The sequence below is a fragment of the Roseospira visakhapatnamensis genome, assembly GCF_014197915.1.
GTDB classification, from domain to species: Bacteria; Pseudomonadota; Alphaproteobacteria; order Rhodospirillales; family Rhodospirillaceae; genus Rhodospira; species Rhodospira visakhapatnamensis.
In genome coordinates this window covers 1-52,463 of sequence record NZ_JACIGK010000030.1, presented here as the reverse complement: position 1 = coordinate 52,463, position 52,463 = coordinate 1, and the positions used below count along the sequence as shown (strand labels likewise).

The 52,463-nt window shown below is 66.7% G+C and carries 57 protein-coding genes and 2 pseudogenes; 34 read left to right on the top strand and 25 right to left on the bottom strand.

Going from position 1 to position 52,463, the window contains the following annotated elements:
* The 3 genes and pseudogenes from GGD89_RS16260 to GGD89_RS16250 all read right to left on the bottom strand — a co-directional run.
* A pseudogene (locus GGD89_RS16260) lies at positions 1-233 on the bottom strand (hypothetical protein); the annotation flags it as partial.
* Positions 230-415 carry a hypothetical protein gene (locus GGD89_RS16255; protein WP_184047353.1) on the bottom strand — a complete coding sequence of 62 codons (186 nt, stop codon included), beginning with the start codon at positions 413-415 and terminating at the stop codon, positions 230-232. The pseudogene GGD89_RS16260 and the gene GGD89_RS16255, both read right to left, overlap by 4 nt.
* Before the next feature lie 10 nt (positions 416-425).
* Complete coding sequence (locus GGD89_RS16250; RefSeq protein WP_184047350.1) at positions 426-1,547, bottom strand: hypothetical protein; 1,122 nt, start codon at positions 1,545-1,547, stop codon at positions 426-428.
* On the opposite strand from GGD89_RS16250, the gene GGD89_RS16245 reads away from it, so the two are divergent.
* A complete protein-coding gene (locus GGD89_RS16245) occupies positions 1,537-1,959 on the top strand; it encodes a hypothetical protein (protein ID WP_184047347.1) in 423 nt (140 codons plus the stop codon). The two genes, GGD89_RS16250 and GGD89_RS16245, sit on opposite strands and share 11 nt — an antisense overlap.
* Positions 1,960-1,970: 11 nt before the next feature.
* Here the strand turns inward: GGD89_RS16245 and GGD89_RS16240 are convergent, their stop codons facing one another.
* From GGD89_RS16240 to GGD89_RS16205, 8 genes are all read right to left on the bottom strand, one after another.
* A complete protein-coding gene (locus GGD89_RS16240; RefSeq protein WP_184047344.1) occupies positions 1,971-2,810 on the bottom strand; it encodes a hypothetical protein in 840 nt (279 codons plus the stop codon).
* The gene (locus GGD89_RS16235; RefSeq protein ID WP_184047340.1) at positions 2,807-5,197 is read right to left on the bottom strand and encodes a VirB4 family type IV secretion system protein; all 2,391 of its coding nucleotides are present in this window, start codon (positions 5,195-5,197) and stop codon (positions 2,807-2,809) included. Before GGD89_RS16235 ends, GGD89_RS16240 begins: the two co-directional genes overlap by 4 nt.
* A complete protein-coding gene (locus GGD89_RS16230) occupies positions 5,197-5,496 on the bottom strand; it encodes a hypothetical protein (RefSeq protein WP_184047337.1) in 300 nt (99 codons plus the stop codon). The genes GGD89_RS16235 and GGD89_RS16230 overlap by 1 nt, the downstream gene beginning before the upstream one ends.
* 5 nt (positions 5,497-5,501) lie before the next feature.
* Positions 5,502-5,873 (bottom strand): TrbC/VirB2 family protein, encoded by a 372-nt coding sequence (locus GGD89_RS16225; RefSeq protein WP_184047334.1) that lies wholly within the window; start codon positions 5,871-5,873, stop codon positions 5,502-5,504.
* Between the two features lie 26 nt (positions 5,874-5,899).
* Entirely contained in the window at positions 5,900-6,385 is a 486-nt protein-coding gene (locus GGD89_RS16220) for a P-loop NTPase family protein (RefSeq protein WP_184047331.1), read from the bottom strand.
* On the bottom strand, positions 6,382-7,122 hold the full coding sequence (locus GGD89_RS16215; protein ID WP_184047328.1) for a P-loop NTPase family protein: 741 nt from the start codon (positions 7,120-7,122) through the stop codon (positions 6,382-6,384). The genes GGD89_RS16220 and GGD89_RS16215 overlap by 4 nt, the downstream gene beginning before the upstream one ends.
* Before the next feature lie 114 nt (positions 7,123-7,236).
* A complete protein-coding gene (locus GGD89_RS16210; protein ID WP_184047325.1) occupies positions 7,237-7,575 on the bottom strand; it encodes a hypothetical protein in 339 nt (112 codons plus the stop codon).
* Between the two features lie 33 nt (positions 7,576-7,608).
* Positions 7,609-8,043, bottom strand: a complete 435-nt coding sequence (locus GGD89_RS16205; RefSeq protein WP_184047322.1) for a TraK family protein — start codon at positions 8,041-8,043, stop codon at positions 7,609-7,611.
* Positions 8,044-8,377: 334 nt separating this feature from the next.
* Here GGD89_RS16205 and GGD89_RS16200 point away from each other — a divergent pair, with 334 nt between their 5' ends.
* The 20 genes and pseudogenes from GGD89_RS16200 to GGD89_RS16110 all read left to right on the top strand — a co-directional run bounded on the left by GGD89_RS16200 (position 8,378) and on the right by GGD89_RS16110 (position 23,262).
* Positions 8,378-8,704, top strand: coding sequence for a helix-turn-helix domain-containing protein (locus tag GGD89_RS16200; protein WP_184047319.1), 327 nt, complete (start codon positions 8,378-8,380; stop codon positions 8,702-8,704).
* A gap of 16 nt (positions 8,705-8,720) precedes the next feature.
* Positions 8,721-9,440 carry an ImmA/IrrE family metallo-endopeptidase gene (locus GGD89_RS16195; RefSeq protein ID WP_184047316.1) on the top strand — a complete coding sequence of 240 codons (720 nt, stop codon included), beginning with the start codon at positions 8,721-8,723 and terminating at the stop codon, positions 9,438-9,440.
* Between the two features lie 111 nt (positions 9,441-9,551).
* Positions 9,552-10,739 carry a hypothetical protein gene (locus tag GGD89_RS16190; RefSeq protein ID WP_184047313.1) on the top strand — a complete coding sequence of 396 codons (1,188 nt, stop codon included), beginning with the start codon at positions 9,552-9,554 and terminating at the stop codon, positions 10,737-10,739.
* Positions 10,714-11,658, top strand: coding sequence for a hypothetical protein (locus GGD89_RS16185; RefSeq protein WP_184047311.1), 945 nt, complete (start codon positions 10,714-10,716; stop codon positions 11,656-11,658). The genes GGD89_RS16190 and GGD89_RS16185 overlap by 26 nt, the downstream gene beginning before the upstream one ends.
* Positions 11,659-11,826: 168 nt before the next feature.
* The gene (locus GGD89_RS16180) at positions 11,827-12,036 is read left to right on the top strand and encodes a helix-turn-helix transcriptional regulator (protein WP_184047308.1); all 210 of its coding nucleotides are present in this window, start codon (positions 11,827-11,829) and stop codon (positions 12,034-12,036) included.
* Positions 12,037-12,046: 10 nt separating this feature from the next.
* Positions 12,047-12,529 carry a hypothetical protein gene (locus GGD89_RS16175; RefSeq protein WP_184047305.1) on the top strand — a complete coding sequence of 161 codons (483 nt, stop codon included), beginning with the start codon at positions 12,047-12,049 and terminating at the stop codon, positions 12,527-12,529.
* A gap of 2 nt (positions 12,530-12,531) precedes the next feature.
* Complete coding sequence (locus GGD89_RS16170; protein WP_184047302.1) at positions 12,532-12,831, top strand: hypothetical protein; 300 nt, start codon at positions 12,532-12,534, stop codon at positions 12,829-12,831.
* On the top strand, positions 12,831-13,706 hold the full coding sequence (locus GGD89_RS16165; protein WP_184047299.1) for an ATP-binding protein: 876 nt from the start codon (positions 12,831-12,833) through the stop codon (positions 13,704-13,706). Before GGD89_RS16170 ends, GGD89_RS16165 begins: the two co-directional genes overlap by 1 nt.
* Positions 13,707-13,722: 16 nt before the next feature.
* On the top strand, positions 13,723-14,346 hold the full coding sequence (locus GGD89_RS16160; protein ID WP_184047296.1) for a hypothetical protein: 624 nt from the start codon (positions 13,723-13,725) through the stop codon (positions 14,344-14,346).
* 14 nt (positions 14,347-14,360) lie between these two features.
* A complete protein-coding gene (locus tag GGD89_RS16155) occupies positions 14,361-16,043 on the top strand; it encodes a DEAD/DEAH box helicase (protein WP_184047293.1) in 1,683 nt (560 codons plus the stop codon).
* A 3-nt stretch (positions 16,044-16,046) separates the two neighbouring features.
* Complete coding sequence (locus tag GGD89_RS19790) at positions 16,047-16,460, top strand: DUF6511 domain-containing protein (RefSeq protein WP_221238518.1); 414 nt, start codon at positions 16,047-16,049, stop codon at positions 16,458-16,460.
* Positions 16,460-17,227, top strand: a complete 768-nt coding sequence (locus GGD89_RS16145) for a PD-(D/E)XK nuclease family protein (RefSeq protein ID WP_184047289.1) — start codon at positions 16,460-16,462, stop codon at positions 17,225-17,227. The genes GGD89_RS19790 and GGD89_RS16145 overlap by 1 nt, the downstream gene beginning before the upstream one ends.
* Complete coding sequence (locus GGD89_RS16140) at positions 17,224-19,515, top strand: AAA family ATPase (RefSeq protein ID WP_246423171.1); 2,292 nt, start codon at positions 17,224-17,226, stop codon at positions 19,513-19,515. Before GGD89_RS16145 ends, GGD89_RS16140 begins: the two co-directional genes overlap by 4 nt.
* A gap of 413 nt (positions 19,516-19,928) precedes the next feature.
* Positions 19,929-20,468 carry a hypothetical protein gene (locus tag GGD89_RS16135; RefSeq protein WP_425503049.1) on the top strand — a complete coding sequence of 180 codons (540 nt, stop codon included), beginning with the start codon at positions 19,929-19,931 and terminating at the stop codon, positions 20,466-20,468.
* Complete coding sequence (locus tag GGD89_RS16130; RefSeq protein ID WP_184047283.1) at positions 20,465-20,785, top strand: TSCPD domain-containing protein; 321 nt, start codon at positions 20,465-20,467, stop codon at positions 20,783-20,785. The genes GGD89_RS16135 and GGD89_RS16130 overlap by 4 nt, the downstream gene beginning before the upstream one ends.
* Positions 20,782-21,225, top strand: coding sequence for a DUF6362 family protein (locus GGD89_RS16125; protein ID WP_184047280.1), 444 nt, complete (start codon positions 20,782-20,784; stop codon positions 21,223-21,225). The genes GGD89_RS16130 and GGD89_RS16125 overlap by 4 nt, the downstream gene beginning before the upstream one ends.
* Positions 21,226-21,297: 72 nt before the next feature.
* Positions 21,298-21,630: an HNH endonuclease signature motif containing protein gene (locus tag GGD89_RS16120; protein WP_184047277.1), complete on the top strand. Its 333-nt coding sequence runs from the start codon at positions 21,298-21,300 to the stop codon at positions 21,628-21,630.
* A gap of 93 nt (positions 21,631-21,723) precedes the next feature.
* Positions 21,724-21,912 (top strand): annotated as a pseudogene (locus tag GGD89_RS20680) (ParB N-terminal domain-containing protein); the annotation flags it as partial.
* Between the two features lie 250 nt (positions 21,913-22,162).
* Positions 22,163-23,047, top strand: a complete 885-nt coding sequence (locus GGD89_RS16115) for a DNA-methyltransferase (RefSeq protein ID WP_221238517.1) — start codon at positions 22,163-22,165, stop codon at positions 23,045-23,047.
* The gene (locus GGD89_RS16110; protein WP_184047274.1) at positions 23,044-23,262 is read left to right on the top strand and encodes a DUF7220 family protein; all 219 of its coding nucleotides are present in this window, start codon (positions 23,044-23,046) and stop codon (positions 23,260-23,262) included. The genes GGD89_RS16115 and GGD89_RS16110 overlap by 4 nt, the downstream gene beginning before the upstream one ends.
* Here the strand turns inward: GGD89_RS16110 and GGD89_RS16105 are convergent.
* From GGD89_RS16105 to GGD89_RS16090, 4 genes are all read right to left on the bottom strand, one after another.
* Positions 23,259-24,104 carry a DUF429 domain-containing protein gene (locus tag GGD89_RS16105; protein WP_184047272.1) on the bottom strand — a complete coding sequence of 282 codons (846 nt, stop codon included), beginning with the start codon at positions 24,102-24,104 and terminating at the stop codon, positions 23,259-23,261. The two genes, GGD89_RS16110 and GGD89_RS16105, sit on opposite strands and share 4 nt — an antisense overlap.
* 50 nt (positions 24,105-24,154) lie before the next feature.
* Complete coding sequence (locus GGD89_RS16100) at positions 24,155-24,721, bottom strand: DUF3489 domain-containing protein (protein ID WP_184047269.1); 567 nt, start codon at positions 24,719-24,721, stop codon at positions 24,155-24,157.
* Between the two features lie 101 nt (positions 24,722-24,822).
* Positions 24,823-25,032 carry a hypothetical protein gene (locus tag GGD89_RS16095; RefSeq protein ID WP_184047266.1) on the bottom strand — a complete coding sequence of 70 codons (210 nt, stop codon included), beginning with the start codon at positions 25,030-25,032 and terminating at the stop codon, positions 24,823-24,825.
* A 12-nt stretch (positions 25,033-25,044) separates the two neighbouring features.
* Positions 25,045-25,287, bottom strand: a complete 243-nt coding sequence (locus GGD89_RS16090; RefSeq protein WP_184047263.1) for a hypothetical protein — start codon at positions 25,285-25,287, stop codon at positions 25,045-25,047.
* A 189-nt stretch (positions 25,288-25,476) separates the two neighbouring features.
* On the opposite strand from GGD89_RS16090, the gene GGD89_RS16085 reads away from it, so the two are divergent.
* The 13 genes from GGD89_RS16085 to GGD89_RS16025 all read left to right on the top strand — a co-directional run bounded on the left by GGD89_RS16085 (position 25,477) and on the right by GGD89_RS16025 (position 34,549).
* Positions 25,477-25,947 (top strand): phage terminase small subunit P27 family, encoded by a 471-nt coding sequence (locus GGD89_RS16085; protein WP_184047259.1) that lies wholly within the window; start codon positions 25,477-25,479, stop codon positions 25,945-25,947.
* A complete protein-coding gene (locus GGD89_RS16080; protein ID WP_184047256.1) occupies positions 25,931-27,691 on the top strand; it encodes a terminase TerL endonuclease subunit in 1,761 nt (586 codons plus the stop codon). Before GGD89_RS16085 ends, GGD89_RS16080 begins: the two co-directional genes overlap by 17 nt.
* Positions 27,688-28,305, top strand: a complete 618-nt coding sequence (locus tag GGD89_RS16075) for a hypothetical protein (RefSeq protein ID WP_184047253.1) — start codon at positions 27,688-27,690, stop codon at positions 28,303-28,305. Before GGD89_RS16080 ends, GGD89_RS16075 begins: the two co-directional genes overlap by 4 nt.
* A 33-nt stretch (positions 28,306-28,338) precedes the next feature.
* Positions 28,339-29,187, top strand: a complete 849-nt coding sequence (locus GGD89_RS16070; protein WP_184047250.1) for a head-tail joining protein — start codon at positions 28,339-28,341, stop codon at positions 29,185-29,187.
* A gap of 34 nt (positions 29,188-29,221) precedes the next feature.
* Entirely contained in the window at positions 29,222-30,490 is a 1,269-nt protein-coding gene (locus GGD89_RS16065; protein WP_221238516.1) for a phage portal protein, read from the top strand.
* Entirely contained in the window at positions 30,477-31,061 is a 585-nt protein-coding gene (locus GGD89_RS16060; RefSeq protein ID WP_184047247.1) for an HK97 family phage prohead protease, read from the top strand. Before GGD89_RS16065 ends, GGD89_RS16060 begins: the two co-directional genes overlap by 14 nt.
* Before the next feature lie 108 nt (positions 31,062-31,169).
* A complete protein-coding gene (locus tag GGD89_RS16055) occupies positions 31,170-32,411 on the top strand; it encodes a phage major capsid protein (RefSeq protein WP_184047244.1) in 1,242 nt (413 codons plus the stop codon).
* Positions 32,412-32,423: 12 nt separating this feature from the next.
* Positions 32,424-32,864 (top strand): hypothetical protein, encoded by a 441-nt coding sequence (locus GGD89_RS16050; RefSeq protein ID WP_184047241.1) that lies wholly within the window; start codon positions 32,424-32,426, stop codon positions 32,862-32,864.
* An 11-nt stretch (positions 32,865-32,875) separates the two neighbouring features.
* Entirely contained in the window at positions 32,876-33,106 is a 231-nt protein-coding gene (locus GGD89_RS16045) for a hypothetical protein (protein ID WP_184047238.1), read from the top strand.
* Positions 33,107-33,126: 20 nt separating this feature from the next.
* The gene (locus tag GGD89_RS16040) at positions 33,127-33,354 is read left to right on the top strand and encodes a hypothetical protein (protein ID WP_184047235.1); all 228 of its coding nucleotides are present in this window, start codon (positions 33,127-33,129) and stop codon (positions 33,352-33,354) included.
* A gap of 4 nt (positions 33,355-33,358) precedes the next feature.
* The gene (locus GGD89_RS16035; RefSeq protein ID WP_184047232.1) at positions 33,359-33,643 is read left to right on the top strand and encodes a hypothetical protein; all 285 of its coding nucleotides are present in this window, start codon (positions 33,359-33,361) and stop codon (positions 33,641-33,643) included.
* The gene (locus GGD89_RS16030; protein ID WP_184047229.1) at positions 33,633-34,310 is read left to right on the top strand and encodes a structural protein P5; all 678 of its coding nucleotides are present in this window, start codon (positions 33,633-33,635) and stop codon (positions 34,308-34,310) included. Before GGD89_RS16035 ends, GGD89_RS16030 begins: the two co-directional genes overlap by 11 nt.
* An 8-nt stretch (positions 34,311-34,318) precedes the next feature.
* Complete coding sequence (locus GGD89_RS16025) at positions 34,319-34,549, top strand: hypothetical protein (protein ID WP_184047366.1); 231 nt, start codon at positions 34,319-34,321, stop codon at positions 34,547-34,549.
* Between the two features lie 195 nt (positions 34,550-34,744).
* On the opposite strand, the gene GGD89_RS19780 is transcribed toward GGD89_RS16025, so the two are convergent.
* The 10 genes from GGD89_RS19780 to GGD89_RS15975 all read right to left on the bottom strand — a co-directional run.
* Positions 34,745-35,185 (bottom strand): hypothetical protein, encoded by a 441-nt coding sequence (locus tag GGD89_RS19780; protein WP_221238515.1) that lies wholly within the window; start codon positions 35,183-35,185, stop codon positions 34,745-34,747.
* A 244-nt stretch (positions 35,186-35,429) separates the two neighbouring features.
* Entirely contained in the window at positions 35,430-37,454 is a 2,025-nt protein-coding gene (gene pglZ, locus GGD89_RS16015; protein WP_184047222.1) for a BREX-3 system phosphatase PglZ, read from the bottom strand.
* Positions 37,451-40,264, bottom strand: a complete 2,814-nt coding sequence (locus GGD89_RS16010) for a helicase-related protein (RefSeq protein WP_184047219.1) — start codon at positions 40,262-40,264, stop codon at positions 37,451-37,453. The genes pglZ and GGD89_RS16010 overlap by 4 nt, the downstream gene beginning before the upstream one ends.
* Complete coding sequence (locus GGD89_RS16005; protein WP_184047216.1) at positions 40,261-43,026, bottom strand: DNA methyltransferase; 2,766 nt, start codon at positions 43,024-43,026, stop codon at positions 40,261-40,263. The genes GGD89_RS16010 and GGD89_RS16005 overlap by 4 nt, the downstream gene beginning before the upstream one ends.
* A gap of 10 nt (positions 43,027-43,036) precedes the next feature.
* Positions 43,037-44,374 (bottom strand): hypothetical protein, encoded by a 1,338-nt coding sequence (locus tag GGD89_RS16000; RefSeq protein ID WP_184047213.1) that lies wholly within the window; start codon positions 44,372-44,374, stop codon positions 43,037-43,039.
* Positions 44,375-44,376: 2 nt separating this feature from the next.
* Positions 44,377-48,150 (bottom strand): DUF6079 family protein, encoded by a 3,774-nt coding sequence (locus tag GGD89_RS15995; RefSeq protein ID WP_221238514.1) that lies wholly within the window; start codon positions 48,148-48,150, stop codon positions 44,377-44,379.
* On the bottom strand, positions 48,122-48,580 hold the full coding sequence (brxF, locus tag GGD89_RS15990) for a BREX-3 system P-loop-containing protein BrxF (RefSeq protein WP_184047209.1): 459 nt from the start codon (positions 48,578-48,580) through the stop codon (positions 48,122-48,124). The genes GGD89_RS15995 and brxF overlap by 29 nt, the downstream gene beginning before the upstream one ends.
* Before the next feature lie 3 nt (positions 48,581-48,583).
* Positions 48,584-49,474 (bottom strand): BrxR family helix-turn-helix transcriptional regulator, encoded by an 891-nt coding sequence (locus GGD89_RS15985; protein ID WP_184047206.1) that lies wholly within the window; start codon positions 49,472-49,474, stop codon positions 48,584-48,586.
* Between the two features lie 118 nt (positions 49,475-49,592).
* Positions 49,593-50,747 carry a tyrosine-type recombinase/integrase gene (locus GGD89_RS15980; protein ID WP_184047203.1) on the bottom strand — a complete coding sequence of 385 codons (1,155 nt, stop codon included), beginning with the start codon at positions 50,745-50,747 and terminating at the stop codon, positions 49,593-49,595.
* Between the two features lie 387 nt (positions 50,748-51,134).
* On the bottom strand, positions 51,135-52,463 hold a 1,329-nt coding region (locus GGD89_RS15975), incomplete at its 5' end, for a recombinase family protein (RefSeq protein WP_184047200.1).

Here is a 52,463-nt window from a genome sequence, read left to right as displayed (position 1 = left end):
AGCAGGCCGGCGTTGGTCATGGTGGACAGCCGCAGCAGCCAGGCCAGGCGCCGGTGGGCGACGGCGAACGAATAGGGATCGGCGGCCACCACCGACGGATGGCCGGCCGGCGCGGCCGGCGCCGGGATGGCCGCGCCGAAGCCCGGGTCCCGCCGGGCGCCGGGCGGGCGTCCGGGCCGGGTCCCACCCAGGCGCCGGGCGACCTCGCCCAGGCGGGCCAGCGATGCCGTCACCCCCGCCACAGGTAGCCCCCGGCGTTGAAGTCGAGCGGCAGGCAGGCGCAGGGGCTCTTCTTCATGGCGTCGCTGCCGCTGCCCTCCTGGGGCATCTCGCGGGCGCCGCCAGTGGCGCAGCCCCCCAGGGCGAGGGCCAGCAGGACGATGGCGGAGACGGTTCGGGCGTGTGTCAGGGTCATGATGCAACCTCTATCGGTCGAAGGTGGGGGTGGAGAGGCGCGTCCGGACGGCCTGGGCCGCCGCGCGGATCGCCTGATGGGAGGCCGAGGCGGCGACCGCCGTGGCCTTGCCGCCGGCGCCCAGGGCCTGTCCGAGGGACGGCGCGCGGTCGCGCGCCGCCTTGAGCGCCCCGAGGCCGGTGGCCGAGACGCCGGCGGTGATGATGCCGGCCGCCGTGTTGGTGAGGTGCGAGCCGGCCACGCTGTTGGCGATCGCCGTGGCCTCGGCCATGAAGGCCGTGCCCATCCAGCCCAGGATCATGGCGACCCAGAGCGTCGGGTTGTCGAGCGACAGCAGCGAGCGGATGTTCTCGTCGGCGGCCGCGTCGGCGACCCCCAGGGCCTGCACGCCGTACAGGCAGACCGCCAGGGCCACGGTGACGCCGTAGAGCACCATGAAGGCGGCGAACAGGGTGCGCAGGGCCGTCCAGACCATCGCGCGCCCGAAGTTGAAGCCGAACATCAGCATGAGGATGGGCGACAACGCCGCCAGCATCATGATGCGGAAGATCGACACCACCACCTGAGCCGCATAGACGATCATCAGCAGCAGGTAGGGGATGAACAGCAGCAGGGCGTAGACGAACGCGCCGATGCCCTTGGCCGACATCACACCGCCCTCGGCGGCGATGAGGGCGGCCATTTTAAAGACCTCGTAGATCCCGTTCTCGGCCGTCCAGACGAGCGCGGTCATGCCCTCCAGGTTGGCGATGGAGGATGCGGTGGTCTCGGGCGCGTGCTCCAGGGAGACGGTGTGCCGGCCCACCGCGCCGGTGGTCAGCACCGAGGCGGCGCCGCCGCTCATGGTGGTCAGGCTGGCCGTGTAAACGGCATTGACGAGCGAGGGACCTTGTCCGGCCATCAACCCCGCCGCTATAACCATGTAGATCAGCTCTTGCCCGAACTGGCGCAGGTCCAGGGTGGCGAGAATGATCCTGATCCCCTGCACCACCACCCACAGCGCCGCGAGAGCCCCGAACATGGCCCACATCGGTCCCACCAGATCCCGCGACAGGTCCTCCGTGAACCGTCCCGCCAAATCGACGTACTGGTTCACGATCGCGCAACTGAAACACTCTGGATTGCTATCCATTCTGTTGGCCTCCTTTGTGCTCGCGCCGGAGGCGGGGGCCGGTGGTTTCGACAAGTGGCGCATCACCCCCGAGAGCTTCTTCGACTACACTCGGGCGGAACGCTATTGGGCCGAGCTTCGCACGCGCGATCAACTGGACGCCGCCTGGGAACCGTGTGATGCAGGAGCGTACAAGGCGTTGCAGGATGAGTTCCGGTGGCGCGACAAGGAAGAAGTCGAACCGGAGTTTGCCGATAGTCCGGATGCCGAGGAAATCCGGGCCTGCTACGACCTTCAGCAGACGTATTGGGTTTTTGATAATGCTTGGCGCAAATGCTACGGTGATCCATCGCATTGGACGGAGCGAGATCACCTTTCGAACATCTTCACCAAGTCCTGTGATGACGTTCCGGATTGGCGGCAGAAGAAGTAAGGCGCGCGGGCTCATGGCATCCCTCCGTCGTCCTGAGGCGGAGGGGCGTCCGGGTCCGGCAAGTCCGGGTGGTCGCTGAGCGGCAGGGTGTCCATCATCAGCTGGACCGCCTGGACCTTGAGCATCTGCGCCAGCAGCTGGTTCTGGTGCACCAGCTGGCGGTTGGTCAGCACCGAGCCCTGGGCGATGGCCGCCAGCCGCTCGTTCATGCTCTTGGCCGCCTTGACGGTGGCCTCCAGGTCCTCGGTGGCCCGCTGGTTGATCTCGGCCACCTCGGTCGCCGCCAGGTCGGCCTGGGCCAGGGCGGCGGTCGCCGTCTCCTTGGCCAGCGCCTCGCGCCGCGCCTGCACCGCCTCGCTTTCCCGCTTGCGGGCCTCCCAGGTCACCGGGCCGCCGTGGCCGCCGATGGCCTCGGGGTCCACCCACAGCGCCCGCTGGTAGGCTGTGCGGCCGGCGCAGATGCTGCCGAAGTCCAGGTCGCCGAAGTCCAGGCTGGGCATCAGCGCTTCCAGGTCCACGGCGAGGCACTGGATGTCCTGGCTGATCTGTCCGGTCAGCTTCTCCAGGTTGAGGGACGGCAGCGTGATCTGGCCGACCGCGCCGATGGCGTCGATCTGGTCCTGGATCAGGTCCGAGGCCGCCTGCAGCTGCTCGCTGAGCCGGGTCAGCCATTCGATCTGCTCGAAGGCCGCCTCGATCTGCTGCTTCATGGAGTTCAGCTGTTCGCTCAGCTTGGCCAGCGCGCTGGCGTCGATCACCGCCATGGCCGGGAGGGCCGGCGTGGGCACGCCGGCCACCAGCACGGCCGCGATCGCCACCCGCGCCACCCCGCGCGCGAGGCGGGCTTTCACAGATGCGCGCGCCATTGGTCCCCCCAGGTCTGCTTGAGTGTCTCCAGGTGCCGGTTGGCGTCGGTGCCGGCGCGGTAGAAGCGCAAGGCATCGCCCAGGTAGCCGAGGTCGATGTCGAGGATGGCGCTTTCGTCGAAGCCCGAGGCCGCGTCCCGCTTGATGACCAGGGCCTGACGGCGGCCGCGCGTGACGGTCTGGCCCATGACGAAGGCCAGGTGCTCGTCGTTCAGGCCGAAGTCCGTGAAGCTGTCGGCCTTGGCCTGGGCATTGGGCAGGAAGATGAAGGTCGAGGCGTTCTCCAGGAACGCCGCGCTCTCCGGGCAGCGCAGCAGCGCCGCCGGGTCCTGGAAGGCCAGGCCGACCGCCCCGTTCAGCTTGCGGTACTCGCGGAACATCTCGGCCGCCAGGGCCATGAAGCCGGCGTTCTGCAGCAGCTTGGCGGCCTCGTCGATGAAGATCGTGAAGCCCCGGGTGGAGCGGGACGCCGACCGGCCGATGGCCTCGGCGATGTGCCCGACCACGGGCGGACCCAGGTCCGGGTCGCCCAGGGCCTCGCTCATGTTGATGCCCACCATGTAGTGGTCGAGGATCCCGCCCAGGCTGTCATGGGGCGCGTTGAACACGTGGGCGTGCTGGCCCCGGTTCCCCTTGTCGTCCACGACCCACTGCGCCATGTGGCGCCGCAGGTCCGAGCGGCGGGGGAAGGCGTGGCTGAAGATCTCGGTCAGGGTGCGGTGCGGCGGCTCCAGCTGGAACGCCAGGTCGACGGCATGGCCGAGCGCCTCCTTGTCCTCGGGCGACAGCACCAGGTCGCCGCAGAGTGCCCGCAGGATCATGGCCACGCGGTTGCGGGCGCCGGGGGTGTCCGGCCCCACGTCCAGGGGGTTCAGGTGCAGCGTATCGTAGCCCTGGTACACACCGCCCAGGGCCTCGACCATGAAGCGCGCCCCCTCCTTGCTGTCGAAGATATAGCTGCGCACGCCCTCGAACTTGGCCAGCCCGCCCAGCAGGTGCAGCATCAGCGTCGACTTGCCGCCGCCGGTGGGCGCGAACACGAGGTAGTTGCCCCGGCTCTGCGGCTTGTCCTGGATGTGGAACTGGAAGCTGTAGGCTTGTCCCGACAGCGTCCGGAACAGGCGCACCGGCTTGGCGCCGAAGGGGCTGGTGGGCAGGCCGGTGGCCGCGTGGTGCCATGGCCACAGGGCGGCGATGTTCTCCTCGCGCAGGATCAGCGGCCGGAACAGCCGGGTCCCCGGCTGCAGGGCCTTGCGCGACGGCGCCGCCGGCAGCCGGTTGAACCAGCAGATGGGCGCGCCCACCGTCTCCACGGTGTAGGCGATGCGCCGGTCGCCCAGGATCTCGCGGATGGCCGTGACCAGGGTTTCCAGGGCCGCCTCGCTGGCCGCCCGGGCGATCACCTGGACCTGGGTGGCGAACAGGGTGAGCGTGCCCTCGGACAGCAGGTCCAGCACCGTGTCGGTCTCGCCGATGAGCGCCAGGTTGGGGAAGAAGATGTTGCTCTTCTGCGCGCGCTGCTGGCGCTTGTAGAGCATCAGCGCCTTGTCGCGGCCGAAGGGCTCGCAGACCTGGGTGATCTCCAGGTCCCCGGGCAGCGCCAGCAACTCGCCGATCAGCCGGCCGGAGACCGTGGCCGGCCATTCGCGGATGCCGATCACCCGGTGCCAGGTGGCGCCGTCCGCGCCGTCGGTGCGCAGCAGGCCGGTCCGGTCGACCTGCAGGTCGGCGCCGGCCAGCGACCCCGACAGGGTCGCCGAGACGGCCGGCAGGTCGTCGCGATACTCGCCGCAGACCAGGCCGTTGAGCAGCCCGGTGAGCGGGCACGGCGCCGCCGGGTCCTCGGGCCGGGTCACCGCCTCGGGCCGGTACGGCGCCAGGCGGGCGTGGATGTGCTGGTCGGCGTCCAGCAGCGCCTGCATGGTGTGTCCCGAGGCGATCAGGATCCAGGCCACCTCGTGGCTGGAGGTGTAGCGGCCTTCCTCGCCCCGGCCGATCTCCGCCAGGGTCTCGCTGGGCCACGACGCGGCGACCTGCAGCGGCCGGCGGCGCTTGACCGCCAGCAGCCGCAGGGCCAGGCCCAGCTTGTCGCCCAGGGTGCCGATCAGGTCCGTGCGGCCCAGCAGCAGGGTGTGCTGCTCCTGCTCCACCTTGGCGTCGTAGCTGACGCCCCGCAGCCGCCAGGCCCGGGTCAGGCCGCCGGCCTGGTCGCGGATCGTGCGGCCGTCCGGCTCCACGCGGTCCAGGCTCAGCTCGTTCTGCAGCCAGTCGTGGCGCACGGTCCCGAAGGTCGCCCGGCGCAGCGCCGGCACCACGGCGGCGCCGGCCAGGCCGGCGACCACCCCGGTGGCCAGGATGCTGTCCCAGGGCATCAGCGCGCCCTCCGGCCGCTGACCAGCGTCCGGGTGTCCGCGCCGCGCCAGAAGCGCGGCGTGAACATCAGCGCGCGGTCATAGTGGTGGTCCCGCCGGCAGCGCCGCCAGAACAGGACCCAGAGCGCCAGGATGAGGGTCATCCCCAGCGGGATGCTCAGCGCCAGCACGTCCAGGAGGACGCACAGGGCCACGGCGACGGCGCCGGCGCCGACGGCCAGGATGAACAGCATCGGCGGCAGCCCCAGCACCATCATCGGCCGCTGGGTCTGGATGAGGACGGCGGAAGCGGCTTTCATGGGGCTCACCCGCCGGACGCGCTGAACAGCATCTCCACCATCTTCGGGCCGACCATGACCAGCAGCCCGCCCACCAGCGCGAAGCCGAAGCGATGCCAGTCCATGCGCCCGGTCCAGGCGGCCCACAGGCCGATGGCGATGATGCCGATGCCCAGGATGGCCGCGCCCAGCTTGGCCGCGCCCGAGGTCAGGTTCTCCAGGAACTCCAGGATCGGCGCCGTCCAGTCGCTGCCGGTGGCCGCGTGGGCCAGGCCGGGGTCCAGGATCAGCGCCCCGGCGAGCACGCAACCCAGGGCGCCGGGCACGACGGAGGGGGGGACGACAGAGGACGAAGAGACCGGAGCGGCGGGAACGGCGGGGGTGTTGGGATCGGTCATCGAGAAGACTCCAGAGAGGGAGAGGGTCAAACCAGGGTCGCGGTCAGCACCGCCAGCGACACCAGGGCCGCGATGACGGTGAGCGCGGACAGGAACGCCAGCCAGCGCTGGGTGCGGCGCAGGGCGAGCACCGCGCGGTCGGCCTGCACGGCCGCCTCCTGCATGGCGAGCAGCCGTTGCCGGGTGCTGTCCGACAGCAGGGCGTCGAGGGCGGCGCGCAGGCTGACGGCGTATTCCGTCGAGGCGTCGCGCACGGCGGCGGACAGGTCGCCCCGGGCCGTGGCCAGGGTCTCCGCCACTTCCTCCAGGGCCACCCGGTGCAGCGTGTAGGCAAGCAGGATCGGGTCATCCGCCCCCACCCCGACGCCATGCGCCTGCAGCAGTTGCGCGCGCAGCTCGTCGAAGCTCCGGGGTGGCGGCAGGCGGCCGGGGTCCGGCCCAAGGGCGGAGGTCGGATTGGGCATGGTGTCGGGCATGGTGTCTGGGGCGATGTCGGGCGTGGTGGGGGTCATAGCCGCGCCGCGTCCATGGCCTGGTGCAGCGTCGCCCAGGTCATGCGCAGCCGCTGGCGGGCCATGATCGGGAAGGTCTCGCCGGCGACGGCCTCCTCGAAGGTCAGCCGCGCCTCCATCATGGCCGCGATGTCCTTGCCGAAGGTCTCCTTGCGGACCTCGGGCAGGCGAATCATGGCGACGATGCGCGGCGCCAGGTCGCGGTAGATGCGGCTGTCCTCGAAGGACTGCACTCCCTTCGCCGTCTGCCGGGCGACAGCGCCGAAGTACTCGTTCAGCCAGACGACCAGGGGAAGGTCGGGGATCATCGCCGCCAGCTTGGCGAGGCCGACCGTGGTGTCCTCCAGGGCCTGGCCGCCGGTGAGCACCGAGTGCAGGCGCACCTGGTGACCGCCGTCGTGCAGCATCGCCAGCGCCTGCGCCTCGACCATGTAGCCGATCAGCGGCATGAAGGTGCTGGCGCCATTGTCGATGATGATCACGGCGTCCTCGGGCGCCGCCATGATGCGTTCGATCAGCGCATCGAAGTACCGGGGATTGATCTCGTCCGGGCGTTCGCCCAGGCGGATGATCTCCGGCGAAAACGCCTTGTAGCCGGCGAAGGTCTGGTTCACCGGATCGGTGTCCAGACAGATCGGCGCCTGGCCGCGCGCGAGGAAGTGTTGCGCGAGCAGGCTGGCGATGAAGCTCTTGCCGACACCGCCCTTGCCCTGCAACGTCATGTGAATGGCCGCCATCAGTGAACGTCCTTCTTTCTTTGTGATTCGGGATTACTCGGGGGTGTCCGACGCCGTGGGGGTGGACCGGGAGCGCATTCCAGAGCTGTCTGGCGCATGGATCGCGGGCATCGCTCAGCCCTCCGCGTCCAGGAGTTCGACATGCGCGGGGATGCACGGGCCGTCGCAGCGCGGGCATCGGCCGTCGTCCTCGGTCCAGTGGACTTCGGACCACTCATGGCCGCAGCCGCACTGGTAATACACGCGAAGCAAAAATTCGTCGGGGCTGTTCGCGACCGGTGCGTCTCCCTGGGTCCCCTCGTCCAGTGCCGCCTGGGCGATGGCGATGGCCCGGCGCGCCGTTGCATCGGCCTTGATCAGGTCGCGCTCGTTGCCGGCACTGCCGGGACGTAGCGCGGCCTCCAGGTCGGCGATACGCTGCAGGGCATCCATGAGCAGGGGGGTGGCCACCATCAGTGAAAGTCCTTCTTTCTTCGTGACTCGGGATCAGTCAGGGGCGTCCGACGCCATGGCGGTGGACTCGTCGCCGGTGTCCGCGCCGCCGTTGTCGTTGTCGTTCCCCCACAGAGTGTCGATCGCCGGAGTCTCCGCCCAGGTCGCGGTCAGGGACGGCGGGTCCGCCGGGCCGGCCGCGACCGGCACGGCGGACCCGCCCGTCACAGACGGTGCGGCGGGAGCCGGAACGGAAGGCGTCACGGGACGCAGGGAAGTGGATGGGGAAGACGGGGCCGGGATGGCCGGCATGGCCGGGTCGCCGTGGCGCCGGCAGTACTCGTAGAACGATCGGGCGGACATGGTGGTCCGCCCGGCCTCTACAAGCTCCCGGTAGACGAGCATCACCGCCGCGCCCGTCTCCAGACGCCGCCGGACATCCGGCCACAGCGTCAAAAACTCGACCCGCGCAAATCCCCATCGTGTCATTGTCACGCCCTCTACGGTGGCGACTTGACACGAGCTTCGAGGCTATGATTTTTTCTTGTTGTTGCGCGGCTGTAGGGCGACTGCGTAACGCGTTACATAACCGCCGGGCAGGTCCCCGCAACCAAATTCGCTAAATATGTCAATGACTTAAACGCCGCCCTTGTGGGGCGGCGTTTTTGATTCCAAACCCGTGGAAGCACTGTGGAAGCAAGAGGGAACAAAATCTTGCGTAGTCCCATGCCGGAAACACGTCTTGACCGTCTGGTGGTCAGATTGTACGCCAATCCGCGAACCTGCGTTTCTCCGGACAAGGATGTCAGTCGATGAGAACGCCATGACTGCGCCCAATCAGACCTTCGGGAAGGCAATCGCCAGCGCCCGGAAACAAAAGGCGATGAGCCAGAAGGAGCTTGCCAGCCGGATCCTCAAGGAGGATGGGGCCGGGGCCATCTCGCCGCAATACCTGAATGACATCGAGCACGACCGCCGCAACCCCTCATCCGATCATCTCATCCATCAGTTTTCGACCGTGCTGGACATCGACGAGAATCTCCTGTTTGTTCTCGCGGGAAAGATACCCGACGATCTAAGGCGCACCATTCGGGATCCTGCCAAGGCAGCAGAAGCTTTCATGGCCTTCCGGCGCTCGGTGTCGGATTGATCTGAACGAGGGCGTGATGGTGAAGATGGTTCCGGACAAAACCGCCCGGTTCGCGGAGCGGCCGCATTACGAGCCCAAGGAACTGGATCGGGAATGCGAACGGATCGTCTCCGGCTTCCTGAGGGGGCGCCGGGCCGGGCCGCTATACCCGATCACCACCGACGAACTGACCATCCTGATCGAACAGGATGGGGCCGACCTCGATCAGTACGCCGATCTATCCCAGTTCGGGGCCGATGTTGAAGGGGCGACGATCTTCCATCCTTCCGGCGTATCCGAGGTTTGGATCTCCGACCAACTGGCCAACGATGATCGCCGGGAGAACCGGCTGCGAACAACGCTGGCCCACGAGTTCGGCCACCTGCGTTTCCATCGGTACCTTTGGGTAGACAAGCTGGCCTCGCGCAGTTTCTTTGACCGGAGCAGCCGCGAGAACAAGGCGATCTGCAAGCGGGACACCATCATCGGAGCGACATCGATCGACTGGATGGAATGGCAGGCCGGCTACATCAGTGGCGCCATCCTGATGCCGGCTGGCGCGACCCGACGTCTGGTCGCGGATCTCTGCGCCCCGCTTGGGGAACACGCGGCCGTGACGGTGGCAAGCGAGACGGGGCGTCAGGTCATAGAGACGGTGATGGAGCAGTTCCAGGTGTCGAAGGAGGCGGCGCGGGTGCGCCTTCTGAAGCTGGGTCTTCTGGCCACCTCGGACCGTCAACCGTCCTTGTTCTCCTGAGCGCACGCATATTCGCGGAAGTGCGTAGATTTGCTGTTGACCGCGAGCGAGTCTCGAAATACGCTGATTAGCAGATAAGCCGAGCCATGGCCCCTCTGCAAGGAGATCAGCGTGACCGCTTTGTCCGCCTTCATTCGCAAGACGCCCGGTGAGGCTCTGCGCCAGTATTTCGACCGCCCGGAGATCGGCCTCCCCACCGAATTCGACTGGACCGTTCCGGATGAGGATCTGTCCAGGCCCCTGCTGGGGGCCATCGAGGATCTGTCCAGAGCCCAGCGCGACCGAATCCTGAACGACGCCGAACGTGTCCATGCCCTCTCTGACGAGCCCGGACAGGCTGCCATCTACAGCGTGGCCGATGATCCCGCGTTCCTTGATGGGCTTGCGAACCCGCACGCGCGGACGCTCTGGATGTTCCTGAACGCGCCCGACCGCTTCCGCCATGCTGAAGAAGTCCGTTTCACGGATGATCGTCGACGCGGGCGGATGTGGGCGGGCTACATGACCGACGCCGATTGCGTCGTGCAGCGCGATGCGACCGCCTGCGACGCCTTCGTTGCGGTCATCAAGGTCTTCTCCGGCGCTGCCCATGCGCATGTCGATATCTTCGATCGGGTCAGGACGACGCTCGAAGGAGACGATTGCGACCTCGTGCAGGTGACCATCTACCGCGAGGGACGTCCCGACGATCTGCTGCGCTTCGACGATAAAGGGGCGCTCGTCCGGCAGTCATACAGACCGGTTTTTGAGGCCGCCGTCACCTATGAGCCCGCGACCGGCGGCATTGAAGTCATCGCCCACGACAAGGCCACGCGCCAGGAAATCGTCAGGGCGGCGGTCACCCATCTGCTGGGCATCAAGTTCAAGGAGAACCAGCTTCCACTTCGGCGCTACGATCTCTTGATGCTGCTGAAACCCTATGACTTTCCGGTCGACCCAGAGGATGGGATCGAGGGCGTTGAGGTGCGCGAACTGCGGCTGATGCCGATCAACGACGGTGATTTCAGGGTGACGCTGGAGAAGCCTGCGCGCGCCGACGAGACGATCTGGACGAAGGCCCAGCAGAGGTTCGGGGATCGCACGCCCCTGAGCGAGGGGTACGTGGTTACACGGGCCAAGATCGCCGTGAAGCTCGCCCGGCGTCCGGGAGGCGACAGGCGACGCACCCTGACTCTGACGATCACCTGGCCGCACGGATGTGACCTGAAGGATCGCACAGCCACCGAACAGATGATCGGTGAGAAATACCTCCGCCGGTGGGGGATTCTGACTGATGACTCGCAGCGCCTGCAGAATTGATCAGGCGGCGCGCCGGCTGTTGACTGCCATCGCCGCAACCAGGGAGGCACAGGTCTTGGCGATGGCGCTTGAGCATTACGGCGGTACCGGGGCGCGTCTGATCCAAGCCGGACTGCTGCGGCGACATGGCAGCACCATCGTCGGCATCGCCGACGATGGTCTGGATGACAGCTTGGTCACCATCGGGTCCCATCCGATCACCGGGCGCCCGGGCCATCTCGGTAACACCGCCTGGCAGGATGACGAGGAGGCGTCCCTGCGTCAGATCTATGCACTGGACATGCAGCTTCTGGGCCGAAGGGTTGTGGCTGGACTCGACTGCTCGCTTGCCGGCGATCCGGTACCCTACCTTGATGGCACGGTGTTGGATTTCGGGATGGCGAGGCTGCCAAGGCGCAGAAGCCAAGTCGGGATCTGGCTGGCACGGGGATTGAGCGATACCCGTCGCGATGGGGCGTTCAGGGACCTTGCCGGTCGACGCCCATCGCCAGGCCTGCGGCTGGTCATTGCGCTGGATCCCAATGACCATAGCGCTCCAGCTTTCCTGCGCGGCCACGACTTTGTTGCGCTGGGCGACGTGGTGGATCATGAGGACGGGCTTGCCGTGGACCCTGAGATTCTCTCGGCGCGGCTGCTGAAGGGGCCAGACCACAAGGGTCCGGTCTGGGTGTCTGGCGATGGCGGCGTGCTGATCGTTCATGGCCGCCAGCATGAATTCACCGGGACCAAGCAGAAGATCGCTGTCACCATGCTGGCCGAGGCTTGGCTCAATGGTGACCCTGTCCTGCCCGTCGCTCGGATCATTGAGGAAGCCGAGTGCGGGCGTTCCGTGAAGCGATTGAAGGACCTCTTCGGCGGTCATGCCACCTGGCACGACGTGATCCACGAGAGCGGCTCCAACTGCTGGCTCGAAATCTGATCGCTTGTCATCCCGCCTGATAAATGCCGCCCTTCGGGGCGGCTTTTTTCATTTCTGGCCCAAGAATCGTGATTCCTCCCGTCTCCCCTCCCTGGCTACTCCCGAACTCCTCCAAGGGGGGCTGCCATCCTCTCCGCAGGTATTCGACACGAACCGAAGGAGAGCCAAATGGCAATCAGGCACTTGAACCAGATCGAGCTGGCGGCTCGCTGGAACATCAGCCACCGCACGCTTGAGCGGTGGCGCTGGACGGGCGAAGGCCCCCAGTTCATCAAAATCGGCGGCCGGGTGGTCTACCGGCTCGAAGATATCGAGGCGTTCGAAGCGAACCAGCTTCGCGCCAGCACCGCCGAAACCCCCACCAAGCCTGCGGCGTGAGGGGGCGGTCATGACCATTCCCAACCACATCACACTTGATGCCTTCATGCGGATGCAGATCGGCGAGATCGCCGCGCTGCCCGCCGAACAGTTGGCGCTGCTCCAGGCCGACATTGATGATGCACTGCGCGTGGCCAAGACGTCCCGCGACTGGCTCGATGGCGCCCTGGCGATCAAGTACGGCGATACCGCCGCTGCCGCGCGCCAGGCGGCCGGCAAGGACACCGGCACCGTCCGATTCGCTGACGGCACGGTCAACGTGATTGCCGATCTGCCGAAGCGGGTGGACTGGGATCAGGCCCAACTGGCCGCCCTGGTGGATCGGATCCGTGCTGAGGGCGAGGACCCCGGCGACTACGTCGACATCACCTTCAAGGTGCCGGAGCGCAAGTACGGCGCCTGGCCCTCGTCCACCCGCTCGGCCTTCGAAGCCGCCCGCACCGTCCGGGCCGGCAAGCCGACCTTCAATCTCTCCCCCAACGACGAGGTCTGATCATGACCACCAAGAACACGATCACCGCCCTGCGCGACCGCTCCTACTCCCTGGTCGGGCTTCCCGACACGGTCCTGGTTCCGGGGCTGCCGGGACGCCGCGACGAGGCGGTCAAGCCGGTCGAAACGGTCACCCTGGACGACATCGCCTTCGCGCTGCTGGCACTGCAGGAGAAATCGTCGGCCATCTACCGCGAGGCCGAGGCCCTGCGCATGGTCTACGACCTGGCCCGCAAGAACGGTGCCCTGGGAGCGGACATCGCGCTGGATGCCATCCCGGTCGAGACGGAGGGAAAGTGGTGATGTCGCTCCCCATCATCTCGGCCGATCAGCGGCTGGCGGAGACGCGGGGCATCAAGGCCTGCATCTTCGGCAAGGCCGGCATCGGCAAGACCAGCCAGCTCTGGACGCTGGATCCGGCGACCACCCTGTTCCTGGATCTGGAGGCCGGCGATCTCGCTGTCCAGGGGTGGCCGGGCGATACCATCCGGCCCCGCACCTGGACCGAATGCCGGGACCTGGCCGTCTTCATCGGCGGTGCCAACCCCGCCCTGCGCGACGACCAGCCATACAGTCAGGCCCATTTCGATGAGGTCCGGGAGCGGTACGGCGACCCCGCCGTCCTCGATCGCACCGAGACCCTCTTTGTCGACAGCATCACCGTCGCCGGCCGGTTGTGCTTCCTGTGGGCCAAGGGTCAGCCCGAGGCCTTCAGTGACCGCACCGGCAAGCCCGACGTGCGCGGCGCCTACGGCCTGCACGGCCGCGAGATGATCGGCTGGTTGACCCACCTGCAACACACCCGCGCCAAGAACGTGATCTTCGTCGGGCTGCTCGACGAGAAGCAGGATGACTTCAACCGCACGGTCTTCGTCCCGCAGATGGAGGGCGCCAAGACCGGCCTCGAACTGCCCGGCATCGTCGATCAGGTCATCACCCTGACCGACCTGAAGGACGAGTCCGGGGCGCTGTTCCGCGCCTTCGTCTGCCACACCCTGAACCCCTGGGGCTATCCGGCAAAGGACCGTTCAGGCCGCCTCGACATGGTCGAGGAACCGCACCTGGGCCGCCTGTTTGCCAAGATCCGCAGTCCCGTCACGCTGGCACCCGAGAGGATGGAGTTTGGCCGCCCCGCCTCTCCGGATGCCGACGCCTCCACCCAATCCACGCAAGACTGAGAAGGAGACCCCGACGATGACGGGTTCCTGGACTGATTTCAACGACGCACAGTCGAACGCCAACCTCATCCCCAAGGGCACCGTTGCCAAGGTGCGGCTCTCGATCCGCCCCGGCGGGTTCGACGATCCGGCCCAGGGCTGGACCGGCGGCTATGCCACGCGCGGCACCACGGGATCGGTGTACCTCAACTGCGAATACACCGTGCTCGAAGGCCCCTACGCCAAACGCAAGGTGTTCAGCAAGATCGGCCTCTACAGCCCGAACGGGCCGACCTGGGCCAACATGGGGCGCACCCTCGTGCGCAGCATCCTCAACTCCGCGCGCGGCATCTCCAACAAGGACCAATCCCCACAGGCCCAGGCCGCTCGGCGCATCGGCGGACTGGGGGACCTTGATGGGGTCGAGTTCGTCGCCCGGATCGATATCGGGACCGACACCAACGGCGACGACACCAACGAGATCCGCGCCGCCGTCACGCCGGATCACCGGGACTACGCCGCCGCCATGGGGGCGACGCCGGTGCCCGCCACCGGTCCCGTCCACACCGCCCCGGCGGCTGCGGCACCCCAGCCCCAGCCGGCAGCACCGGTCCCCAGTTCCCCTGCGTCGGCGCCGCAGCGTCCGACCTGGGCACAGTAGAGGGGGCAACGGCCATGATGCTCCGCCCCCGCCAGAAGCAGTTCGTCGAGCGCAGCGTCCGCGCGCTCGGCGAACACGGGAACAGCCTGGGTGTGGCGCCGACAGGTAGCGGTAAAACCGTAATGCTCTCCGCCGTCGCCGGCCAGATGGTCGGCGGCAGCGAGGCCAAGGCCTGCGTGCTGGCCCACCGGGACGAGTTGACCACCCAGAACCGCGACAAGTTCGGGCGCGTCAACCCGGACCTGTCCACCTCGGTGGTCGATGCGCGGGCCAAGTCCTGGGACGGCCAGGTTACCTTCGCCATGGTGCCCACCCTGGCGCGCCCAGCCAACCTCGACCAGCTGCCCGGCCTGGATCTGCTGGTGATCGACGAGGCCCACCACGCCGCCGCCGACAGCTACCGGCGGATCATCGACCGGGCGTTGCAACGCAACCCGTCCTGCCGCATCTTCGGCGTGACCGCTACCCCGAACCGGGGCGACAAGCGCGGGTTGCGGCCGGTGTTTTCCAATGTCGCCGATCAGATCCGGATCGGCGAACTGGTCCGCAGCGGTCATCTGGTTCCGCCGCGCACCTTCGTCATCGACGTCGGCGTCCAGGAGGCACTGGGCAAGGTGCGCCGGACCGTCGACGACTTCGACATGACGGCGGTGGACGCCATCATGAACCGCGCCCCGGTCACCGAGGCCGTCATCAAGCACTGGCGGGAGAAGGCCGGCCAGCGGCAAACCGTGGTCTTCTGCTCCACGGTCGCCCACGCCCAGGCGGTGACCGCAGCCTTCAACGCCGACGGTGTGGATGCGGTTCTGGTCACCGGCGATATGCCCGAGACCGAACGCAAGGCTGCCCTGGCGGCCTATGCGGCTGGCGAGGCGCGGGTGGTGGTCAACGTCGCCGTGATGACCGAGGGCTGGGACCATCCACCCACCTCCTGCGTCGTCCTGCTGCGGCCCAGTTCCTACAAGTCCACCATGATCCAGATGGTCGGGCGCGGCCTGAGCACGGTCGATCCGGCCGAGTTCCCCGGCGTGGTCAAGACGGACTGCGTCGTCCTCGACTTCGGGACCTCGACCCTGCTGCACGGCTCCCTGGAGCAGGACGTCGACCTCGACGGCCATGAGGGCGACGGCGAAGCCCCGACCAAGGACTGCTCCGAGTGCGGGGCCAAGGTGCCGTTGGCGGTCAACGAGTGCCCGCTGTGCGGCTACGTCTGGGAGCGGGAGTCGCCGGAGGAAGGCGCGCCGCTGCACAGCTTCATCATGTCGGAGGTCGACCTGCTGCAGCGCTCCAGCTTCCGCTGGTGTGACCTGTTCGGCGACGATGCCGCCCTGGTGGCCAATGGCTTCAACGCCTGGGGCGGGGTGTTTTTCCTGAAGGGGCGCTGGTACGGGGTCGGTGGCCAGCCGAAGCAAACCCCGCGTCTCCTGGCTCTCGGCGAGCGCACTGTCTGCCTCGCGGCGGCCGACGACTGGCTGAACACCCACGAGACCGATGAAAGCGCCCACAAGACGCGGTCCTGGCTGAACCAGCCGCCGACCGATCGGCAACTGGCCTACCTGCCGCCAGCCTTCCGCCAGGACTTCGGCCTGACCCGCTATCAGGCATCAGCCCTGCTGACCTTCCAGTTCAACAAGCGGGCGATCAGATCCCTGGTCTTCGGGGCGGACGCCGACGCCGAGACCGGGAGGGCGGCATGATCCATGACCACGCCCTCGACGACCGCCGCCGCCCGCTGGCGGTGCTGGCATCCGCGTGGACGGCTCTGCGCCGTCTGCCGGCAACCGACCCGGGGCTTTGGCTGGCGCGATCCGGTTTGCTCGAAACGGCCCCGCCCCTCGGTGTGGTTCTGCTCCATCACCTGCCAGGCCTTCTGGACCGCGCGGGCGCGGGAGGGCTTGGCGGTGGTTGATCTGACCGAACAGGAGCAAGGCGCCTTGCGGGCGGCGATGAAGCCCGTGGGCGAGATCATGGAGGAGGTCGGCTGGGACACACCCCTGGCCGGTCTCACCGAGGCTCAGGTGCTGACCCTGATCGAGGCCGCCGTGGGCGGCTTCCAGGATGCCATGCACACCATCGCCGCCGAGAGCGTCCACAGCCAGGAGGTGCCCTTCTGATGCTTGATTTCAATTCAAAGGGCCAGGCCGGCGACCAGATCACGGCGCTCATCGATGAGGCTCTGGTGGCCGAGCGCGCCGCTATGCCGCCCCGTGATTACCTCGGCGGCTCGCGCCTCGGCGTGGCCTGTGACCGGGCGCTGCAGTTCGAGTTCGTCGGCGCGCCCAAGGATGACGGCGCCGACGTCGATGGCCAGACCCTGCGGATCTTCGAGATCGGCCACACCCTGGAAGACCTCGCCATCCGCTGGCTGCGTGCAGCCGGGTTCGACCTCTACACCCGCAAGGGCAACCGTCCCGACGGCGACCAGTTCGGCTTCTCCGTCGCCGGGGGCCGCATCCGGGGCCATGTCGACGGCATCCTGGCCAGCGGTCCTGCGGTGACCGGCATGGCGTTCCCGGCCCTCTGGGAATGCAAGACCATGAACGCGAAGACCTGGCGCGAGACGGTGGCCAAGGGCGTGGTCGTCGCCAAGTCGGTCTACGCCGTCCAGATCGCCCTCTACCAAGCCTACATGGCTGCCGACGTGCCCGGCATCGCCGACAGCCCGGCCCTGTTCACGGCCATCAACAAGGACACCGCCGAACTGCATCACGAGTTGGTGCCGTTCGACGCCGCCCGCGCCCAGACCGCCAGCGACCGGGCGGTGCGCATCCTGCGCGCCACCGATGCCGGCGACCTGCTGCCACGCGTCGCCACCAGCCGGGACTTTCATGAATGCCGCTTCTGCGCCTGGGCAGGGCGCTGTTGGGAGTTGCCGGCATGAGCGACGACACCATCATCCACTTCAATCCCTGGCGGGACTTCAACGACGCGCCCATCCAGGACGACGAGCCCGATCTGCATCCCGATGCCGATCAGATCGCCATATTCATGGACGTGGTCTTCGGTTACTGCGACGGGTTCATCCCCGTGCGCGGGTTTATCGACAAGGGCCAGGGCCAGGACGGGCGCCCTCACACCATCTGGCTTGAAGCCGATGGCGACACGCCTGCGCGCATGAAGACCTTCGCCGCCTGGGCCGCGCGCGAGGGCACGGCCGTCTATGTCATCCCCGGCACCGTGGCCGAAACCGGCCGGGCCCGGGCCGAAGACGTCCGGCAGATGCAGACCCTGGTGGTGGATCTGGATACCGGGGACATCCAGGCCAAGGCGGCTCACCTGACGGCGCATCTGGGGGCACCCACCCTGGTGGTCGAAAGCGGCGGGCGAACCGCCGAGGGACAGGCTAAGCTCCACCTGTGGTGGCGTCTGACCGAGCCGGCCGAGGGCGCCGATCTGGCCCGCCTGTGCCGGCTGCGTGGGGAGATCGCCGTCAAGGTCGGCGGCGACACCCACTTCCGCTCGGCCCACCAGCCCATCCGTGTTGCCGGCACCGTCTACCACAAGGGCGGTGTTCGTCGTCTGGTCAGCATTCGCCGTCACGACGCCGGCCGCGAAGTGGACCTGGAGGAGATTATCGAGGCCGCCGAGGCCATGCCGGCGATGGCGGGTATCCGCCCGCCCCCGGAGGGATCGGCGGACAAGCCGTGGCTGGCCGATGTCCTGACCACCCCGGCGCACGCCAGCGGCGAGGACGCCTGGACCCGGTTCCAGGGCGCCAGCGCCGCCATCGGCCACTTCATCCGCATGGTCCACGGCGGGCAGATGACCCCGAACGCCGGCTGGGAGGGCATCTGCCAGTACAACGCTGCGATGCTGCGTCCGCCCTGGCCGTTGGATCGTCTGCGTCAGGAGGCCGACCGTCTGTGGGCGCTGCACGTGGCCCGCAACGGGCCGCCACTGCTGATGATCGAGACGGCCCCACTCACCGCCGTGCCGGCCTTCCCGCTGGCCGACCTGCTGGATGACACCAGCCCCATGCCCGAGGACATCATCGCGCCCCGCGTGCTGACCCCGGGCGGCATGCTGGTGTTGGGCGGAGCCCCCAAGGTGGGCAAGAGCGACTTCCTGATCAGCCTGCTGGTTCACATGGCCGCCGGGGCGGCGTTCCTGAGCTTCACCCCGCCCCGGCCGTTGCGGGTGTTCTATCTCCAGGCCGAGATCCAGTACCACTACCTGCGCGAGCGATTGCAGGGCCTGCGGGTCGGTCCGGAGGTGCTGTCCGCCGCCCGGCATCGGCTGGTGGTCACACCGAAACTGCGGCTGCTGCTGAACGAGGCCGGTCTGGCCCAGACCATCGAGGCGGTGCACGTGGCCTTCCCGGACGCCCCGCCCGACATCCTCTGCCTGGATCCGATCCGCAACCTGTTCGACGGCGGCCCCGAGGAGGGCGGCGAGAACGCCAACGCCGCCATGCTGTTCTTCCTGCAGAACCGGGTGGAGGCCCTGCGCGACGCGGTCGCTCCCGAGGCCGGGGTGGTGCTCTGCCACCACACCCGGAAGATGACCAAGAAGCAATTGGCCGAGGATCCGTTCCAGGCCCTGGCCGGCGCCAGCACGCTGCGCAGCTTCTACACCTCCGGGATCATCATGCACCGGCCCGACGAGGACCGCCCCGAGCGCCGCCTGGAGATCGAACTGCGCAACGGTCCGGCCATGGCGCCCATGATGATCGACAAGGTCAAGGGCCGCTGGGTTGAGGTCAACCCCATGAACGAAAGGTTGTCCCGCAGAGACGAGGGAGCCAGGCATGATGCCGAGCGCATGCGCAAGAACGACGTTGTCTTGGGGTTGCTTCATGACGAAGCGCGCAAGGGCCGAATATACACCGTGACGCAGTTCGCGGAGGCGTTCGAGAACACGGCAGGGCTCGGTGGGCAGTCGGTGATCCGGGACCGGATCGGCGTCCTCACCACCAAAGGACATGTGAAGTTCGTGCGCGGGGAGGCTGCCACCCGGATCGGGCTTGCCGCAGAGCGCAGCAAGTACGGCTACCTCTGTGTCGAAGACATGGTGCTCACCACCGGCAACGAGACGGTCGATTCTGACACGGGGGAGGTCCAGCCAGAGACCATCCAGGTGTTGCCGAGCCACTACAAATGCCCGCAAACCGGCGCCGTCCTCCCGGTCGAAAACCCGTTCGTTTGGGTCTACCAGGAGGAGAGTGACTGATGTACCACACGCCTCTCACGCTCCGAAATCTGCCCCCTGATTTCCGAAATCTGGACCAGATTTCGCAAAATCTGCCTCGGCCGCAAAATCTGGAATCTGGGTTTTCGCCAGTCAGTTCAATGGCTTGCGGGGCGCTAACCAGATTTCGGACGGGCCTCTCCGAAATCTGCTCCGAAATCTGGAATTTCCAAATCATATCAATGGGTTCTGAGCAGATTTCAGATTTCGGAGATTTCCCCCTAAAGGGGGAGGTGTCCCCCACCAGGGTGGGGCACCTCCCCATTCCTTTAGGGCCGCGTGATGGGTTGACCACCCCCCTTCCACATCCGGCCGGACGACGGCGGCCAGCTCCGCCAAGACCTGACACCGCCGTCGCCCACATCACGACCATCCCCAACCCGATGGAGATCATCATGACCCTGTCGACTCTGCCCCCAGCGGCCATGGATGCAAGCGCGCATCGGACGGAGGCGGCCTCTGGTCCCGGCGCGATCCTGGCCCTCGACCTTGGGACCCACACCGGCTGGGCGCTGGCCCGGGGCGATGGGAGCATCGTCTCCGGCACCGAACAGTTCCGCCAGGACCGCTGGTCCGGGGGCGGCATGCCCTATCTGCGCTTCCGCCACTGGCTGGGGGAGGTCGCCGAGACCAGCGGCGGCCTGGGGCTGGTGACCTTCGAGGAGGTCCGCGCCCACGCAGGCACCGCCGCCGCCCACGCCTATGGCGGCTTCCTGGCCACCCTGACCGCCTGGGCCGAAGGGGTCAGCGTGCCCTACGAGGGCGTGCCGGTGGGCACCATCAAGCGGTTTGCCACCGGCAAGGGCAATGCCAGCAAGGCCGCCGTGATCGAGGCCATGCGCCGCGCCGGCTTCGCTCCCAAGGACGACAACGAGGCCGATGCCCTGGCCCTGCTGCGCTGGAGCCTGGCGCACCGGGCGGGAGGTCTGGCATGACCCGCCACCGCCTGCCCGATCGCCGGCCCTCGGTCACCCTGCCGCTGGAGCATGAGGGTTTCGCCTGCCAGCTGACGGTCGGGTTCTACCCCGATGGCCGGGTGGGCGAGGTGTTCGTCTCCGGCCTCAAGACCGGCTCCAACCTCGATGCCCTGGTGGCCGACGCCGGCGTGCTGGTCTCGCGGCTGCTGCAGCACGGTGTGGCTCCCGATGACCTGGCCGGCAGCATGGGGCGCCAGGGGGATGCCCGACCAGCGTCGCTGATCGGCGCTATCGTCGATCGTCTCGTCCCCAATAACCCGGAGAAGAGCCGATGAGCATTGATGCCTGGACCCCTCGCTTGGTGGAAGTGTACTTGGCCGAGGCCGCTGACACCTTGCGCCGTCTCCCTGAGCAGCGGGTGCGTGGGTTCGTCTCCGCATGGCCCGAGGCGGTGTGCGAAAAATGGGATGCGCTGGGCTGCGAGGACGGGCCGACTCAGGCGGGGCCGCCCAGCCCGCAGGCCATCGATCGCATGGACCGGACCCTGCTGTGGCTGCGCTGGCTGGAGCCCGAGGAACAGCGGATCGTCTGGGCGCGAGCCAACGGTCACCCGTGGAAGCAAATTGCCTGGGAGCATGGGATCAACCGCTCGACGGCGTGGCGTCGGTGGACCCATGCTCTGGTCGCATTGGCCGCGCGTCTTTCTGCGCAAAGTGATGCAACACTGTCGCGACATCAAGACGTGCAACACATGGGCCCGAATTTGGTAGGGTAGCGCCATAAGCTTGGACGCGAGCGCCCGCCGGGGGAAACCCTCGCGGGCGTTGTCGTTTGCGGGGGACGAACCATGCCGATCAGGCCGCCGGTGCATCGGCCCAAGGGCTGGCGGGACAAGGCGGCGCGGGATCGGGATTATCTGACCTACCGCGACCAGAGCCGGGTTCGCCCCACCCGCACGGCAGCGTGGAAGCGGGCGCGCCGCGCGTTCCTGGCGGAGCATCCGGTCTGCGCCGTGTGTGGGGCGCCCGCAACCGTGGTCGATCACATCGTTCCGCACCGAGGCGATCTCACGGTGTTCTGGGATCGCAGCCGCTGGCAGGCGCTGTGCGCGTCGTGCCATGGGCGCAAGACCGCCGCCCGCGACGGCGGCTTCGGCAACCCGCTCCGACCGCCCCCGTAGGGGGATGGGGGGTGCAATCTCTGCCTGAAAATGGGGTGGAGATCGCGCGGGGGTGCTGCGTGTGCGTGGCCAAAATGAAACAGGGGGGGTGACATGCCGGACGGTCTCGATCGGCGTGACCTGGCCGTGGTCTATCGACCGCTGGACAGTCTGGTGGTCTATGCCCGCAATGCCCGGACCCATACCGAGGATCAGGTGGCGGAGATCGCCGGGTCCATCCGGGAGTTCGGGTTCACCAACCCGGTGCTGGTGGCGGAGGACGGCACCATCATCGCCGGCCATGGGCGGGTGCTGGCCGCGCGCCGGCTGGGCATGGCCGAGGTGCCGACCATCGAGTTGACCGGTCTGACCAAGACCCAGCGTCAGGTGCTGGTGCTGGCTGACAACCGGATCGCGCTCAATGCCGGCTGGGATCGGGATCTGCTGGCGCTGGAGGTCGGGGACCTGAAGGACGCCGGCTGGGACCTGGGTCTGACCGGGTTCACGACGGCGGAGATCGACGACCTGCTGCGTCCGGTGGACGATGGCGCCGATGGGGAGGGGGCACGGGTACGACACCCACACGGTGCCGGAACCGCCGCGCAATCCTGCGGCGCGGCCGGGCGATCTCTGGCTGCTGGGGGAGCATCGCCTGCTGTGCGGCGACAGCACCCGAGCCGAGGATGTCCGCCAGCTGATGAACGGCGAGCGGGCCGTGCTGTTCGCCACCGACCCGCCGTATCTGGTCGACTACGACGGGTCCAACCATCCGACGCGGAACAAGGACTGGAGCCAGTCCTACGGCACCACCTGGGACGACAGCAGCCAGGGCGCGGAGCTTTACGACGGCTTCATCGCCGCCGCCGTGGCCGAGGCCATCGCGGAGAACGCGGCGTGGTACTGCTGGCATGCGTCCCGCCGTCAGGCGATGTTGGAGTCCTGCTGGGAGAAGGCCGGCGCCTTCGTCCACCAGCAGATCATCTGGGTCAAGGACCGGGGTGTTCTGACCCGCTCGCACTACCTATGGAAGCACGAGCCGTGCTTCATGGGCTGGCGGCGTCCGCACCGGCCGCCCAAGGTGGCGGACGAGACGCTGGCCTCGACCTGGGAGATGCCGGGCTTTGCCAAGGCCGATCGGCCCGACCATCCGACGCCGAAGCCGCTGGACGCCTTCGGCATTCCGATGCGCCAGCACGTCGAGCGCGGCGGGCTGTGCTACGAGCCGTTCTCGGGTTCCGGCTCGCAGATCATGGCCGGCGAGGCCAACGGCCGGCGGGTTTTCGCCATGGAGATCAGCCCGGCCTATGTGGATGTCGCCATCGAGCGCTGGCAGGAAGCGACGGGGCGGGAGGCCACGCTGGAGGGCGATGGCCGGACCTTCGCGGCCGTGCGCGAGGAACGGCTGGGCGCGTCCGACAACGCGGCGGACGCGGCATGAAGCAGTCACGCACCATGTCGCTGGTCGAGGCGGTGACCAACGTGGCCGTCGGCTATGGCGTCGCGGTCGCGACGCAGTTGGTCGTGTTCCCGTGCTTCGGGTTGCCGGCGCACCTCGACGATGCGTTGGCCATCGGATTGATCTTCACGGCCGTTAGCATAGTTCGGTCGTACCTGCTGCGTCGGCTGTTCGAGGCGGTTCGGGTGAGAAACTAGGGATCAAGAACCTGCGATGTCGGCACACCGCGCCGAACTGCTGCCCGCTGGAGTCGGGGCCACGTCGCGTCTGAGATCGGCGTGACCATGTAGCCGTGATCAACGTCGCCCAGCATAGCCGAACGGGCGCTGGGGCCCGCTCGCCAGTAGAGACCAATCAGCGCGCAGAGGGCAGCATCAAGCTTGTCTTGGTCGGACTTCCGAGGTTGAGCGGTATACCGCATCTGATGGGCCCATTTGGCTAGGCCTGGCACATTGAACCGCTCGGCCGAACGCTCCACCACGCGCGCCACCGCCTGCCAGTCTTCCAGGCGGAATTTCTTTCGGTTCTGTGGATTGTACTTCGGAGCGCGGAGCCGCTGAGCAAAGCCGTCTTCGAGTGCGGGTAGCGCCAGCGCAGGAAATACTTCGATGAGGAAGTGGCCAGCGGACGCTTTGCGTGCCTGAATAGGATCCTCCGTCGCATCGAGATCGGAAACGAAAGACCAAATCGGCGCGTCGTCGCAGAACATGCCGATCTTGCTGCGGTTGGCCGGCTGAACACCTCCGCCGACGAAAGAAACGAGAGAAGCCGCGACTTTATCCACCGGGCGGCTCCCCACAGCATTGGGTACGACTGTGGGCTGATCGAGCGCAACAAGGCTGACGACGAAATCGTTGCGAAGCCCATCAATGAACCTACGAGCCTCCGTGAACGAGACGAGCCGAGGTTCGTGGAACTGGACTTGGCTTCTTTCATCAAACGCGACAGCGCAGATTGCGCCTGGAGCCTTAGGCGCATCCGTCCACGCCGAGTCGAAACCGAAAAAGACCGTGCTGCTTTGCGGGTTCACGAGATCCATGTGGTCCTCCGCAAAGCGGCGTAGTCAAAGTATGCAGGAAATGCAAGCGGTTAGTTGTTCAGTTTGTACACCCGCCCGCGTTCGCCCTCCTTCTCGGAGGTGATGGTCAGGCCGAGCTTCTTCTTCAGCGCCCCGGCGAAGCAACCCCGGACCGTGTGCGATTGCCATCCAGTGGCTTCCACCAGTTCGGCAATGGTGGCGCCCTCGGGCCGGCGCAGCATGTCGACCACGATGGCCTGCTTGGTGTTGCCCCGGACCCGGTGCCGGGCGCCAGCGGGCGCCGTGTGTGCGTCGGTCTCGTCGGCTGGCATGTCCGGTCCGGCGTGGTCGCCGTCGCGCCCCAGGGGCGCCACGGGCGCGTTGTCGGCCAGGGCGTCCACGCCCAGTTCGGTGGCACGCAGCGTGATCGGGCCGCGATCCTCGTCATGGCGCCAGACCGTGGTTTCGTCCTCTGCGACGACCTCCTCGATCAGCCCGCGCTTGAGCAGGCTCTTGAGGACGTTGCCAACGGCGCCGCCGGTGATCGGCGCGGTGACGGGGAAGATCATGCGGTCCTCTCGGGCGCAGGCGGTGCCCAGGATGGTGCGCTGGGTCTCGGACAGGTCGATCTGGGTCATCGGTTGTCTCCGGGATGGCTGGGGCCGCGACCACCGCGTCCCTGCTATCACCCCGAGCCCCGGCTGCCGATGCGGCGCGGGGCGTTGAAGGGGTCGCCGGATCACGCCGCGTATTCGCCCTCCTGGAACGCCATGTCTGTGATGCGCTTCAGCAGGCTGGCGTATTCGGCGAGGCTGCCGACGTGCGACCAGTCGATGTCGTCGGGGTGCGCGTTGAAGTGTTCGTCGCTGAGGGCCTGCAGGCGGGCCAGACGCTCGTCGATCTCGGTCTTGCGGGCGATGAAGGCGTCGAGGGCGGTTTCCCTGGTCATGGCGGCGGTTCCTCAGTCGGTGATGACGACCCAGGTCGTGCCCGGGTTCATCTCTTCCATGCGGCGGCAGACCTGCTCGGCTTCGGCGACCGTGGTCCAGTGGTGGTAGCGCTGTTCCAGGGGCGCCTTGCTCGGCGTGCCGTCCTTCCTGAGGCGGTGGATCCGGGGGGCGGCGCGGGTGGCGTCCTGGATGCGGCGGTCGGCCTGGGCCTTCTTCGCGGCGCGGTAGGCTGAGGGGCAGGTGATGCCGGACATGGTGCGCTCCGTTTGCGGGTGATTGGTGTCTTTCAACACGTTCACCATGCCATCACGGGCCCCAGCCTCAAGCGGATAAGTCGATCATTTGATTGCTATTTTCGGGATGGCGCGGGCCTTGTCCGGTGTCATCACCACCCCTGTTCATCCCGGCCCGGGAGCCCGGGATGCTGCCCAAGGAGACGGATCATGGCTGGCCGCAAGCCGCTGCCCACCCAACTCAAGCTGGTCAAGGGGACGGCCCGGCCGCATCGCCTGAACAAGGACGAGCCCCGGCCCACCGTCGCCGTCCCCGAGGCCCCGGACCATCTGGAGGACCGGGCCCGGGACCAGTTCGTGGCCATGGCCGAGATGCTCGCCCGCCACGGCGTGATGACCGAGCTCGATGCCGGCGCCCTGGCTCGCTACGCCGTCGTCTGGTGCCGCTGGATCGACGCCGAGGCCGAAGTCAAGCGACGCGGGCCGGTGGTCAAGACCGAGGCCGGGAACATCATCCAGAACCCGTTCCTGGCCATCGCCAACAAGTGCCTGCTGCAGATGGCCCAGATCGAGAGCGAGTTCGGGCTCACCCCGTCCTCCCGCTCCCGCATCCGCACGGCGGCCCCCGCCGAGCAGGCCGATCCGTTCGAGGAGTACCTGACCCGTGGCAAGAACGCGTAAGCGCAAGGGATCGGCCTGTCCGGTGGAGACCTACGCCCGCGATGTGCTCGACGGCCGGGTGGTCGCCGGCCGGCTGGTCCGTCTGGCCTGTCGGCGCCACCTCGACGATCTGCAGGGCGGATCCGCGCGGGGCCTCGTCTGGAGCCCGGAGGCGGCCCGGCACGCCCTGGAGTTCTTCGGCCACCTGCGCCATTCCACCGGCGAATGGGCCGGCCAGCCGTTCACCCTGCAGCCCTGGCAGGCCTTCGTGGTCGGCGCGCTCTACGGCTGGCAGCGCGGCGACGGCCTGCGCCGTTTCCGCACCGCTTATGTCGAGGTGGCCCGCAAGAACGGCAAGTCGGTGCTGCTCGCCGGCACCGCCCTCTATGCCCTGGTCGCCGACCACGAGCCCGGCAGCCAGGTCTATGCCGCCGCCACCACCCGCGATCAGGCCCGCATCGTCTTCGGTGAGGCCGAGCGCATGGTCGACGCCAGCCCGGCCCTGCGCTCCCGCGTGACGCGCACCGTCAACAACCTCGCCGTCACGGCGACCGCCTCCTGGTTCCGGCCGCTGTCCGCCGACGCCTCCAAGATGGACGGCCTCAACGTCCACTTCGCCGCCGTCGACGAGGTCCACGAACACCCCAACGCGGAGATCATCCAGAAGCTCAACACCGCCACCGGTGCGCGCCGCCAGCCGCTGATCTTCGAGATCACCACCGCCGGTCACGACCGGCATTCGGTCTGCCGCCAGCACCACGAGTTCTCGGTCAAGGCGCTGGAAGGCTCCGTCCCGCCGGAGGCCGCCGACAGCTGGTTCGCCTTCATCGCCACTCTGGACGACGGCGACGACTGGACCGATCCCGCCGTCTGGATCAAGGCCAACCCCAGCCTCGGGGTGACCGTCAAGGAAGACGACCTGCGCCGCCAGATCGAGGAGGCGCGCGAGATGCCGGCGCAGCAGAACGCGATCCGGCGCCTGCGCCTGAACGAATGGACCGAGCAGGTCACCCGCTGGCTGGACATGGCGGTCTGGGAAGACGGCGGCCCGCCGGTTGCCACCGACGCCGCCGACGTCAAGGCGGATCTGGACGACCTGGAAGCGGCCCTGGCCGGTCGCCCCTGTTACGGCGGCCTGGACCTGGCCCGCGTCAACGACCTGTCGGCCTTCGTGCTGTTGTTCCCGCCTACGGGCGATCCCGACCTGGGGCCGCTGGCCGCCAGATGGATCGCCGTGTGCCGGTTCTGGGTGCCCGAGGACGACATCCTGCGCCGGGCCAGGCGCGACCGGGTGCCCTATGATGTCTGGCGCGACCAGGGTTTCCTGACGGCCACGCCCGGCAACGCCACCGACTTCGCCTTCATCGAACACGAGATCCTGGCCCTGGCCGGGCGCTTCGACCTGCGGGAGCTGGCCTATGACCGCACCTTCGCCGGGGAGATCGTGCAGACCCTGCAGCAGGAGGGGCTGAGCCTGATCGAGTTCGGCCAGGGGTTCCTTTCCCTGGCCGCACCCACGGCCGAACTGGAACGGCTGGTGGTCTCGCGGTCCTTCTGGCACGGCGGTCACCCGGTCCTGCGCTGGAACGCGTCCAACGTCGCCGTGCGCCAGGACCCGGCCGGCAACATCAAGCCCGACAAGGAGCGCTCCTCCGAGCGGATCGACGGCATCGCCGCCCTGGTCAACGCCCTCGGGCGCGCCCTGGTGCAGGGCGGGGTGCCGGGGCGCTCCATCTACGAGACCCAGGAGCTTGTCTTCCTATGATCACCCGCCTGATCGTCGAGACCCCGGCCGCATCCCGGCTGCTGGTGCCCACCGCGCGCCTGCTGGCCGAGCGGCCCGATCTGGACCCGACCGTGGCGGAGGCCTTGCTCCTGGCCGCTTCGGAGACGGTCTGTCTGTGGTGCGACGTGGCCCCGGATCAGGCCGGGCGGCGCACCTTTCTGCGCGAGACGGTCCGGATCGAGATCGAGGGGATCGCACGCGGGCAGGGGCCGCTGCTGCTGCCCTGGCGTATCCCGGTCGGAACGATCACCGCCATCACCCTGGACGGGACGGCCCTGGCCGAGACCGATTGGCGGGTGGAGCCCATGGCCGCGCTGTTGTGGCGGCTGTCCGAGACCGGGCGTCCCTGCGGCTGGGACGGCGACCACCTGACCCTCGACCTCTTGGTGGGGTGGGATCCGGACGACCTGCCCCCGGCGCTGGCCGAGGCCTGTCTGGCGCTGGCGCGGCGGGCCGCCGACGACCGGGGCCGCGACGACGCCCTGCGCAGCTGGCGCTACGGCGAGATCCAGGAGAGCTACTGGGCGCCCGACACCCTGGATGCCGGTCTCCTTGCTGCCCTGGCCCCCTGGCGCGGCGGCGCCGTTGTGTGACCACCGCTCCTTGGCAATGACCGGAGATCGATCATGACTCCATCCCTCGCGGGGCCGCTCCGGCGCCTGGGGCTGCCTGCCACCCTGCTGCCCGAGGGCGGCGGTCCGGCCGTGGCCTGCCGGGTGGTGCCGGTGGATGGCACCGAGATGCTGACCCTGGGCACGCTCACCCTCACCGTGGCCCGCTCCGTCTGGCATGTCCGCCGGGCCGAGGTGGGCACGCCCACCGCCGGCACGCTGACCCTGGGCGGTGTCGGCCACACCATCCGCGCCGGCGAGCCGGTGGCCGGCGATCCCCTGGGGCTGCTGTGGGCCATCACCACGGACTGGGGTGTGGACGTGACCTGGACCACGCCCGGCAGCGGCGACGGCGGGTCGCCCTACGATCCGCCCGATGAGGGCCTGACCTATACCGCGCGCGCCGCTGGGGCGGGCGCCACCACGCTGACCATCGTCTGCTCGGGATGGTCCTCGGGCCAGGTGCGTGCGGACGACGGGATCACCGTGGCCGGAGCCACCTATACCGCAACGGCCGATGTCGCCCAGTCGCTCGATGGAATGGCGTGGGTGTTCCTGAACGTCCCGATCACGCCGGCTTTGAGCGGTGCCCTGAGCGGCGGCGAGACCGTGGTGTTCGTCCCCGCCGGATCCAGCGCCACCCGCACCGTGCGCGCGGCCATCGCCGACTACGCCGCCAGCGAGATCATGGGCGGCGTGACCGCCGGGGACCGGCGCCTGATCGTGCGCGGCGGCGACATGGAGACCGCCCCCACCACCGCCGACATTGTGACCCTGGACGGCACGGACTGGAGCGTTACGACCGTCACCGCGCTTTACGTTGGGGCCGAGGTGGTCGCCTGGGACGTTCAGATCCGCCGGTGAGCCCGGCTGTGACCGGGCCGAAAAGGACCTTGCCATGATGGGCTTGTTGCGACGCCTGATGGGGCGCGGCGAAGCGCGGTCGTATCACCCGCGCGATCCGGCGCTGGCCGGGTTGTTCGGGGCCACCGAGGCCGCCAGCGGCATGACGGTCACCCCCGACAGCGCCATGCGCGCCACCGCCGTCTATGCCTGCGTGCAGTATCTGGCACGCACCCTGGCCGCCATGCCGCTGATCCTGCATCGGCGCCTGTCCGATGGCGGCAAGGCGCGCGATCCCGACCATCCGCTCAGCCGCCTGCTGCACGACCAGCCCAACGGCTGGCAGACCGCCTTCGAGTTCCGGGCCATGCTCCAGGCCCACCTCTGCCTGCGCGGCAATGCCTATGCTCGGATCCTGGCCACCAACGGCGGCGCCGTCACCGCCCTGGTGCCGCTGCATCCCGACCGCGTGCGCCCGCTGGAGCGGCGCGTCAACGGCCGGCTGGCCTATGAGCACTGGCCCTGCGAGGCGGGACGCGGGCGCGAGATGCTGCTGCAGGAGGAGGTCCTGCACCTGCGCGGGCTCAGCCTGTCGGCCGACGGCGTGCTGGGGCTCTCGCCCATCGACGCCATGCGCGAGGCGGTCGGCCTCGCCCTGGCCGCCGAGGCCTACGGGGCGCGGTTCTACCGCAACAACGCCCGCCCTGGCATGGTGATCAAGCATCCCGGCCGTCTCTCCCCGGAGGCCGGCCGGCGCCTGAAGGAGGCCTGGAACAGCCAGTACGCCGGAGCTGCCAACGCCCACAAGACCGCCGTCCTGGAAGAGGGCATGGACATCGTGCCCATCGGCATGACCGCCGAACAGGCGCAGTTCCTGGAGACCCGCAAGTTCCAGCGCAGCGAGATCGCCGCCATCTTCGGGGTCCCACCCCACAAGATTGGCGATCTGGAGCGGGCCACGTTCTCCAACATCGAGCATCAGGCGATCGAGGTGGTCACCGACACCATTCGTCCCTGGGCGGTGGTCTGGGAGCAGGCGCTGACCCGCGACCTGTTCACCGAGGACATGCGCCGCACCCACATGGTGGCGTTCAATCTGGACGGCCTGCTGCGCGGCGACATCGAAAGCCGCTACCGCGCCTATGCCACCGGCCGCCAGTGGGGCTGGCTGTCGGCCAACGACGTGCGCGAACGCGAGGACATGAACCGCATCGACGGCGGCGACCTGTATCTGGCGCCGGTCAACATGACGCCGGCCGAACAGCTGGCCAATGCCGTGGGCGAGATCGCCCGGCAATCGGGAGGAGGCGATGGTGGATCTTGAGCGACGCATCGCGGGGGCGACCGACCTGCGCCTTGAAGCCGGGGACGCGCCCCGCATCGTCGGACACGCGGCCCTGTTCGACCGTCTCTCCGAGGATCTGGGCGGCTTCCGCGAGCGCATCCGGCCCGGCGCCTTCGCCGACAGCCTGGAGCGGGAGGACGTCCGCGCCCTGTTCAACCATGATCCCAACGTGATCCTGGGGCGCAACCGCGCCGGCACCCTGCGCCTGGGCGAGGATGCCGAGGGGCTGGCCATCGAGATCGACCCGCCCGACACCCAGGCGGCGCGCGACCTCATGGTTTCCATCGCACGCGGCGATGTCAGCCAGATGAGCTTCGGCTTCATCGTCCGCCCCGGCGGCCAGAGCTGGGAGAAGGATGCCGAGGGGCGCGTCCTGCGCACCCTGACAGCCGTGCGCCTGCTCGATGTCTCGCCGGTGGTCTTCCCCGCCTATCCTGACACCGCCGTGGCGGTGCGGGCCATGACCGCCTGGCGGGCCGCCACCACGCCCCGGCCGCCGGTGGCCCTGTTGCGGCGGCGCCTGGACCTGGCGCTGGCCATGGGGCCTTAACGCCTCTCTGTCCCACCCCTTCCGCCCGTTCTCTCTGCCCACCTCCGCCCGGCCGGCGCGGGGGTGGGCTTTTTGCTGGCCGGCCTCCAGCCCAACGAAAGGAACGCCATGAGCACGCGTCTCAAGGATCTGCGCGAGAAGCGCGGTCGCATCGTCACCGACATGCGTGGCCTGCTCGATGCCGCCGGCGGCGAGAGCCGCGACCTGACGGCCGAGGAGCAGGAACGCTATGACGCCCTGTTCGCCGACCAGGAGCGCCTGGGCGAGCAGATCAGCCGCGAGGAGCGCCAGCAGGCCCTCGACCGGCGCATGGCCGAGGAGGCCGTCCGCAGCGAGCAGGCTCCCGTCCATCCCGCGCCGGAGAGCCGCGAGGATCGCGCCAACCCCACGCCCGATGGTGCCTACCGTGCCGCCTTCGCCCGCTTCCTGCGCGGGGGCACTGGCGCTCTGGCCGGCGAGGAACTGCGCGCCCTGCAGGCCGGCGCCGATGTCGACGGCGGCTATCTGGTCCCGCCCCAGCAGTTCGTCACCGAGTTGATCAAGGCGGTCGACGATCAGGTGGTCATGCGCGGTCTGGCCCGGACCTTCCAGGTGCCCCAGGCCGCCTCCCTGGGGGCGCCGTCCCTGGACGCCGATCCCGCCGATGCCGACTGGACCACCGAGCTGGCCACCGGCGGCGAGGATACGGCCATGAAGGTGGGCAAGCGCGAACTGCGCCCCCATCCCCTGGCCAAGCGCATCAAGGTCAGCCAGCAGCTGCTGCGTCAGGCCCTGATCGGCCCCGAGGCCCTGGTCATGGGACGGCTGGCCTACAAGTTCGCCGTCACCCAGGAAAAGGCGTTCCTGACCGGCTCCGGCGCCGGCCGGCCGCTGGGCGTGTTCACCGCGTCGGACAACGGCATCTCCACCAGCCGGGACGTGGCCACCGGCAACACCGCCACCGAGATCCGCTTCGACGGTCTGATCGAGGCCAAGTTCGCGCTCAAGGGTCAGTATTGGCCGCGTGCGCGCTGGATCTTCCACCGCGACGCCGTCAAGCAGATCACCAAGCTGAAGGACGGCGAGGGCCAGTACATCTGGCGCCAGTCCGTGCGCGAGGGCGAGCCCGACACCCTGCTTGGCCTGCCCATGACCCTGTCCGAATGGGCGCCCAACACCTTCACCACCGGCCTCTACGTCGGCCTGCTCGGCGACTTCCAGCACTACTGGATCGTGGATGCGCTCTCCATGCAGGTGCAGCGCCTCAACGAACTGTACGCCGAGACCAACCAGGTCGGCTTCATCGGCCGCCTGGAGACCGACGGCGCGCCGGTCCTGGAGGAAGCCTTCGTCCGCGTCACGCTGGCCTGAGGAGACGAGACCATGCCCAACCTTGCCCGCACCGTGACCATCACCCGCGTCATGGACGCCGTCGCCGCCGGTCAGACCGACCAGGAGGGAACGGTGGTCGACATGGCCAATGCCGAGGGCGTCGTGTTCATCGCCGCCTTCGGCACCCTCGGCGACGATGCCGTGACCGGCCTGAAGGTCCAGCAGGGGGACGACCCCACGCTCACCGACGCGGCCGATCTGGCCGGCACCGCCCAGGCCATCGCCCAAACCGACGACAACGGGTTGCTGGTGGTGGATCTGGTCCGCCCGGCCAAGCGCTACGTCCGCGCGGTCGTCACCCGAGGCACGGCCGATGCCGTCATCGATGGCGTGATCGCCATCCAATACGGCACCCGCGTGCTGCCCACCACCCAGGGCGACACCGTCGCTGCCCTTGAAACCCACGTCTCGCCGGCCGAGGGCACGGCGTAGGAGGACGCGATATGAGCCATGTCACCCAGGTCTACCGCGACCGGGATGGCGACCGCCTGGTCATCGAGGCCGGCGGCGTCATCCAGGTCAATGCGGGCGGCCACATCGTTGGCCCGACCGGCGCCCCGGCCACCGCCATCGCCGACGCAACCGGCGGCACCACCACCGATGCCGAGGCCCGCGCCGCCCTCAATGCCGTGCTGGCGGCGCTGCGCGCCGTCGGCATCGTGGCCAGCGCGTGAGGCCGACCATGAGACTGCGCATGATCACCACCATCGCCGGCCCCGAGGTCTCCGCCGGGGCCGGCGAGGTTGTCACGGTCACGCCCACCCTGGGCGCGGCCCTGGTCGAGACCGGGGCGGCGGTGCCGTTGGCCCCGGACCCCAAGCCACTGCCAGGACCGGAGTGTGCCATCGCTCCGCCGGCCGAGACCGCCACTGCCCCGCCCCAGCGGCGGCGCGGGCGGGCGGCGCCCACATCGGGAGGGTGAGCCCATGGAGCTGCAATGGTGGATCACCGTCATCGAGGTGCCGGTCCTGGCCGGGCTGTTCTGGATGCTCATCACCGGGCGGGCGACCCAAGAGCGGCAGGTCGAGGCCCTGCACGCCGAACTGTCCGCCTTCAAGCTGCACGTCGCCACCACCTACGCCTCTCTGGGGCATCTCAAGGAGGTGGAGGCGCGCCTGACCGCGCATCTGCTCAAGATCGAAACCAAGCTCGACCGGGTCATCGAGGGCCGGTACGGCCACGACGGGGAGGACGCCCGCCATGACCGCTGACCCCACCCGGATGCCGCGCGGCATCCGCAACCACAATCCGCTCAACATCCGCCTGAACCCCGCCAACCGCTGGCAGGGCCGGATCGACCCGGCCGACAACACCGACGGCGCCTTCGAGCAGTTCCGGGATCCGATCTGGGGCCTGCGGGCCGGGGCGGTGCTGATCATCAACCACCACGACCGGCGCGATGCGACCACGATCCGCCGGCTGATCGCCCTGTGGGCGCCGCCCTCCGAGAACGACACCGACGGCTACGTCGCCTTCGTCGCCCGCCAGAGCGGCTTCGGCCCGGATCAGGCGCTCGACTTCCACCGCGCCGATCATCTACGGCCCGTGCTGACGGCCATGGTCGCCATGGAGAACGGGTGCCAGCCCTACACCGAGGCCCAGATTGACGCCGCCCTGGTGCGCGCCGGTGTGTTGCCGCCGGAGAAGCCGCTGACCCGCAGCCGCACGGTGCGGGGCGGGCAGGCGGCGGCCGCCGCCACCGTCGGCACGGCCGTGGTGGGGGCCCTCCAGGACGGGCTCGGGCCCGCGCAGGAGGTTCTGGGGGATCTGGCCCTGACCCTGGATGCGGCCAAGTGGGCGCTGCTGGCCGTCACCCTTATCGGCATTGGCGTGATGGTCTGGGCGCGCATCGACGACCGGCGTCGGGGGCTGCGGTGATGGTCGCGATGCTGAGCCGATGGCTGGGCGGGTCCGGGCTGGCGCTCGGGCGCGCCCTGGCCGTGGTGGCTGCCGTTCTGGCGGTGCTGCTCGGCGCCCGCCGCGCCGGCCGTCTCGCGGAACGCCTCGAGATGATGGAGAAGGCCCATGATGCCCAGCGCCGGATGCTGGAGGCGGCGGCTCGCCGTCCTCGTTCTCGCGACGATCTGGCTCAGCGCCTGCGCGACGGCCGGTTCTGACGGCGGCGGGCCGGTCTGCCCGCCGGTCGTGGAGTACAGCCGCGAGGTCCAGGCGCGCGCCGCCGACGAGCTCGATCTGCTGCCCGAGGGGTCGGCAGTGGTCGAGATGCTCAGCGATTACGCCGTCATGCGGGAGCAGGCAAGGGCGTGTGCGGGGCGGTGATGATGCGATGAACTGGCCGGGGACACGTTTGATCATGTTGCGAGCCCGACCAACTGATTGCCGGCGCTGTCGACCCGAATTTCGAGGGAGCGGCACTTCGATAAAAGATACGAACTCGAGCCGCCGAGCGAGAATGGGTAGATGACCGGGTTGGAACCGATGCCGGCCACCAAAAGGGAGCGGCCCGCATATCGCACGCATGCCTCTGCCAGCCATGCTGCCGCGGGGGAGGCGTCTAGCTGGATTGGGGGGGTCCGGATGATGCGCTTGCCCTTGTCAACTCTCTCGATGGCGCCCCAACTCGCCTGAGATTGCAGGACCATGTTCGTCATCCGGCGAGTACCCTCGCGTTCCCCGAATATCTCGGCCATGCGCCGATGAAGCTCCGCAGATGTGCAGTCGCCCTGCAACGCAGTGAGCCGCCCGACAATTTCGGCCACCTTGCCGAAGAACGGGTAGGTCGCCAGAGCCATTCCCCATGTCAGCGCAGAGGTCGGCGTGTCCGATGCTTCGCGATATATCTTTACTCCGCGTTCCGCAAAATCAACCAGATCCGAACGCGGCTCCAACCACAGTCGGTTCAGAACCGTTCGGGTTTTCTTTTTTGCGGCTGGGCCTGAATGTCTGGCATTTATGAGTTGATTGAGGTCATCAAGACTGGATGCACCCGCCCTCACACGTATTGCTGCGCAAGCCCATTCCAAAGGAATAAAACGATCAAAGCCTATTTGAGGTTGTTTTGATTGCATCCGCCTTTTTCTCACCCGGAATATGTACGAACGGAACAATCAGCTCTTCGACTGATATCCCACCGTGAGCGACGACTTGCTCTCCATGTGGCACGAAAGCTTTCCGCGCGTTGGCGTATAGCGGCAAAAATCCGGGTGGAAGTCCAGCGAGATCGAAGCGGAAAGCGTCGACGGCATCCGGTACCGAAGCGGCAAGCACGTCGCTGCGGTAGGCGCGGACCCGCTCGCCCCTGAGTTCGGAAACAACGCCCTGGCTAAGCCGGCCAATCCCCTCTGCTTCGACATTCCCGTGATCTGCGGTGAGGTAGATGCGATATCCGTGCTCGGCGAGCAGGAAGAGCAGTCGCTCCACGAAGCCGGTGTCGCACCACTCGGCGATCTGACCGGTGATGCCGCGCTTGCCCAATGTCGCCCCGTGGACGATTTCGTCGATCATGTCGACGACGATACCGGCGACCTTTATGGACGGTTGCGAGAGAGCGTCCGCCAGCTCATCCAGCTGTCCGGTCCGCTTGATGCTCTTCCGATAGAAAATCTCCGGTTTGCGCAGGCCGTTCTCCTGCCAGAACCGCGCCCACAAGGACGGCTCCTTGCTGGTCGTTTCGATGGAATCGGGGAACTCGCGCGGCTTGAGGCCGGAGAACAGGGCCTGGCGCGAAACCGAGGTGAGGGTGGGGAGCCATGCGAAGCACGCGTTCTCCTCCACGATCAGATTGGGGGCGCGGGCCGCGAGATGCTCGCGAATCTGAAACCATTGATCCATCGCGAGACCGTCGAAAACGAGCAGAGCGATGCGTTCCTCGCCCGCACCGCGGCGCATCGCGAGGTATCGCGGCACGTGGTGGACCATGACCGGGCCCTTGGCAGCCGGCAGGGACGGGAGATCGGCGAAGTGCTCGAAAACCCAATCCGTCAAGCGAGTGTCGGCATCACGCTGCAGGTCACGGACTTGCTGCTGGACGCCGTTCGCCTGTTGTGCGCTCAGGCTATGGAAGCGGTAGATGATTTCGCCCATACGACGTGCGAAATCGCTCCAATCCCGGTGCGATGAGTCCGTTCCGGGCAGTTCTGCGCCAACCCTCTTCGCACCCTCGGCGACCAGCTCTCCCAGGGCGTTTGCATCGCTTTTCAGCCCGACTTTCGCCCAGGCGGGAAGGTTCGAGGGGGACCCCTTGATGTCGACCGGCTGCAGCGTGCCCTCGAAGAACATGTTGTCGACGATGACGCGGACGTCGGGGTGGTCGAACGGGATGGAGAACGCGCGGGTGTCGTCTCGATCCGTGTCGGCCGACCGCCGGCTGCGGACGCCGTGCTGGGCGAGGAACTCATCCCAGGAGTCTTGCAGGACCCGCAGGGTAACGCTCTTCGACGAGAGCAACTCGGCCACCGGCAGGTCTTCGAGATCCGGGTTGTCGGCCACAATGCCGCCGACATGATCGGCAAGCAGCGGGGGCAAGCCGGATCCGCGATAATGCAGGCGCAGAAGCTCGCGCCAGAAGTCCTCTGCCCGGTTGAGCAGATAGGGGCTGATACGGAAGATGTGCGTGAGGATGAAGTCCTTGGTCGCGCCTTCGCCCAACGGCTGAGTCGCATGCCTGTTGTGCGCCTCGAACAGAGCCTTGTGGTGATCCGAGTCGATGTGCCGGATCACGCCGTAGCTCAGTTTCGGAAAGAGGTCCGCCAAGCCCAGGCTGACCTTGCGGCCCTCACGGACATAGTCCCATGGCAGCGCGTTCAGGTCGGTTCCGCGCAGCTGCAGGATCAGCGCTTTCGCGGATCCGTCCTCGCCGCGGTCCCAGGCGGCTCGGTAGCGTTCCTCGTATTCCGTTCGGAAAGCGATGGAGTCCTCAAAGGGCAATACCTCGAAGCCGCGTTCCCGAAGGCCGTAAAGGATGCGCTCGTCCAACAGGAGATCATCCGGATCGCAGGCAATCCAGAAGCGGGCCAGGTCGGCGGGGAACTCCCGCATGATTCGATCGATCCAGGCACTCATGACGCGGCTGCCTTCTGCTCGCCCACGCGCAGCATCAGAACGGCATTGAGATCGGGAGCATAGGCCTCGGCAGAGTCGAGCCGCGCCATGCGGGCGTCATGGTCCGCCTTCAGGCGCTTGCGACGATAGTCCCGCACATTCTGCAGACCGATCCGGCCGATGGCCTGGTGTCGGGCGTTGTAGGCGTATTGGGCGCGCTCGCGCTCCTCCTGAATGCGGGTTCTGTGTTCGTCCACCAGCTCGGCGAAAACACGCTCGCCCTGAGCCAGAGCGGCGGTCTTGGACCGGTCGAACCAGCCATCGGCATCCGCCGTGGCCGACGTCCCAGTCAGCTCAATCTGCTCCGTGAGAAGGAGGTCCCAGATCCGCTTCGCCGTCGGCAGGAAGGTGCGCCCCGCGTCGTTTACAAACACGGTCAGGAAACGGCGCCGGCTGTAGTCGTCAGCCGACAGGCTGATTTCCCAAAGCGACCAGACCCCGCAAACGGTGTCAGGTAGTCCGGAGATCCGGACGATAGGAAGCGGCAAATCGGGCACGCAGCGCGGCAGCTCGCCGATTACGGCCCGGGCTCGCGGATCCTCCAAGGTGACCCATTCGACGTCCGGGTGCTCCTCGGCAGTGCGGGCGTCGAAGCAGACTTTGGCGGACTCGCTACCGTCGGCCCAGCGCACGCGCCATGCCTCTCCGTCCTTGCTCGCCTCGCCGCCCCGTGCGGGTAGCCCGGTCGTGATCGCCCGTTCCAGCCAGAACTGCGCCGGGTGATCCCGCCATTTGCGCGCATCTTCGGCATCGAGCTCATGAGCACCGGGAAGGAGCTCCTCGTTCTTCCGGCTGTCCGCGATCGTCGAGCGAAGCTCCGATACGACGGCGTCGCACTCGGTCTCGATGGCATCAGAATTTTGCAGGCTCTGGACGAAGAGCTCATCGAACAGCGGCTCGGCTTCGACCGAGTCCATAATGTCGGCGGCCTTGTCGACGCCAAATTCCTCGACGATGACCGCGAGCTTGGTTTCCAGGACCTCACGCACGCGATGCTCGACCGTATCCTCCAGCACGAAGTTGATCGCGCGCACCACATGCGGCTGACCGATGCGGTCGACGCGACCTATGCGCTGTTCGACCCGCATCGGGTTCCACGGCATGTCGAAGTTGATGACGACCTGACAGAACTGCAGGTTCAGGCCTTCGCCGCCGGCGTCGGTGGAGACAAGAACGCGCACATCGCGCGAGAACGCCTGCTGGGCCCGAGTGCGCGCATCGAGATCCATGCTGCCGTTGAGCGTGGCGACCGAGAAGCCGCGGCTTTCCAGGAACGCCGCGAGCATCGTCTGCGTCGGCACGAACTCAGTGAAGATCAGAACCTTCAGCTCCGGATCGTTCTCCTCCTGCTGCAGCTTGTAGATCAGCTCCAACAGCGCTTCGGCCTTGGCATCCGTACCCTGGGCTTCGGTGGAGCGGGCGAGTTCGAGCAGGGTGTCGACCTCCGCCTTCTCCATCTCCCAACCGCGAGTCTGGACGGCCAGATCCACCTGCGTCTGGCCGTCGAGCTCGGCCCATTCGTCCACGTCGGCCGTCTCGAACAGGGAGGGCTGGAGCTGCGGTTGATCGAGCAGCGCCTGGCGCTTTTCGAGCGTCGCGCGGATCGCCGCCGTGCTGGAGGTCACCAGCCGCTGCATCAGGATCATCAGGAACCCAATGTGCCGCTGCTTCGCCGCCATGGCCTGGTTGTAGCCGTGGCGCACATAATCGGTGACCGCCTCGTAGAGTTTCTGCTGCGCCGCGTGCCGGTCCTGCCACGCGACGGGCTGAAGCCGGGTCATGCGCGGCTTGAAGAGCGGATTGCCCTCCGCATCGATCGCGATGCGCTTCTCCGTGCGCACCACGAAGGGGGCCACACGCTCGCTCGTCACGCTGCTCTCGTCCGGGAAAGAATCCCGGTCGATCAGCTGCATCAACCGATGGAACTGGTCGGTCTTGCCCTGATGCGGCGTCGCCGACAGGAGGAGGATGTAGGGCGCGGCTTCCGCCAGTGCCGCGCCCAGCTTGTAGCGCGCGACCTGGTCTGTGCTCCCGCCCATGCGGTGCGCTTCGTCGATGATCACCAGATCCCACGACGCCGAAATCAGATCCTCGAAACGCTCCCGGTTGTAGGTGCTGAGCTGCTCCAGGCTCCAGCCGCGCCGCCCTTCGAGCGGCTTCACGGAATCCAGCGAGCAGATGATCTGATCGTGCAGACGCCACAGGTTCTCTTCGTCGTTGCGCCATTGCCTGAAGGCGGAAAGCTCGGCCGGTTCGATGAACTGGAAGTGTTCCCCGAAATGCAGCTGCATCTCGGCTTGCCACTGGCGGACCAGCCCTTTGGGCGCGACCACCAGGATCCGCTTCGCCATGCCGCGCAGCTTGAGCTCGCGCAGGATGAGCCCGGCTTCGATCGTCTTGCCGAGCCCCACCTCGTCCGCGAGCAGGTATCGGATGCGGTCCCGGCTCATGGCCCGGTTGAGGGCATAGAGCTGGTGCGGCAGCGGCACGACGCTCGACTGGATGGGCGCCAGCAGGAGGTTTTCCTCCAGCGCGTCCAGCAGCTTCGCCGCCGCCGCGGTATGCAGGATGTGCTCGACCGTGGGCTGGACGGAATCGAGCGAGGCTAGATCAGCGGCGCGGGCGCGAACGACGGCGTCCTTATCGGGTAGCCAGACCCGATAGGCGGTCTCGCCCCAGATCTCTTGCACGTCAACGACACGGCAAGGCGCGGCATGTCGCTCATGCCAGCACCACGCGCCGATGTCATGTGCGCTGCCCGCATGCGTCACGCATCGGCCTCCATGCGGGTGAGCGCTTGGTCGTACCAGAGCAGCAGCTTCTCATCTTCCTGCAGCGCCTCTTCCGGGATCTTCTGGGCGATGTTGATGATGGTCTTGTAGTCCCTGGCTGCCCAGGCGGCCTTGAAGCCGGCGCGCAGCGCCTCCAGCCGGAACTCCTTGAGCCGGCGCCCGGGAGCGGTCTTGTAGGCCTCGAACTCCTTCAGCATCGACCGCTCGCGCTTCTGCTCCAGATCCTTGGCCTTGCTTGGATCGGGCACATACCAACGGTCCTTGGCCTTCGCCTTCAGCCGCGGATCATCCTTCTCCAGTCCGCGCAGGTCCTTGAAGTTGGTCGAGAGGTAGCTGTGGATCTGGTTGGGCACGTCGCCGTTGCCGTCGAACCGCAGGAAGTTGTCCTCCAGCAGCGCGGCGAGTTCGGGTTTCTCCTCATGCTTCTTCCAACCGGCGCCGAGCTGCGTGGTGAACTCCGGGTGGATGTCCTGATAGGTCGAAGGGCGTTTGCGCAGGAAATCGGTCAGCCAGTCGATGGCCGAGCGCTCGTCGGAGACGAACAGCTCCATCTGCGGCGCCTGCGCGGCCTGCGCGCGCTTGCGGTCGTACTCGGCCACCTGTTCGGGCAGGAACACCATGCCGTCCCGCTCGGGGAAACGGCTCCGGAGCCCATCGAGAAACTCCTCGGTGGAAAGAGGTACCGGAAAGTCGTGGCGCACAAACCAGGCGACCATCCGGTCGTAGATGCGGCGCGGATCACGCTCGACCACGATTTCGAGGATGCCGTTCTTCGACTTCGAGACCGGCAGCTGGCGGAGATGCGTCTGTACGAAGTCCCATGCGGATTCAGGTGCAGCGCCGCGCTCCGCTAATCGCTGCTCGAGGCCGCCATTCGGCTTGTAGGCCGAGATGACAAGGTCCTGCTTGACGGCGGTCGTTGAGGTGACCTGGCGGTAGCTACCCTGCTTCTTATCGAGCGCGCTTACCTCGGCGACGACGAAGCCGGCTTGCTGGAGCGCGACCTGGATCGCGTTCCACACCGATGCCTTGCTGTTGGAGAATACGACGGTCATCCACCGGCCGGGCTTCAGGACGCGGTGATACTCAGCGAAGCAGCGCTGCATCAGGTGCTGATAGTCTGGTAGCGCTTTGCTCTTAAACTTGTCGATGATCGCTTCGGGCTGTGCGTCAGTGGTGACGCCGTGCCACGACTCAACAAGGAAATTCAGATCCGCATAGTAAATATTTTCTCCGAACGGTGGGTCCGTAAAGACATAGTCAATACTTTCGTCTGGCAAGAAATTATTAGCCGCTGTTCCAGTTGTTACGATTGAATAAGCAGATTTTGCCCTAAAGCCCTGGAAGGCTTTCGCGAGTCGATTTAACTTCCCTTCAAGATTGTAGCGGGGACTGCATTCCGAAGTTTGGGAGGCAACATAATAAACACCATTTAGCGCGCGATTGACCTGCGAGAAATGAGACGGGCTGTATCGGTTAAGAATCGAGAATCCCCATACTGATTGCTCTACCATAAAAAGCAAAAATGATCGTAGTCTGGGGTTTTTATTTGATTTTGCCTTTTCCCACAGCAATCCAATTGCTTGCCCTGCACGCGGCAAGAAAAAATGGTGAATGTGTGTAACGCCAGAGTAGTCCATGCGTGCCCGTTCGTGCGTCATGTGCATCGGCGGGATCTCAATCGTCGGCATGCTCGGCGGAAGTGGCATAGCCTCAATGCGTTCCAGCAGCGCGAGGTCGTCTGGAGAAGGCTTCTTTTCGTAGCGAGCCTTCCCAACGCTGTAGCAAATCAAAGCCGGTTCACGCTTAGGAACCTCAATCGTCTTTCCCGTCGCGGCGTCTGTCTTCGTGGTGAGCAGTCGTTCCAGCCGCGGCTTTTTGAGCTCCGCTCCGCAATGAGGGCAAGGGAAGCTGTCCTTTACACGCTTGGACTCCGCTTCCAGAGCATCCTCAGTGAAGTTGATCTCTCCGGCACACTCAGGACAACTGTACAGTTGGCTCCAGACGGTAAATTCGATCCGCCCCTTCGTCTTGCCGTCTGTATGCAGGGTCTCATACATCCAGCCAATTTCACGCTCGACTTCAGCAAGCAACTGCTTTCCAGCCTTTGCGAAGGCATCGACTTCGAGCGGCAGGTTGTAGTTGGCCGCGATGAAAGTCGCGGCTGGGGAGAGGTCGCTCAGCACGGTCCGCCGAGCCCCCCATTTGGGCGCGGGGATATCCGCCTTTTTTCTCTCCATTTCCACTTGGTGGCGATATGACGCTGGAGCTGTCCCGCACCACTGCGCGGCCACACCTGTCATCCCCGATCCAGCAAACCCGTCGAGCACGATGTCGCCCGGGTCTGTGAAGTGCAGGATGGACGGAACGATGGCCAGGTGCGGCACCTTGGTGTGGTAGCCGTGGGCTTTATAAAGCGCGTCGGTCTTCCCGACGGACACATCGATCGCCATCGGCTCCCGCGAGTACTCTTCGGCCGGATCGTAAGGCTTTCCATAGTGCTTCACGAAGTCTTCGAGCCATGGGTTCGGGCAGGCCGTGTAGTAGGGCGGATCCGACATCGCGAGGATTGCCTCGTCGATACCCTGCGGAAACCCTTCCTGGTTCCGGAAGTCGGGATCCTTCAGCTTCTCGGCCAGCAACTTCAGGAAATGCTCCCGTCGCGCATCCTCGCTTTGGAAGGTCATGCCAAGGCACTCCACGGGAGTGGCCTCCTTTGCGCTTTTGATCAAGTCGTTCATGGCATGGTCCTTAAGGGTTCGCGTCCAGGCGCTCTCGGAGCCCGGAGTAACGTTGTTCTTGCCTTCCGCTCAGCTCGCCGAGGAATGCCTCCCAGTGAGGCCGGCTGGCCGGAAGCAAAGGTCGGGTGCTTTCGAAGAGCTGTTCTAGGATTTCGGGAGTGCCGGCAGCGTCCCAGATCTGACCATTGTCGGCGGCTGCGGCCAGCACAGCTTGCAAGTCATCGGCTGCAAAGACGGAAGCAAGCGGCAGGATGACCGACTGGCCAAGTTGCTCGGCGTAGCGGAAACTCCCGGCCCCTTCATACAAGGTAATCCCGGCAGGAACGAGTTCTTTGCGGGGATGCTCTGAGATGATGCTGATCTTGGTAGTCGCATCGAAGCCATTGAAGCGGTCGACAAGAACTGCCGACAGCGGCGCGATGGCGAATGCGTCGAATGCCGCATGCGCCTTCAATGTGTCTACATCTGCGGTTTCGAGAAGTCGCCGGGTCCGCGTGCGGTCTGGCTCAGCCATCCAGTCCCAGATCCGCGGGTCACTCTCCAGGAACGGGCTTATGCTTAGGAGGACTTCATCTTGGATCTGTCCGACCCTGATGGCGACAAACGCCGGCATCATGGCGTCGTAGATTGCGGTCTTCGATTTGGCGATCTCGCGAAGAACGACGGCAAGCGTTCTGACCTTGGCGGCATACTTCTGCCGTTCAGCACCGAAAGGCGCGGCGAAGATCGCCTTGATGAGATTGACCACCAATACATCTTTGGCTCGGTCGAGATAACGGGCGCGCAGGAACGCGCCGATATCTTCGGGCGTCGCAGGGAATGCCGGACCGAGCAGGTCCGCGTCGAACCGAGCTATGGCGCTCTTGCCCTGCAGAGGGGCGTGAATGAGCAGATGCTGTAGGGCATGAACGATGTGTGCCCGGACCAACTCCGGTGATGGCTGGAAAAGCTCGTCTTCGACCACGAATGCCGGATGGGCGCAGAGGTGTCGGTCCTCCTGCAGCCGGTCGAGTGCCGCGTACTCATGTGGCGCAAGAAGCTGCAGGTCGCTGTTGGCCTTTTCGAGAAGCGCTCCTTCGATAGCCTGAAGCTTTCGTTTGTCCTTCGCCGCGATCGCTGCATCCAACTCTTCTACAAAGGCTCGTGGCGCGGCCTCACCCTGGCCAGCCAGTTCACGCGCCTTAGCGATGATGTCGTAAGCAACCGCAATCCATGTCGACATGAGCGCTGAGCGCAACGCGCCGCCACGGTAGGCCGTGATAGCTTCACCAATGAGGCGACGCGACTCCCGGTCCCTTACCGCAAGAACCAGGCTATCGATGTCAGAATGTCCAACGCTGACGCTCATGTTCACTCCACTACGAAGCGCAGCTTGGTGGTGTCCTTGCCCTTGCAGCGGTCGTTCAGGAAACCCTCGAAGCGCTTGCGCAGATCCTCCGGCGTCGCTGGCGACCCGCCCTGGAGCAGCGCCTGCTTGATGTCCTCGCCGGTTACGGTGATCTTCTCCAGCCCCGAGAGTGCCTCCTGAACGGCGGCGATGAACTCGGGCGTGACCATGTCGGGCAGCGTGCCGGTTTCGGCGAAGCCGCTGACGATCTTGCGGGACGAGTCCTTCAGCAGTTCGAAGTTGGACTGGATGATCGGGTCTTCGAGGTTCTCGACCAGCGTCTGAACCCAGTTTTCGAGCAGCCGGTCGAGTTCGTCGTCGAGTTGCTTCAGCACGTTGGCGGCCGGAAGCATGTCGCCCTGCTCGTTGGCCGGCCGGAAGTTGCAGTGCGGGCAGACCGGGCTCGCCGCCAGCTCGGAATCGACGAGCGACGCGCAGCTCTTCAGCTTGTCCAGCTTCTCTTCGAAGCTCGTGAGCTGGCTGGTCGGCAAGAGGGAGATGCCGGCCAGCGCGCGCATCGAGACGAGCCGGGGATCCTTCTGCAGGGCGGCCTTGGTCTTGTCTTCCGCCACGCCCAGCCGGGCCTTGCTGTGCTGCGCCGTATAGGCGGCGATGTAGTCCTTCTTCAGCTGGCCGAGCGTCTGCCGGTACTCGGCGGCGTGCTGTGCCGTCCGGTCAGCGGCCAGCTTGTCGAGCACCTGCTTTCGCGTCTCCTGCGCCTTCTTCACCCAATCGTGGTCGGGCGACAGCACCATTTCGGCCTGGGACAGGTAGCTCGCCGTGCTGCCGAGTTCGCCCACCAGCTCCAACATCCGCTCGACGGCGCCCAGAACCTCCAGATTCTTCTTCTGCGCCGCGATGTCGTCGGATCCGATGCGCAGGTTCTTCAGCTTGCCGACGGTGTTGTAGGGCGCGAGGCTCTCGGAAAAGCTCTTCAGCGCGTCGAGCTTGGTGCGCCAGTCGGCGATCTCCTCCTCGCGCAGAAGCGGCTGGCCCCAGAAGCTCAGTCGGCCCTGCATATCCGTCGTGGCGCTCAGCACCCGCCGCGTGAGCTTACTGACTTCCTCCTGGAGCCGCTTGACCGGCTCGTCGGAACCTTGGGTCGCCTGCTGAGCGAGCCCGGGCGGTAAGCCCAACATCTCGAACAGCGAGCGAAGGACCGCGACGTTGATTTCCTTCGGTGCCTCGACATGCTTGAACTGCCTCAGCTCGTCCAGCGATCGTTCCGCGAGCAGGGTGAGCTTGCCGGAGTCGATCTTGTCGCCGGTGATGGCGAGGACGATATCGCCCGCGTAGACAAGCCCGCCAAGCACGGTCACCAACAGATCAGGCTCAAGGCGGAATTTGACTGGCGCGAAGTGCTCGACGTCGGTGTCACCGCTGACGAGCTCGGCGCGGTTCAGCACCTGACCGTGACCCTTGGCCTTCAACCGGGACAGCACCTCCTGCGCATAGCGCGAGCGGGTCGGGTCGATGCGATCGCCGTCGAGCATCTCCAGGCCGTCGAGGATGACCACGGCGTCCTTGGTCCGGTTTCCGCCGGCCAGCGCGCGCAGCGCGTTCCCGACGAGTTGCCTCCGGTTGGATTCCGTCACCAGCGCCGAGAAGGTGGGATACTCGGGCGCCACGTCGGCGAACTGGTTGTTCAGCGCGAGGCCGGAGATGACGTTCACCACGTCCCGGAAGTTGATGCGTTCTTCGGGACCGAGACGGGCCTTGTCGCGAAGCGAGATGCCCTTGGTCCACTCCTGCAGGGTCTTCGCCTTGCCCTGGTAGGTGACCTCGTAGGCCGTCATCTGCTTTTCCTGCAGCCACCTGCTCATGTCGCGCAGGGCGTCTTTGGCCTTGTCGAGGTAGATGGACTTTGCGCCGCCGCTGGCGGTCGACGCCAGGTCCTGCGCGGCGGCATAGAAGGAAAGGTGACGGCGGATCGCGTCGTCGAGCCCTTTCAGCCGGAAGAACACCTCGTCCGGCTTGTGGTCGTCGCGGAAGCGCGGCGGCTCGAAGGGCTGGATGAAGTAGATGTAGAAGTCCCGCTCGGGCTGGGCGGTCGGGCGGTCGTTCGGGGCGCCGAAGAAAAGGTAGCCGTCGCGTTCGACCCGGCGGTCCTGCCATTCGACCTGGTACTGCCAGATCTGGTGGCCGGTGACGTAGCTGGCCTCGTCGGTGCGCTCCATGAGTTGGCGGATCGCGCTGTAGTAGGCGCGATCCAGCGCATCGTCGGACAGGGTTTCGGCGCGCTTCTCGATCTGGGCGTCGTAGTCGACGTCCTTCTTGAGATCGAGGTAGTACTGCTCGGTGTCCGGCGCCTTGGAAATGAACTGGCCGTTGACGGTCTTCATCGTCTCGCGCAGGACGGTCTGGACCTGGGAGAGCAGATCGGCTTCGGGATCGCCGCCCATGTCCTCGATGCCCGGCTGGTAGAGGCATAGCGTGTCGCGGAGCTCCTCCGCGGTCGGTCCGACGGGCACATAGATGTCGCCGCCGGTCGTCAGGCGATGCACTGACAGACCGTCGATGATGCGCAACGCCATCGGCCTGTAGGCCGGACGGGTGAACGCCTTGGTGACGCGCTCCGTCAGCACCTCCGAAACCTTGAGCACCGGGCCGATATTCGGGTCGGCGCGCAGCACCTGATTGGACTTCACCGTGTCCCAGAACTTGTCGTAGCCGATCAGGCCCGGCCGATCCTCCGGCACCTCGTCGTCCAGGATCGCCTGGATCTGGTCGCGGAGCGTGACGAGGGCGCCGCGCTTTTCCGTGAAAACCAGCCGCTCGAACGTGCCGATGTAGTCGGGATGGACGGGAAACAGCCGGACATACTCGTCCATGCGCTCGTTCATGGAGCCGTAGAACTTGGCGAAGGGCGTGAGGTACGACCGGATCTTGTTCTGCTGATCGGACGACTTCTTCAGCAGGCGCTCCGCCACCACGAAGCTCACGTCCTGGCGCGCGAGCAGGACCTGCGTGAACCGGTCCTTCACGCGGCGCAGACTGTCCGCGACATGCTGGAAGCGGCTGCTGTCGAAGATCGCCTCCTGGACGCCGGCCACGAAGCGGAACCGAAGGTGCTTGGTGACCTCGCCAATCTCACGTAGGAAGGACAGGTCGAGCACGAGGTCGTGATCCCGCCGGGAGCGGAGATAGTCGAGGAATTCGTCGACGACGAGCAGAATACCTTGGTTCGGATGAACATCGGCGAACGCCGCCATCATTTCCTCAAAGGCTGCCTTGTTGTTGGTCACCTTGTCGGCAGGCGGGAAAGTGTAGATGACGCCGTGTTTTTCGAGGAAGAGTTGAAGCTGCTGCGTGATGATGTCCCGAAGGGACATCCGGCTGGAGATCTCGATCCGATGGACCTTGAATTTTCCGGCAATTGACTCTGCCGCTTCGGCCACTTGGGGGTGCTGAATCAGCGGCAGATGGGCGGCGTCCTCGGCGACCAGCGAAAGCACCGACATCAGGTGCGACTTACCGGTCCCGTAGTTGCCGACGACGAGGACGCCCATGTGGTCCACCGACGCATCGAACGAGAGCTGAGGGATCATGAGCTTCGCGATCCGCGCGGCCATGTCGTCCGAAATGACGTAGGTTGAAACCAGCTTCTTCGCTTCATCCGGGCGGTTGGCGTCCAGAAGCTGAATGACCGACTCAATTGGCTCGAACTGAATGAGATCCGTGTAGCGCATCGACATCGCGCCTTCCCCATCAATGAATTTCGAACGGGACCAGGCCATCGATGCCGTAGTCCTGATGTTCTGGATGTCCTGTCGTGGCGTAAGAAAGCCGGCGTTCCCGAAGCTCCCCTGGCCACGCGGCAATGACGCGACGCGCATGGGCGTGCCGCTTCAGTAAATCGAGCGGATTGAGCTGCAGAGTGCGGTCGAAAAGCAGCTCGATGTTGTCCAGGAGAAGCAGTCCCTGGCGCGCTGACTCGTCGGTCAGGTCCCTCATCAGGTTCGCGGCCTGAAGGTGACGGCGCGTGCTGGGTACCGCGAGCAGCTGGCGCCCGAGTGCAGCTCCCACATTCAAGACAGGGGCATCCCGGCGTTCGGACAGCTGGGCAAGGAGAGCGGTTTTTCCGGACAGAGGCGGACCAATCAGAAGCACCAGCTTGCTGTTCAGACTGGTGATGTCGTCGACCAGCTTCTCAAGCTTCTCGATCATGCGTCAGCCCTCCATCCCCGAAGCGCCGGCAGAGGCCGGCGTCCGCGCGTCGAGCTCTGCGGCGTTCAGCAACACGATCTGTTGGTCTTGAGGTGTACGTGCGCCCGGGTCGGTGTCCAGCCCCAGCCGCTTGAGTGCGTAGTAGAGAAGCGCCTTGCGGACGGGGATCTTCGCCCGGCCGCCACGCATCCCGTAATCAAGGGCAATGACTTTCTGCTGCGTCTCGGACAGCTCAGGGTGCGGTCCGATCTCCAAAGTCACCTGCTCGTTCCAGTCGGCGTCGCTGTCGGCACCGACTTCGCTCGGCTTAGTGCTGCGCGTCTCAATGATCCGCGAGAGAACGAAGTCCTTGAAGGTGTGGTCGGTGAGGCAAAATGCCCGAGTGTGCCAGCGGAACCCGTCGAATCCGATCGCGTGCGGTGCGATCCAGCGCCAACGAGGCTCCGGCCGAGACAGTGACTGGTACTTGATCTCAATCGCTTCGGATCGCCGGATTGCGGCGACCACCGAACGCAGGGTCTTTGCATCCACCCCCCGCGCAGGGGTGGGCGCTGCGGCGTAGGAAGGGAACTGGCCAATCCAGGCGTCTGTGCGGTCGAGGATGCCGTCGGCGACGGAACGAAGCTGAGAGAGGTAATGGCTGGCGTCCGGCTTCAAAAACAGGGGATCGAACTTGCTGCCTCGAATGTAGGTCCGAGCGCTTTTATCGTAGATCATGTTGTCCGGAGCCATCCCGATGTAGCGGTTCAGGTCGGTGGACGCTTGGTTCACCGAAACACCGAACGCATCCATCAGGTCGGCCCGGTTCACATGCCCGTCCCAAAACAGGCGGAACTCGATGAATTCGAGCCGTCGCTCCACGCCCCATCTGAGATCTGTGGTCGTGTGACCCACAACGCCCTCCGATGCCCAGTGCGGTCAGCGACTATATGGGACCAGTTTCTGGTCTCTCTCGGGAGCGTAGGCGCAAGTTTGTTAGGGCGCAAGCGTAATCGTAGGTGGAGATGATCGATCACCCCAACGCCCCGCTCAGCGACCCTGCCACAGAATCCGCCGCGTTCCGGACCGGATCTGCGGCGAGGTGGGCATATCGCGCGGTGGTCTGGACCTGCGTATGGCCCAGCAGCTTGCCGATCATGGGCAGTCCCTGCCCGGCGGCGACGGCGGTGGAGGCGAAGGTGTGGCGCAGGTCGTGGATGCGGACGTCCTTCAGCCCGGCGCGGGCGCGGACGCGCTGCCAGAACGGTTGCAGGTCGGACAGCGGCTTGCCCTCCAGCGTGCCGGTGATGACCCAGCCGTTGCCGGCGATGCGTGGCGCGGTGGCCAGCAGATCGACGGGCGGCTGGCCCAGGTGGACGACCTTGGCGCCCGACTTGGAGTCGGGCAGGCGCAGCGCTCGGCCGGGCAGGTCGACATGCTCCCACTTCAGCTTCATGATCTCGTTCAGCCGGCACCCGGTCAGGATCAGCAGCCGCACCGCCAGGATCGCCGAGGACAATTCGATGCCCTCCGCCTCCATCTCCTTCAGCACGTCGCCGACCCGGCGCAGCTCGGCCGCACTCAGGAACCGCTCCCGCTTCTCCTCGGGGTATTTGCGGATGTGCTTGCGCGGGTTGGTGCCGTCCGGGCGCAGGCCCCACATCTCGGCCAGATTGAACATCTTGGAGATGACTTCCAGGCAGCGGTTGGCCTGATAGGGGACGTGGCGGAGGTCGTGGTGGAAGTGGGCGATGTCGGCCCGTGTCACTTCGGTGATGCGCTTGCGGCCCAGCGCCGGCAGGATGAAGCGCTCGAGGTTGCGGCGGTATTCCTTGGCGGTGCCGGGCTTGAGCCGGATGGTGATGTGCTCGCGGTCGAAGCGGTCGGCGAGGTCCTTGACAGTCAGCCCGTTGCGCTGTGCGTCGCGTTCCTCGGCCGGGTCCTTGCCGGCGCGGGCATCGGCGACGATCGCGATGGCGCGGGTTCGGGCCTGCTCGCAGGTCAGCACGGTGGCCGGGCCCAGGCTGATGCGGCGTGGCCGGCGGCCGGCGCGGTACTGGACGACGTAGCCCTTGTAGCCGGAGGGCAGGATCCGGAGACCGAAGCCGGGGACGTCCTCGTCCCAGATGAAGGCTTCTTTGTCCTGGGGTTCGGCGGCGTCGACACGGCGCTTGGTGAGCTTGGGCATGGGGGCGGTTCCTGGGCGAAATGTCGTCGCCGATCCTGTTCAGGATCGCGCCCATGGACGATGCGCTGGGGTCCGCCCGAAGTCAACGAACGCATTGAAATAGCGAAGGAAAAAGGAAGTGGTGCGTGGTTCTGCGTAGGGCAGGGGTGGGGAGCATCGGGAGCCGTCAGGAGGGCCGGGGGCGAATCGTCCAGGCCGGCTTATCGCCGCTTCCACGTCATCAAGTTGGCCGCCAGTGGAAGCACTGTGGAAGCAAGAGGGAAGGAAACTCTGCGCAATTCCTGGGGTCGAAGCGAAGTCATCGTTCCGCCGGCCGCTCTGTAACCGTCGGAAACTGCGCACTATAGCGTAGTAAAACGTGATTGTTCATGGTCTGTTCCGCACGACTCATAACCTGAAGGTCAGAGGTTCAAATCCTCTCCCCGCAACCACCTTGACCGAACGCCGCATATCGGCATCCAGGGCCGCCTCTCCAGAGGCGGCCTTTTTTGCGTCCGCCCCCAGCGACAGTTCGATCATGGACGCGATCTCGCCGATCAGCTCCACCTCCCGGGCGCCACGATCGAGGGGCGGGCCGACGCGCACCTCTTCGATCAGGGTGCGCAGGTGTTCGACCGCTTCCTGACGGGTCTTCGGATCCTGGAGCGTGGCGTGCAGCCGGCCGACCTGCCGGCGGTACAGTGTCGCCAGGTCGACGGTGAACGGTGGCAGGACGGGTGCGGCTGCCGAGAGCTTGGCGCGCAGGTCGTCCCGGTGCGCCGACAGCGTATCCAGCCGGGCCTGAAGGTCCGGGGATCGGAACCCCTCCGCAATCGCGTCGATTAGGGACGTGATCTTCCGTTCGACCTGTTCAAGGTCGGCTTCGACCGTCTTGCGGTTCGCCTGCGCCTGAACGTGCTGGGCCTCCATGTGCTCCTGGAACGCGACGCAGAAGTCCTCGACCAGGTCCGGGGCCATCAACTGGTCTTTCAGCGCGGCCAGGATCAGGTCCTCGAGCGGCCCACGCCGCAGGCCCTTGCGGTTCGAGCAGTCGGTCCCGGCGCGGGCGCGTCCGCAGGCCAGATAATCCTTGCCCGCCGAGATCATGGCCCCGCCGCACACCGCGCACGTGACCTTGCCGCTCAAGAGGGTCTCCGGGCGGCGATGCTTCCAGAACTCGGTGGCGCGGGCCTTCTTGACCCCGTCGGACTCCCTGATGGCGTCGAGGCGCCGCTGGACGCGGGTCCAGAGATCGTCGTCCAGGATCCGCAGGTCCGGCACCGCGGTGATGATCCAGGTCTCCGGCGGATTGGGGCGCGAGACGCGCTTGCCCGTGGCCGGGTCCTTGATGAAACGCTGCCGGTTCCAGACCAGGCGGCCGATGTACTCCTGGTTCCGCAGGATGCCGGTGCCGCGCGCCTTGTGGCCGCGAATGGTGGTGTCGCGCCAGGGACGTCCGCGCGGGCCCGGCACGCCGTCCTCGTTCAGAATACGGGCGATGGTGCGCGGGCCGGTGCCGCCCGTGAACATCTCGAAGATGCGCCGCACCACGGCGGCTTCCGCTTCGTTGACGCGCCGGTGCCCGGCGTCGACCTCGCCGCGCGCGTTGACCCGCCGGACCATCTCGTAGCCGAAGGACAGGCCGCCGGCCGAACGGCCCGCGCGCACCCGCCCCTCGAGCCCGCGCCGCGTCTTCTGGCCCAGGTCCTTCAGGAACAGCGCGTTCATGGTGCCCTT

Bases quoted from the DNA above. Each gene is read 5' to 3' on its own strand.
- GGD89_RS16255 (WP_184047353.1), bottom strand. From the start codon at position 415: ATGACCCTGACACACGCCCGAACCGTCTCCGCCATCGTCCTGCTGGCC.
- GGD89_RS16250 (WP_184047350.1), bottom strand. From the start codon at position 1,547: ATGGATAGCAATCCAGAGTGTTTCAGTTGCGCGATCGTGAACCAGTAC.
- GGD89_RS16235 (WP_184047340.1), bottom strand. From the start codon at position 5,197: ATGCCCTGGGACAGCATCCTGGCCACCGGGGTGGTCGCCGGCCTGGCC.
- GGD89_RS16230 (WP_184047337.1), bottom strand. From the start codon at position 5,496: ATGAAAGCCGCTTCCGCCGTCCTCATCCAGACCCAGCGGCCGATGATG.
- GGD89_RS16225 (WP_184047334.1), bottom strand. From the start codon at position 5,873: ATGACCGATCCCAACACCCCCGCCGTTCCCGCCGCTCCGGTCTCTTCG.
- GGD89_RS16220 (WP_184047331.1), bottom strand. From the start codon at position 6,385: ATGACCCCCACCACGCCCGACATCGCCCCAGACACCATGCCCGACACC.
- GGD89_RS16215 (WP_184047328.1), bottom strand. From the start codon at position 7,122: ATGGCGGCCATTCACATGACGTTGCAGGGCAAGGGCGGTGTCGGCAAG.
- GGD89_RS16210 (WP_184047325.1), bottom strand. From the start codon at position 7,575: ATGGTGGCCACCCCCCTGCTCATGGATGCCCTGCAGCGTATCGCCGAC.
- GGD89_RS16205 (WP_184047322.1), bottom strand. From the start codon at position 8,043: ATGACACGATGGGGATTTGCGCGGGTCGAGTTTTTGACGCTGTGGCCG.
- GGD89_RS16200 (WP_184047319.1), top strand. From the start codon at position 8,378: ATGACTGCGCCCAATCAGACCTTCGGGAAGGCAATCGCCAGCGCCCGG.
- GGD89_RS16195 (WP_184047316.1), top strand. From the start codon at position 8,721: ATGGTGAAGATGGTTCCGGACAAAACCGCCCGGTTCGCGGAGCGGCCG.
- GGD89_RS16185 (WP_184047311.1), top strand. From the start codon at position 10,714: ATGACTCGCAGCGCCTGCAGAATTGATCAGGCGGCGCGCCGGCTGTTG.
- GGD89_RS16180 (WP_184047308.1), top strand. From the start codon at position 11,827: ATGGCAATCAGGCACTTGAACCAGATCGAGCTGGCGGCTCGCTGGAAC.
- GGD89_RS16175 (WP_184047305.1), top strand. From the start codon at position 12,047: ATGACCATTCCCAACCACATCACACTTGATGCCTTCATGCGGATGCAG.
- GGD89_RS16170 (WP_184047302.1), top strand. From the start codon at position 12,532: ATGACCACCAAGAACACGATCACCGCCCTGCGCGACCGCTCCTACTCC.
- GGD89_RS16165 (WP_184047299.1), top strand. From the start codon at position 12,831: ATGTCGCTCCCCATCATCTCGGCCGATCAGCGGCTGGCGGAGACGCGG.
- GGD89_RS16160 (WP_184047296.1), top strand. From the start codon at position 13,723: ATGACGGGTTCCTGGACTGATTTCAACGACGCACAGTCGAACGCCAAC.
- GGD89_RS16155 (WP_184047293.1), top strand. From the start codon at position 14,361: ATGATGCTCCGCCCCCGCCAGAAGCAGTTCGTCGAGCGCAGCGTCCGC.
- GGD89_RS19790 (WP_221238518.1), top strand. From the start codon at position 16,047: ATGACCACGCCCTCGACGACCGCCGCCGCCCGCTGGCGGTGCTGGCAT.
- GGD89_RS16145 (WP_184047289.1), top strand. From the start codon at position 16,460: ATGCTTGATTTCAATTCAAAGGGCCAGGCCGGCGACCAGATCACGGCG.
- GGD89_RS16140 (WP_246423171.1), top strand. From the start codon at position 17,224: ATGAGCGACGACACCATCATCCACTTCAATCCCTGGCGGGACTTCAAC.
- GGD89_RS16135 (WP_425503049.1), top strand. From the start codon at position 19,929: ATGACCCTGTCGACTCTGCCCCCAGCGGCCATGGATGCAAGCGCGCAT.
- GGD89_RS16130 (WP_184047283.1), top strand. From the start codon at position 20,465: ATGACCCGCCACCGCCTGCCCGATCGCCGGCCCTCGGTCACCCTGCCG.
- GGD89_RS16125 (WP_184047280.1), top strand. From the start codon at position 20,782: ATGAGCATTGATGCCTGGACCCCTCGCTTGGTGGAAGTGTACTTGGCC.
- GGD89_RS16120 (WP_184047277.1), top strand. From the start codon at position 21,298: ATGCCGATCAGGCCGCCGGTGCATCGGCCCAAGGGCTGGCGGGACAAG.
- GGD89_RS16115 (WP_221238517.1), top strand. From the start codon at position 22,163: ATGGGGAGGGGGCACGGGTACGACACCCACACGGTGCCGGAACCGCCG.
- GGD89_RS16110 (WP_184047274.1), top strand. From the start codon at position 23,044: ATGAAGCAGTCACGCACCATGTCGCTGGTCGAGGCGGTGACCAACGTG.
- GGD89_RS16105 (WP_184047272.1), bottom strand. From the start codon at position 24,104: ATGGATCTCGTGAACCCGCAAAGCAGCACGGTCTTTTTCGGTTTCGAC.
- GGD89_RS16100 (WP_184047269.1), bottom strand. From the start codon at position 24,721: ATGACCCAGATCGACCTGTCCGAGACCCAGCGCACCATCCTGGGCACC.
- GGD89_RS16095 (WP_184047266.1), bottom strand. From the start codon at position 25,032: ATGACCAGGGAAACCGCCCTCGACGCCTTCATCGCCCGCAAGACCGAG.
- GGD89_RS16090 (WP_184047263.1), bottom strand. From the start codon at position 25,287: ATGTCCGGCATCACCTGCCCCTCAGCCTACCGCGCCGCGAAGAAGGCC.
- GGD89_RS16085 (WP_184047259.1), top strand. From the start codon at position 25,477: ATGGCTGGCCGCAAGCCGCTGCCCACCCAACTCAAGCTGGTCAAGGGG.
- GGD89_RS16075 (WP_184047253.1), top strand. From the start codon at position 27,688: ATGATCACCCGCCTGATCGTCGAGACCCCGGCCGCATCCCGGCTGCTG.
- GGD89_RS16070 (WP_184047250.1), top strand. From the start codon at position 28,339: ATGACTCCATCCCTCGCGGGGCCGCTCCGGCGCCTGGGGCTGCCTGCC.
- GGD89_RS16065 (WP_221238516.1), top strand. From the start codon at position 29,222: ATGATGGGCTTGTTGCGACGCCTGATGGGGCGCGGCGAAGCGCGGTCG.
- GGD89_RS16060 (WP_184047247.1), top strand. From the start codon at position 30,477: ATGGTGGATCTTGAGCGACGCATCGCGGGGGCGACCGACCTGCGCCTT.
- GGD89_RS16055 (WP_184047244.1), top strand. From the start codon at position 31,170: ATGAGCACGCGTCTCAAGGATCTGCGCGAGAAGCGCGGTCGCATCGTC.
- GGD89_RS16050 (WP_184047241.1), top strand. From the start codon at position 32,424: ATGCCCAACCTTGCCCGCACCGTGACCATCACCCGCGTCATGGACGCC.
- GGD89_RS16045 (WP_184047238.1), top strand. From the start codon at position 32,876: ATGAGCCATGTCACCCAGGTCTACCGCGACCGGGATGGCGACCGCCTG.
- GGD89_RS16040 (WP_184047235.1), top strand. From the start codon at position 33,127: ATGATCACCACCATCGCCGGCCCCGAGGTCTCCGCCGGGGCCGGCGAG.
- GGD89_RS16035 (WP_184047232.1), top strand. From the start codon at position 33,359: ATGGAGCTGCAATGGTGGATCACCGTCATCGAGGTGCCGGTCCTGGCC.
- GGD89_RS16030 (WP_184047229.1), top strand. From the start codon at position 33,633: ATGACCGCTGACCCCACCCGGATGCCGCGCGGCATCCGCAACCACAAT.
- GGD89_RS16025 (WP_184047366.1), top strand. From the start codon at position 34,319: ATGCTGAGCCGATGGCTGGGCGGGTCCGGGCTGGCGCTCGGGCGCGCC.
- GGD89_RS19780 (WP_221238515.1), bottom strand. From the start codon at position 35,185: ATGGCTCTGGCGACCTACCCGTTCTTCGGCAAGGTGGCCGAAATTGTC.
- pglZ (WP_184047222.1), bottom strand. From the start codon at position 37,454: ATGAGTGCCTGGATCGATCGAATCATGCGGGAGTTCCCCGCCGACCTG.
- GGD89_RS16005 (WP_184047216.1), bottom strand. From the start codon at position 43,026: ATGAACGACTTGATCAAAAGCGCAAAGGAGGCCACTCCCGTGGAGTGC.
- GGD89_RS16000 (WP_184047213.1), bottom strand. From the start codon at position 44,374: ATGAGCGTCAGCGTTGGACATTCTGACATCGATAGCCTGGTTCTTGCG.
- GGD89_RS15995 (WP_221238514.1), bottom strand. From the start codon at position 48,150: ATGGCCTGGTCCCGTTCGAAATTCATTGATGGGGAAGGCGCGATGTCG.
- brxF (WP_184047209.1), bottom strand. From the start codon at position 48,580: ATGATCGAGAAGCTTGAGAAGCTGGTCGACGACATCACCAGTCTGAAC.
- GGD89_RS15980 (WP_184047203.1), bottom strand. From the start codon at position 50,747: ATGCCCAAGCTCACCAAGCGCCGTGTCGACGCCGCCGAACCCCAGGAC.